General features: G+C 64.4%; 69 protein-coding genes and 1 tRNA gene (2 of these 70 cut by a window edge). 32 read left to right on the plus strand and 38 right to left on the minus strand.

Going from position 1 to position 51,123, the window contains the following annotated elements; all coding sequences use genetic code 11:
- From ACFDR6_RS12195 to ACFDR6_RS12210, 4 genes are all read right to left on the minus strand, one after another.
- A protein-coding gene (locus ACFDR6_RS12195) for a hypothetical protein (protein ID WP_375858432.1) crosses the window boundary here: on the minus strand, positions 1-518 show its 5' portion. It extends 34 nt beyond the left edge of the window; only the first 518 of its 552 coding nucleotides appear in the window; it begins with the start codon at positions 516-518; its stop codon lies off the left edge, out of view.
- Positions 515-991 (minus strand): hypothetical protein, encoded by a 477-nt coding sequence (locus ACFDR6_RS12200; protein WP_375858434.1) that lies wholly within the window; start codon positions 989-991, stop codon positions 515-517. Before ACFDR6_RS12200 ends, ACFDR6_RS12195 begins: the two co-directional genes overlap by 4 nt.
- Positions 988-1,170, minus strand: a complete 183-nt coding sequence (locus ACFDR6_RS12205; RefSeq protein WP_375858435.1) for a hypothetical protein — start codon at positions 1,168-1,170, stop codon at positions 988-990. Before ACFDR6_RS12205 ends, ACFDR6_RS12200 begins: the two co-directional genes overlap by 4 nt.
- A gap of 219 nt (positions 1,171-1,389) precedes the next feature.
- Positions 1,390-1,620, minus strand: a complete 231-nt coding sequence (locus ACFDR6_RS12210; protein WP_375858436.1) for a hypothetical protein — start codon at positions 1,618-1,620, stop codon at positions 1,390-1,392.
- A 104-nt stretch (positions 1,621-1,724) separates the two neighbouring features.
- Between ACFDR6_RS12210 and ACFDR6_RS12215 the strand changes: the two genes are divergently transcribed.
- Entirely contained in the window at positions 1,725-2,012 is a 288-nt protein-coding gene (locus tag ACFDR6_RS12215) for a helix-turn-helix domain-containing protein (RefSeq protein ID WP_375858437.1), read from the plus strand.
- On the opposite strand, the gene ACFDR6_RS12220 is transcribed toward ACFDR6_RS12215, so the two are convergent.
- Positions 2,009-2,191 carry a hypothetical protein gene (locus tag ACFDR6_RS12220; RefSeq protein ID WP_375858438.1) on the minus strand — a complete coding sequence of 61 codons (183 nt, stop codon included), beginning with the start codon at positions 2,189-2,191 and terminating at the stop codon, positions 2,009-2,011. The genes ACFDR6_RS12215 and ACFDR6_RS12220 overlap by 4 nt on opposite strands.
- Positions 2,192-2,608: 417 nt before the next feature.
- On the opposite strand from ACFDR6_RS12220, the gene ACFDR6_RS12225 reads away from it, so the two are divergent.
- The 10 genes from ACFDR6_RS12225 to ACFDR6_RS12275 all read left to right on the plus strand — a co-directional run bounded on the left by ACFDR6_RS12225 (position 2,609) and on the right by ACFDR6_RS12275 (position 7,143).
- The gene (locus ACFDR6_RS12225) at positions 2,609-2,914 is read left to right on the plus strand and encodes a hypothetical protein (protein ID WP_375858439.1); all 306 of its coding nucleotides are present in this window, start codon (positions 2,609-2,611) and stop codon (positions 2,912-2,914) included.
- Positions 2,911-3,174: a hypothetical protein gene (locus ACFDR6_RS12230; RefSeq protein WP_375858440.1), complete on the plus strand. Its 264-nt coding sequence runs from the start codon at positions 2,911-2,913 to the stop codon at positions 3,172-3,174. The genes ACFDR6_RS12225 and ACFDR6_RS12230 overlap by 4 nt, the downstream gene beginning before the upstream one ends.
- Entirely contained in the window at positions 3,171-3,593 is a 423-nt protein-coding gene (locus ACFDR6_RS12235; RefSeq protein ID WP_375858441.1) for a hypothetical protein, read from the plus strand. The genes ACFDR6_RS12230 and ACFDR6_RS12235 overlap by 4 nt, the downstream gene beginning before the upstream one ends.
- A gap of 235 nt (positions 3,594-3,828) precedes the next feature.
- Complete coding sequence (locus ACFDR6_RS12245; protein WP_375858442.1) at positions 3,829-4,986, plus strand: tyrosine-type recombinase/integrase; 1,158 nt, start codon at positions 3,829-3,831, stop codon at positions 4,984-4,986.
- Positions 4,983-5,291 carry a hypothetical protein gene (locus ACFDR6_RS12250; protein WP_375858443.1) on the plus strand — a complete coding sequence of 103 codons (309 nt, stop codon included), beginning with the start codon at positions 4,983-4,985 and terminating at the stop codon, positions 5,289-5,291. The genes ACFDR6_RS12245 and ACFDR6_RS12250 overlap by 4 nt, the downstream gene beginning before the upstream one ends.
- On the plus strand, positions 5,288-5,629 hold the full coding sequence (locus ACFDR6_RS12255) for a hypothetical protein (RefSeq protein ID WP_375858444.1): 342 nt from the start codon (positions 5,288-5,290) through the stop codon (positions 5,627-5,629). The genes ACFDR6_RS12250 and ACFDR6_RS12255 overlap by 4 nt, the downstream gene beginning before the upstream one ends.
- Entirely contained in the window at positions 5,626-6,114 is a 489-nt protein-coding gene (locus ACFDR6_RS12260) for a hypothetical protein (protein WP_375858445.1), read from the plus strand. The genes ACFDR6_RS12255 and ACFDR6_RS12260 overlap by 4 nt, the downstream gene beginning before the upstream one ends.
- A gap of 21 nt (positions 6,115-6,135) precedes the next feature.
- Positions 6,136-6,375, plus strand: coding sequence for a hypothetical protein (locus ACFDR6_RS12265; RefSeq protein ID WP_375858446.1), 240 nt, complete (start codon positions 6,136-6,138; stop codon positions 6,373-6,375).
- A 21-nt stretch (positions 6,376-6,396) separates the two neighbouring features.
- Positions 6,397-6,726, plus strand: a complete 330-nt coding sequence (locus tag ACFDR6_RS12270; protein WP_375858447.1) for a hypothetical protein — start codon at positions 6,397-6,399, stop codon at positions 6,724-6,726.
- Between the two features lie 189 nt (positions 6,727-6,915).
- The gene (locus tag ACFDR6_RS12275) at positions 6,916-7,143 is read left to right on the plus strand and encodes a hypothetical protein (RefSeq protein WP_375858448.1); all 228 of its coding nucleotides are present in this window, start codon (positions 6,916-6,918) and stop codon (positions 7,141-7,143) included.
- A gap of 33 nt (positions 7,144-7,176) precedes the next feature.
- Here the strand turns inward: ACFDR6_RS12275 and ACFDR6_RS12280 are convergent, their stop codons facing one another.
- Entirely contained in the window at positions 7,177-8,463 is a 1,287-nt protein-coding gene (locus ACFDR6_RS12280) for a hypothetical protein (RefSeq protein WP_375858450.1), read from the minus strand.
- A gap of 118 nt (positions 8,464-8,581) precedes the next feature.
- On the opposite strand from ACFDR6_RS12280, the gene ACFDR6_RS12285 reads away from it, so the two are divergent.
- Positions 8,582-8,809: a DUF2171 domain-containing protein gene (locus tag ACFDR6_RS12285; RefSeq protein ID WP_212085133.1), complete on the plus strand. Its 228-nt coding sequence runs from the start codon at positions 8,582-8,584 to the stop codon at positions 8,807-8,809.
- A 127-nt stretch (positions 8,810-8,936) separates the two neighbouring features.
- On the opposite strand, the gene ACFDR6_RS12290 is transcribed toward ACFDR6_RS12285, so the two are convergent.
- Positions 8,937-9,239 (minus strand): hypothetical protein, encoded by a 303-nt coding sequence (locus tag ACFDR6_RS12290; RefSeq protein WP_375847773.1) that lies wholly within the window; start codon positions 9,237-9,239, stop codon positions 8,937-8,939.
- 199 nt (positions 9,240-9,438) lie between these two features.
- Here ACFDR6_RS12290 and ACFDR6_RS12295 point away from each other — a divergent pair, with 199 nt between their 5' ends.
- Positions 9,439-10,152: a hypothetical protein gene (locus tag ACFDR6_RS12295; protein ID WP_317239484.1), complete on the plus strand. Its 714-nt coding sequence runs from the start codon at positions 9,439-9,441 to the stop codon at positions 10,150-10,152.
- Positions 10,153-10,160: 8 nt separating this feature from the next.
- Here the strand turns inward: ACFDR6_RS12295 and ACFDR6_RS12300 are convergent, their stop codons facing one another.
- The 3 genes from ACFDR6_RS12300 to ACFDR6_RS12310 form a co-directional block, all read right to left on the minus strand.
- The gene (locus tag ACFDR6_RS12300) at positions 10,161-11,006 is read right to left on the minus strand and encodes a tetratricopeptide repeat protein (protein WP_212085131.1); all 846 of its coding nucleotides are present in this window, start codon (positions 11,004-11,006) and stop codon (positions 10,161-10,163) included.
- A gap of 117 nt (positions 11,007-11,123) precedes the next feature.
- Positions 11,124-12,803: an autotransporter family protein gene (locus tag ACFDR6_RS12305; RefSeq protein WP_317239483.1), complete on the minus strand. Its 1,680-nt coding sequence runs from the start codon at positions 12,801-12,803 to the stop codon at positions 11,124-11,126.
- Between the two features lie 378 nt (positions 12,804-13,181).
- Positions 13,182-13,331, minus strand: coding sequence for a hypothetical protein (locus ACFDR6_RS12310; protein WP_198172539.1), 150 nt, complete (start codon positions 13,329-13,331; stop codon positions 13,182-13,184).
- Positions 13,332-13,590: 259 nt separating this feature from the next.
- On the opposite strand from ACFDR6_RS12310, the gene ACFDR6_RS12315 reads away from it, so the two are divergent.
- A complete protein-coding gene (locus tag ACFDR6_RS12315) occupies positions 13,591-13,749 on the plus strand; it encodes a hypothetical protein (RefSeq protein WP_317239482.1) in 159 nt (52 codons plus the stop codon).
- 292 nt (positions 13,750-14,041) lie between these two features.
- Here the strand turns inward: ACFDR6_RS12315 and ACFDR6_RS12320 are convergent, their stop codons facing one another.
- The 3 genes from ACFDR6_RS12320 to ACFDR6_RS12330 all read right to left on the minus strand — a co-directional run bounded on the left by ACFDR6_RS12320 (position 14,042) and on the right by ACFDR6_RS12330 (position 15,556).
- Complete coding sequence (locus tag ACFDR6_RS12320; RefSeq protein ID WP_317239481.1) at positions 14,042-14,836, minus strand: hypothetical protein; 795 nt, start codon at positions 14,834-14,836, stop codon at positions 14,042-14,044.
- 174 nt (positions 14,837-15,010) lie between these two features.
- Positions 15,011-15,229, minus strand: a complete 219-nt coding sequence (locus ACFDR6_RS12325) for a hypothetical protein (RefSeq protein WP_212085122.1) — start codon at positions 15,227-15,229, stop codon at positions 15,011-15,013.
- A 90-nt stretch (positions 15,230-15,319) separates the two neighbouring features.
- Positions 15,320-15,556 (minus strand): hypothetical protein, encoded by a 237-nt coding sequence (locus ACFDR6_RS12330; RefSeq protein ID WP_212085120.1) that lies wholly within the window; start codon positions 15,554-15,556, stop codon positions 15,320-15,322.
- 267 nt (positions 15,557-15,823) lie between these two features.
- Here ACFDR6_RS12330 and ACFDR6_RS12335 point away from each other — a divergent pair, with 267 nt between their 5' ends.
- Positions 15,824-16,171 (plus strand): DUF6481 family protein, encoded by a 348-nt coding sequence (locus ACFDR6_RS12335; RefSeq protein ID WP_317239480.1) that lies wholly within the window; start codon positions 15,824-15,826, stop codon positions 16,169-16,171.
- Positions 16,172-16,287: 116 nt separating this feature from the next.
- Here ACFDR6_RS12335 and ACFDR6_RS12340 read toward each other — a convergent pair whose 3' ends face one another.
- Positions 16,288-16,533 (minus strand): pentapeptide MXKDX repeat protein, encoded by a 246-nt coding sequence (locus tag ACFDR6_RS12340; RefSeq protein ID WP_028176436.1) that lies wholly within the window; start codon positions 16,531-16,533, stop codon positions 16,288-16,290.
- A 344-nt stretch (positions 16,534-16,877) separates the two neighbouring features.
- Between ACFDR6_RS12340 and ACFDR6_RS12345 the strand changes: the two genes are divergently transcribed.
- Genes ACFDR6_RS12345 through ACFDR6_RS12355 form a run of 3 tightly spaced genes read left to right on the plus strand, consistent with a single transcriptional unit; the run spans position 16,878 to position 19,806 of the window.
- Positions 16,878-17,900 (plus strand): TRAP transporter substrate-binding protein, encoded by a 1,023-nt coding sequence (locus tag ACFDR6_RS12345; RefSeq protein ID WP_212085114.1) that lies wholly within the window; start codon positions 16,878-16,880, stop codon positions 17,898-17,900.
- Positions 17,897-18,451, plus strand: a complete 555-nt coding sequence (locus tag ACFDR6_RS12350; RefSeq protein WP_212085106.1) for a TRAP transporter small permease — start codon at positions 17,897-17,899, stop codon at positions 18,449-18,451. The genes ACFDR6_RS12345 and ACFDR6_RS12350 overlap by 4 nt, the downstream gene beginning before the upstream one ends.
- Positions 18,448-19,806 (plus strand): TRAP transporter large permease, encoded by a 1,359-nt coding sequence (locus tag ACFDR6_RS12355; protein WP_317239479.1) that lies wholly within the window; start codon positions 18,448-18,450, stop codon positions 19,804-19,806. The genes ACFDR6_RS12350 and ACFDR6_RS12355 overlap by 4 nt, the downstream gene beginning before the upstream one ends.
- 121 nt (positions 19,807-19,927) lie before the next feature.
- On the opposite strand, the gene ACFDR6_RS12360 is transcribed toward ACFDR6_RS12355, so the two are convergent.
- Positions 19,928-20,611, minus strand: a complete 684-nt coding sequence (locus ACFDR6_RS12360) for a GntR family transcriptional regulator (RefSeq protein WP_317239478.1) — start codon at positions 20,609-20,611, stop codon at positions 19,928-19,930.
- A gap of 228 nt (positions 20,612-20,839) precedes the next feature.
- On the opposite strand from ACFDR6_RS12360, the gene ACFDR6_RS12365 reads away from it, so the two are divergent.
- From ACFDR6_RS12365 to ACFDR6_RS12380, 4 genes are all read left to right on the plus strand, one after another.
- Positions 20,840-21,448, plus strand: coding sequence for a TRAP transporter small permease (locus ACFDR6_RS12365; protein ID WP_317243935.1), 609 nt, complete (start codon positions 20,840-20,842; stop codon positions 21,446-21,448).
- Positions 21,448-22,713 (plus strand): TRAP transporter large permease, encoded by a 1,266-nt coding sequence (locus ACFDR6_RS12370; RefSeq protein WP_375858451.1) that lies wholly within the window; start codon positions 21,448-21,450, stop codon positions 22,711-22,713. Before ACFDR6_RS12365 ends, ACFDR6_RS12370 begins: the two co-directional genes overlap by 1 nt.
- 24 nt (positions 22,714-22,737) lie before the next feature.
- Positions 22,738-23,721 carry a TRAP transporter substrate-binding protein gene (locus ACFDR6_RS12375; protein ID WP_212085089.1) on the plus strand — a complete coding sequence of 328 codons (984 nt, stop codon included), beginning with the start codon at positions 22,738-22,740 and terminating at the stop codon, positions 23,719-23,721.
- A 72-nt stretch (positions 23,722-23,793) separates the two neighbouring features.
- Entirely contained in the window at positions 23,794-24,720 is a 927-nt protein-coding gene (locus ACFDR6_RS12380; RefSeq protein ID WP_212085087.1) for a dihydrodipicolinate synthase family protein, read from the plus strand.
- Between the two features lie 122 nt (positions 24,721-24,842).
- Here ACFDR6_RS12380 and ACFDR6_RS12385 read toward each other — a convergent pair whose 3' ends face one another.
- From ACFDR6_RS12385 to ACFDR6_RS12400, 4 genes are read right to left on the minus strand one after another with little or no spacing between them, the layout of a single operon-like run.
- Entirely contained in the window at positions 24,843-25,754 is a 912-nt protein-coding gene (locus ACFDR6_RS12385) for a hydroxymethylglutaryl-CoA lyase (RefSeq protein ID WP_375858453.1), read from the minus strand.
- 1 nt (position 25,755) lies between these two features.
- Positions 25,756-27,759: an acetyl/propionyl/methylcrotonyl-CoA carboxylase subunit alpha gene (locus tag ACFDR6_RS12390; protein WP_375858455.1), complete on the minus strand. Its 2,004-nt coding sequence runs from the start codon at positions 27,757-27,759 to the stop codon at positions 25,756-25,758.
- A gap of 4 nt (positions 27,760-27,763) precedes the next feature.
- On the minus strand, positions 27,764-29,368 hold the full coding sequence (locus ACFDR6_RS12395; RefSeq protein WP_375858456.1) for a carboxyl transferase domain-containing protein: 1,605 nt from the start codon (positions 29,366-29,368) through the stop codon (positions 27,764-27,766).
- A 24-nt stretch (positions 29,369-29,392) separates the two neighbouring features.
- Entirely contained in the window at positions 29,393-30,565 is a 1,173-nt protein-coding gene (locus tag ACFDR6_RS12400) for an isovaleryl-CoA dehydrogenase (RefSeq protein WP_212085078.1), read from the minus strand.
- 112 nt (positions 30,566-30,677) lie between these two features.
- On the opposite strand from ACFDR6_RS12400, the gene ACFDR6_RS12405 reads away from it, so the two are divergent.
- Complete coding sequence (locus ACFDR6_RS12405) at positions 30,678-31,700, plus strand: AraC family transcriptional regulator (protein ID WP_375858457.1); 1,023 nt, start codon at positions 30,678-30,680, stop codon at positions 31,698-31,700.
- A 42-nt stretch (positions 31,701-31,742) separates the two neighbouring features.
- Here ACFDR6_RS12405 and ACFDR6_RS12410 read toward each other — a convergent pair whose 3' ends face one another.
- Together ACFDR6_RS12410 and ACFDR6_RS12415 are read right to left on the minus strand one after the other, a co-directional pair.
- On the minus strand, positions 31,743-32,237 hold the full coding sequence (locus ACFDR6_RS12410; RefSeq protein ID WP_317239471.1) for an Lrp/AsnC family transcriptional regulator: 495 nt from the start codon (positions 32,235-32,237) through the stop codon (positions 31,743-31,745).
- Positions 32,238-32,567: 330 nt separating this feature from the next.
- Positions 32,568-32,873 (minus strand): ETC complex I subunit, encoded by a 306-nt coding sequence (locus ACFDR6_RS12415; RefSeq protein WP_212085072.1) that lies wholly within the window; start codon positions 32,871-32,873, stop codon positions 32,568-32,570.
- Positions 32,874-33,126: 253 nt separating this feature from the next.
- Here ACFDR6_RS12415 and ACFDR6_RS12420 point away from each other — a divergent pair, with 253 nt between their 5' ends.
- On the plus strand, positions 33,127-34,293 hold the full coding sequence (locus ACFDR6_RS12420) for an OpgC domain-containing protein (protein ID WP_212085069.1): 1,167 nt from the start codon (positions 33,127-33,129) through the stop codon (positions 34,291-34,293).
- A gap of 273 nt (positions 34,294-34,566) precedes the next feature.
- Positions 34,567-34,875: a translational machinery protein gene (locus tag ACFDR6_RS12425; RefSeq protein ID WP_249153258.1), complete on the plus strand. Its 309-nt coding sequence runs from the start codon at positions 34,567-34,569 to the stop codon at positions 34,873-34,875.
- A gap of 68 nt (positions 34,876-34,943) precedes the next feature.
- Here ACFDR6_RS12425 and ACFDR6_RS12430 read toward each other — a convergent pair whose 3' ends face one another.
- From ACFDR6_RS12430 to ACFDR6_RS12450, 5 genes are all read right to left on the minus strand, one after another.
- On the minus strand, positions 34,944-35,138 hold the full coding sequence (locus tag ACFDR6_RS12430) for a hypothetical protein (RefSeq protein WP_212085066.1): 195 nt from the start codon (positions 35,136-35,138) through the stop codon (positions 34,944-34,946).
- A gap of 732 nt (positions 35,139-35,870) precedes the next feature.
- Positions 35,871-35,947 (minus strand) — tRNA-Pro (locus ACFDR6_RS12435).
- A 96-nt stretch (positions 35,948-36,043) separates the two neighbouring features.
- The gene (locus ACFDR6_RS12440) at positions 36,044-36,529 is read right to left on the minus strand and encodes a DUF192 domain-containing protein (protein ID WP_212085059.1); all 486 of its coding nucleotides are present in this window, start codon (positions 36,527-36,529) and stop codon (positions 36,044-36,046) included.
- Between the two features lie 133 nt (positions 36,530-36,662).
- The gene (locus ACFDR6_RS12445) at positions 36,663-37,325 is read right to left on the minus strand and encodes a cold-shock protein (protein WP_212085057.1); all 663 of its coding nucleotides are present in this window, start codon (positions 37,323-37,325) and stop codon (positions 36,663-36,665) included.
- 198 nt (positions 37,326-37,523) lie between these two features.
- A complete protein-coding gene (locus ACFDR6_RS12450) occupies positions 37,524-38,285 on the minus strand; it encodes an SIR2 family NAD-dependent protein deacylase (RefSeq protein WP_212085055.1) in 762 nt (253 codons plus the stop codon).
- 241 nt (positions 38,286-38,526) lie between these two features.
- On the opposite strand from ACFDR6_RS12450, the gene ACFDR6_RS12455 reads away from it, so the two are divergent.
- Complete coding sequence (locus ACFDR6_RS12455; protein WP_162832225.1) at positions 38,527-38,691, plus strand: hypothetical protein; 165 nt, start codon at positions 38,527-38,529, stop codon at positions 38,689-38,691.
- 67 nt (positions 38,692-38,758) lie between these two features.
- Here the strand turns inward: ACFDR6_RS12455 and ACFDR6_RS12460 are convergent, their stop codons facing one another.
- Positions 38,759-39,052 carry a hypothetical protein gene (locus ACFDR6_RS12460; protein ID WP_317239468.1) on the minus strand — a complete coding sequence of 98 codons (294 nt, stop codon included), beginning with the start codon at positions 39,050-39,052 and terminating at the stop codon, positions 38,759-38,761.
- 264 nt (positions 39,053-39,316) lie between these two features.
- On the opposite strand from ACFDR6_RS12460, the gene ACFDR6_RS12465 reads away from it, so the two are divergent.
- Together ACFDR6_RS12465 and ACFDR6_RS12470 are read left to right on the plus strand one after the other, a co-directional pair.
- Positions 39,317-39,565, plus strand: coding sequence for a hypothetical protein (locus tag ACFDR6_RS12465; protein ID WP_249153257.1), 249 nt, complete (start codon positions 39,317-39,319; stop codon positions 39,563-39,565).
- 77 nt (positions 39,566-39,642) lie between these two features.
- Positions 39,643-39,768 carry a hypothetical protein gene (locus ACFDR6_RS12470; RefSeq protein WP_317239467.1) on the plus strand — a complete coding sequence of 42 codons (126 nt, stop codon included), beginning with the start codon at positions 39,643-39,645 and terminating at the stop codon, positions 39,766-39,768.
- Between the two features lie 12 nt (positions 39,769-39,780).
- On the opposite strand, the gene ACFDR6_RS12475 is transcribed toward ACFDR6_RS12470, so the two are convergent.
- The 3 genes from ACFDR6_RS12475 to ACFDR6_RS12485 form a co-directional block, all read right to left on the minus strand.
- Positions 39,781-39,978 carry a hypothetical protein gene (locus ACFDR6_RS12475; RefSeq protein WP_317239466.1) on the minus strand — a complete coding sequence of 66 codons (198 nt, stop codon included), beginning with the start codon at positions 39,976-39,978 and terminating at the stop codon, positions 39,781-39,783.
- A gap of 605 nt (positions 39,979-40,583) precedes the next feature.
- The gene (locus ACFDR6_RS12480) at positions 40,584-40,721 is read right to left on the minus strand and encodes a hypothetical protein (protein ID WP_212085046.1); all 138 of its coding nucleotides are present in this window, start codon (positions 40,719-40,721) and stop codon (positions 40,584-40,586) included.
- A 328-nt stretch (positions 40,722-41,049) separates the two neighbouring features.
- Positions 41,050-41,346, minus strand: coding sequence for an HU family DNA-binding protein (locus tag ACFDR6_RS12485; RefSeq protein ID WP_018323108.1), 297 nt, complete (start codon positions 41,344-41,346; stop codon positions 41,050-41,052).
- A 351-nt stretch (positions 41,347-41,697) separates the two neighbouring features.
- Between ACFDR6_RS12485 and ACFDR6_RS12490 the strand changes: the two genes are divergently transcribed.
- Positions 41,698-42,186 carry a hypothetical protein gene (locus tag ACFDR6_RS12490; protein WP_317239465.1) on the plus strand — a complete coding sequence of 163 codons (489 nt, stop codon included), beginning with the start codon at positions 41,698-41,700 and terminating at the stop codon, positions 42,184-42,186.
- Positions 42,187-42,298: 112 nt separating this feature from the next.
- Positions 42,299-42,601, plus strand: a complete 303-nt coding sequence (locus tag ACFDR6_RS12495; protein WP_212085042.1) for a hypothetical protein — start codon at positions 42,299-42,301, stop codon at positions 42,599-42,601.
- A 65-nt stretch (positions 42,602-42,666) separates the two neighbouring features.
- On the opposite strand, the gene ACFDR6_RS12500 is transcribed toward ACFDR6_RS12495, so the two are convergent.
- The 7 genes from ACFDR6_RS12500 to pncA form a co-directional block, all read right to left on the minus strand.
- Positions 42,667-43,047, minus strand: coding sequence for a hypothetical protein (locus ACFDR6_RS12500; RefSeq protein WP_375858459.1), 381 nt, complete (start codon positions 43,045-43,047; stop codon positions 42,667-42,669).
- 12 nt (positions 43,048-43,059) lie between these two features.
- Positions 43,060-43,212 carry a hypothetical protein gene (locus tag ACFDR6_RS12505; protein WP_212085038.1) on the minus strand — a complete coding sequence of 51 codons (153 nt, stop codon included), beginning with the start codon at positions 43,210-43,212 and terminating at the stop codon, positions 43,060-43,062.
- A gap of 313 nt (positions 43,213-43,525) precedes the next feature.
- Positions 43,526-44,788: a DUF1236 domain-containing protein gene (locus tag ACFDR6_RS12510; protein ID WP_375858461.1), complete on the minus strand. Its 1,263-nt coding sequence runs from the start codon at positions 44,786-44,788 to the stop codon at positions 43,526-43,528.
- A 92-nt stretch (positions 44,789-44,880) separates the two neighbouring features.
- Positions 44,881-45,264, minus strand: coding sequence for a GrlR family regulatory protein (locus ACFDR6_RS12515; protein WP_317239462.1), 384 nt, complete (start codon positions 45,262-45,264; stop codon positions 44,881-44,883).
- A gap of 33 nt (positions 45,265-45,297) precedes the next feature.
- Positions 45,298-47,331 (minus strand): NAD(+) synthase, encoded by a 2,034-nt coding sequence (locus tag ACFDR6_RS12520; protein WP_375858463.1) that lies wholly within the window; start codon positions 47,329-47,331, stop codon positions 45,298-45,300.
- A gap of 137 nt (positions 47,332-47,468) precedes the next feature.
- On the minus strand, positions 47,469-48,584 hold the full coding sequence (locus ACFDR6_RS12525) for an alpha/beta fold hydrolase (RefSeq protein ID WP_375858464.1): 1,116 nt from the start codon (positions 48,582-48,584) through the stop codon (positions 47,469-47,471).
- Between the two features lie 17 nt (positions 48,585-48,601).
- On the minus strand, positions 48,602-49,228 hold the full coding sequence (pncA, locus tag ACFDR6_RS12530; protein ID WP_375858465.1) for a bifunctional nicotinamidase/pyrazinamidase: 627 nt from the start codon (positions 49,226-49,228) through the stop codon (positions 48,602-48,604).
- 268 nt (positions 49,229-49,496) lie between these two features.
- On the opposite strand from pncA, the gene glk reads away from it, so the two are divergent.
- Together glk and ACFDR6_RS12540 are read left to right on the plus strand one after the other, a co-directional pair.
- On the plus strand, positions 49,497-50,489 hold the full coding sequence (gene glk, locus ACFDR6_RS12535) for a glucokinase (protein ID WP_375858567.1): 993 nt from the start codon (positions 49,497-49,499) through the stop codon (positions 50,487-50,489).
- 135 nt (positions 50,490-50,624) lie between these two features.
- Positions 50,625-50,828, plus strand: coding sequence for a hypothetical protein (locus tag ACFDR6_RS12540; RefSeq protein WP_212085025.1), 204 nt, complete (start codon positions 50,625-50,627; stop codon positions 50,826-50,828).
- A gap of 79 nt (positions 50,829-50,907) precedes the next feature.
- Here the strand turns inward: ACFDR6_RS12540 and ACFDR6_RS12545 are convergent, their stop codons facing one another.
- A protein-coding gene (locus ACFDR6_RS12545; protein WP_212085023.1) for a response regulator crosses the window boundary here: on the minus strand, positions 50,908-51,123 show its 3' portion. 162 nt of this gene lie beyond the right edge of the window; 216 of the gene's 378 nt are visible here — the last part of the coding sequence; the start codon falls outside the window, past its right edge; the stop codon is at positions 50,908-50,910.

The following is a 51,123-nucleotide window of genomic DNA, read 5'->3' on the forward strand; positions in this document are numbered from 1 at the left end:
GAGACGGCGCCGGTGTAGTCGAGCCCGCGGCACTCGACGTCCCAAACGACCAGGTACTGAGCGACGTAGTGCGGCGTCCGGCGCTTGAGGTCCTCGCCCTGCGACGCGGCGCGCGCGGCCGCGGCGGCGACCATGTCGACGGTGATGACGGGATGATCGATCATGGCGTGACCTCGCGCAGCAGCGCCAGGCGCGCGGCCAGCGCCGCCCGTTCGCGCGCCGGCAGATACCAGCCCTTGGCCGTATTCGACCTGCAGCGTGAAGCCGTGGCCGCGCAGCCATTTGCGGGCGCTGGAAACGTAGACGTCGACCTGCCGGTCGCCCATATCCTCGTTATCGAGCGCGACGCGCACGGTGGACCTCGACACCATCTCGCGGCGCGCAAACAGACCGAGAATCACCCCGACCCGCCGCGGCCGCACGGTCGGCGGAGCATCGTTGACGCCGAGCAGATCCTCGAGCTGCTCGACGCGGTCGCGCAGGCGCTGGGCTTCACGGCAGGCCGGGCAACCCATCACCTCGCCCTCACCAGCTCGCGGAAATTTGCCACCCAGCCCGCGACCAGGCTTTCCGGCAGGTTCAGCTCCTGGGAAATTTCCCAGGTATCGCGCTTGTGCAGCCAGAGCGTGATCGCCTCGCGATAGCGCTTCAGCTGCTGGCGCGAGACGTCCGCCGCATTGGGCGAGCGATGACGGATCAGCCCCACCATCACGCGCCCTCCAGCAGGCCCGCATCGACGCGGTAGGGCCTCACCTTGGAAATATTGCGGCTGCTCGCCGGGCCGGTCACGACGTCGGCGGATGTCGCTGCGGACGAAGGGATCGCCGTCGACCATCAGGACGGTCGGCGCATTGCCATCGATCGTCAGCGTCGCGACCCCGCGCGTCCCGTCGAGCCAAACCAGATCGGCCCGCACGGCGCGCACGCGACCCTTTTTCCGATCATCATGCCGGACCACGCCCGGCGAAGCCCCTTGGCGAAGCCGGGTCATCGCCGCCTCACCCAACGGAAGCCGAACCCGCGGTCCGCGCGATGCATGAACGGCTGGCTGGCGGCCGCGACCGCGGCCAGCGCGCTGACGATCAGCACCGCGGCGAACATGACGAGGACGCGCAGATCATCCGGGTCGGCGATGCGCGCGGCAAAATCGGCGACGGCAAGCATGGTCATGGCGACAGCCTCCAAAAACCCCGTGAAATGCAGGCCGCGCGCGCGTTATCCACAGCGACCCACAGGCCGCCGCGATGCGATCGAAACGCGAACACACAGGCCAAAATTTCGGAGAAGCCGGATATCCACAGGGCGCAAATTCGTGCCGTTAGCGCGCTTGCGCGGGGTCGACGGCCGGAAAGCCGTACCGCTAGCGTGTTCCCCATGATGGAACTTCCCCTAGCCCCGCCGCTTCACCGGCTTGATGCCCCACAGCCGTGGGTCGGCACTCTTGCCGAGCGCAGACAGCGCCTCGGTCAGAACAAGGAAGGTCGGGTAAGGGAGCCGGTTGCGCGCACGCGCATTCGTCATCGACTGCGGCGTCGCCTCGGCGACGCGCGCCGCCGCGCAGGTCCCACCGAGAGCGTCGATGACGCCCGCGGCGGTCTTGATTAGCGGCGACTTCCCCAAGCCCGAATCATTCATGAGGCAGAATGTATACACAATCCGCTTATTCGCAAAACGAAAGCGAGGCGCTAATAGGCTACACGCACCGTTTAAGGCACGGTCTCGCCATGTCGCGGGACCTCAAAGCCATCGCCGAACGGCTGAAAATGATCAGGGCGGCCGTCCACGGCGGCATGACCCAGGCCGCTTTCGGCAGGCTTGTCGGCATCGAGCCCCAGGCCATCAACAACTATGAGACGGCGCTGCGACGAATCTCGATCGACCAGGCCGTCAAGGTCTGCGCCGCGACCGGCGTGTCGCTGGATTACATCTATCGCGGCGTAACCAGCCAGCTGCCGGCCGAGATCGCGACGGCCATCCAAAAGAAGCAGCGCGAAGCCAGCCGGCGAGCCTAGTCGCCCGGCCGCCGATCGATCGCCCGCGGCCCCCGGACCAGATAATTCTCAAGCAGGTACGAAGCCTGAGCGAGGACGCCCCGTGCCTCCTCGATGCTCTCCGGCAGCTGCATCGCGATCGCCAGCGCAGCCCGCCGCGTCGCATCCGTCTCCCCGACAACCCTTACCGCAATTCCCATTTCCAGTTCCCCGACGCAAGTCAGCCATCCATAAGCGTTGCGTGAATGACACTGATCGTGTATTCACGTTCCGCTTATCCGGGCGGGTTTCGTTTCGCGTCCCGCGCCGGTTGCAATTCCAGAGAATACGGCCGCAGTGCGAGCGCGCCGAGTTACAATTTAGTCGGGTCTTCTACGGGGTGGGGATATGGCGGTTGGTGCATCACCTGATATCGACAGACCACGGGAAAATGTGGCAGACACAACCCGCGCGGGCGCAACCACGATGCCGTCCGCAGGCGCCGAACTGGCTACCGCCCTATTCCACGTATCGTGCGCAAGACGGCTCGCGATCCGGCTGGACTGCGGCCTTGAGGCGCCGCTGATCAAGCGTCCGGCGATGGTCATTGTCCGCCGCCAGCCGGCGAGCATGGCGCGATGAGCCGCACGCGGATCTGCGGCTGCGGCGCCGAATTCCGGCCGCGGGAATCAACCCATCGGTTCTGCTCCCGCCGCTGCGCCGGCATCGGCCAGAAGCGCCGGCCGAAACGCCCCCCGCATGACCGACATCACCGATTGACCTTGCGCCTGCTCGACATCCAGCCCCTCGAGCGGCGCGCGCGCGGCGGCTGGCGGTTCGGCACCAAGACGATCGGCGAGAGCACGGTCGCGGGTCTGATCGCCAGCGGCCGCGCGGAGATCCGGGGCGGCAAGGTTCACCCCAAGCGCACGGAGGCACCATGACCGGCGTCAGCATCATCATGGCCGGAGCACTGCGCCGCGACCTGCTCGCCCGCGGCGTGCGGCATCTCGACCTCGGCGATTGCGAGGCGATCGTCGCCCGCATGTTCGATTGCGTCCACACCATCGAGCGCGGCACGCGACCGGAGCCGGCAAGGCGCTGCGAGACCGAGCTCGTCGCCCATGACGGCAGCTGCGAGGCCTGCGGCGCGATCCAGGGCGAGACGTGCCAGGCGCCGCGGCTCAAGCTAGTGCGGCCATGAGCGGCTTCACCGAGGCGGATTTCAACGGCTGGCGGCTCAGCCGGAACGCCGCGCACTTCAACGGCGGCAGTGCTTTCTTCGGCTACGGCCATCGCTGCATCGACCAGCCGCGCCTGCTGGTCATTGACAAGTTTTTCCGGGCCACGCGCACGTCGCAGCGCTCCTACATGGTCGACGGCACCACGCCCTGCGCCACGTTGACCGAGGCGCTCGCCGCCCTCGCGGTCCCACCGCAGCCGAACGACGAACAGCTTACCCTCCTCCGCTCGCTCTCGACGGAATGGTCGAGCCCGGACCGGCGCGGGCCGCTGCTGCCGCTAGCGGACATGGGCCTGCTCGAATGGAGCCGCGACATCGACAATAAGATCATCTGCCGGCTCACGGCCGCCGGCGCCAGGCTCGCTACGGAGGCGCGATGACAGCCCCTCTTTCCCCCGCCCTCGAGTCGCATTTTGCGGCTTTTATCACCATCGACGTTCCACAGCTGGCGCGGCTCTTCCCGATGGACCGGAAAACCATCAAGCGCCATATTGACGCCGGCCGGCTGCCCTTCCGGATCAAGGGCACCGGCCGGGCCAAGCCGCACCGTTGCTTCACCCGCGCGGACGTCGAGGCGCTTCTGACAGGGGATATTCCCGGAAGGGATCTGGAGGCATGTCTGTCTACCGCGACAAACGTTCGCAGTTTTACCAATACTCATTCGACATCCACGGTCGTCGCTTTTCCGGGTCAACGGAACGGGACGATGAGCATGCGGCCCGTGAAATCGAGACCGAGAAAAAGCGCGAGGCCCGCGCCATCATCGCCCGAGAGGTCGCCGAGCGGCGCAGCCCCTTGACGCTCGGCCGCGCCTGCGAGCGCTGGTGGAACGAGCACGGCCAGTACCTCGCCGACGCGAAGATCAAATCCAGCCTCGACCGCATCGTCGAGATCCTCGGCGCCCGCACCCAGCTTCACGACATCATCGACGACAGCGTCGCGCGCCTCGTCGCCGAGCGACGCAAGGACAAGCGGCGGGACTCGACCGTGGCCGAGAAAGGCCGCACGCGCATCCTTTACCGCCCCATCACCGCAACCACGGTCAACCGCACGCTTGATCTGCTGCGCCGGGTGATGCGCCGCGCGAAAGAGAACTGGAACGCCAGCCTGCCCAATGAGCCGACATGGAAGAACCATCGCCTTAAGGAGATCAGGCGCGCCGTGCGCGAGATCTCGCCGGCCGAGGAACATGCGCTCGATGCAGCCGAGGATATCGACTATGCCGAGCTGCGTCGCTTCGCGATCATCACCGGCCTGCGCCGGCGCGAGATGCTGATCACATGGCCGCAAGTCGATTTCGAGCTCGCGATCGTCAAGGTCCAGGTCAAGGGCGGGACATGGCGCACCGTGCCGCTGACGCGCGAAGCCTATGGCATTCTCTGGCGCCGGCGCGGCCACCATCCGACTGCCGTCTTCACCACCAGGGCGCAGCGCAACTGGAAGAATTGGCGCGACCCGAACGATCGCCGCATGAAAGGCGAGCGTCACCCGATCACCTATGAGGGCCTCGGCTCGCACAAGGACCGGGCGTGGGCCAAAGCCGGCGTCAAGGCGCGCATCCACGATCTGCGTCACACCACCGGCATGCGGACACTGCGCAAGACGCGCAACCTTCGCGTGGTGCAGGAGCTGCTCGGCCACACCGATATCAAGACAACGGCCATGTTCTACACGGCCGCGACGGTCGACGACGTGCGCCAGGCCATGGAGGAAACGCACGGCGGCACCGAGATCGCGGCGCCAGCGCCAAAGCTGATCGAGGGCGGCGAATGACCCGGCCTCGCCAGGAAGCGACGCCGGGCGCGGTCCTCAAGCTGCGCCCGATAGGCCGGCGCGATTATGCCGTCCTCGAGGACGGCCAGGCGATCGGCCGCATCCGCTACGCCAGCGAACGGACGCCGGGCATCTGGATCTGGAATTGCACCGTACACATCCCATGTCCGCCGGCCGGCAGCTCGCAAACCCTCGACGCCGCCAAGGCCGATTTCAAGGCGGCGTGGAGCAAGTTCAAGGCCCGGCACGGCGAGGCCGCGCTGGCGAAGGCGTACAAGGCGATGAACCTGAGGAAACAACCATGAGCGCGATGCTGATGCGATTGACGGCCAGGATTGGCATGACCGCCGGAGCGACCGCCGCACTCTTCTGGACGGCCGTCATCGCCATGATTGCAATCCAGTCACATCGCGAGGTGACGCCGGAACGAGTTTACCCGTTCCGGGTCCCGCATATGTTTTTCAGCTGCATGGACTACACGATCAAGCCGGGCGAGAGCTTCGGCAATTTCGACATCCGCCAACCGATGTCGATCACGCTGGGCAAAGGCAGCCTGTTTCACGATTCCTATGTCGAAGCTTTCGCGTTCTGCGGCGACAATGAGAACGTCATCCTTCTGCCACACCAGAGGAGCGAGCGATGAGCGAGCCACGCGACGAGGTATCCACGTCGACGCTTTGGCATTTCGTGTGGGACGACCAGGTCGTCTTGACCGTGCAGCCGCGGGCAGATGCCCAGATCCGGGTCAACGGCGGCCCATGGTCCGACCTGCCGTTGACCGTGAAATCAGGCGACCACGTCGAGAGCCGCCCGCGGCCGGCGGCAACACCGTTCCTGACGCCGGCCCAATTCGTTCAGCTGCAGCGCCTGCATGACGCGGCCGGCGGCTTTCTGATCTGGCTGGAGCCCCCGACGCGGCAAACTCCGATCGCCGGCGTGACGGGCCTGCCCACCAACGCAGAGCAAGCCCGCGCCCTGCGCAGCTGCCTGACGACGCTCGGCATCGCCCTGGAGCCATGGCAAACCGAGATGCTCGACCGGCTGACCCGCGCACCCAGCGACAGCGCGAGGCCGACGCGCGATGCACCCCCCCCTCCGCCCCCGCCGACGACCGACCGCATCAGCTGACCCCCCACGGAGACCCAGCCCATGACCTACCCGCCCGATTGGCCCAAGTGCTTCTTTTGCGACCAGCCCGCCCTTGACGGCCACCTGACATGTGGCGCCATCGGCTGCCCCGAGGCGCAGGCCCGCGCCATCCGCGACGCCAGCGAGCGACTCACGCCGATCGCCGCACCGCCCCGCGCCGTCTTCATATCGACGCCGGGCGCGGCTGAGCCGAGCCCCGCATGGATGCGGTGCAGATCGCTCTCTGAGCTTGACGACTGAAACCCGCTAGGAAGCCCGCCCATGCGCCCAACCGACCCCTCCCCGCACACCGGCAGCCCCGAGGCCGAAATAACGCACCACGGCGCCGCTGTGCGGCTCCATAGCCAGGCTGAGTTGGAGGCGGCGGTGGCCGCAGCCGAGCTGAAGCGCGACCGGCGCTGGTACGGGGTGTTGCGCGCCGAGTTGGCGCCGCTACCCGAGGACGAGGTCGACATCCCCGCGGCGATGCGCGAGCGGGTGTTGTATCTCGACATGATCGAGGCCGAGCGCGAACACCGGAGAAATCCCCGGAGCGGGCGGCTCAAGCGCGCTAAGCGTTTGTGGCACAAGGCTATTCGCCGCAGCACCTAGATTGTTTCTACTCCGCGGGTTGCAGGTTCGAGTCCTGCCGGGATCGCCATCTCATCGCCAATCGTTCGCTCTTCACGAACGCGTGGGTAACCATACCCAGGCCTTTGAACGACGCCGATCAGCCCTATCTATGCGCCGGGTGAGATGCGCCCGGCAGGTTTTTTGATGCAGCAATCCGAATTGACGAGAATGGCGATCGCATCTGTGGTGGCGATCGGTGCGATGACGTATCTGGCAATCGACGCAGGTGTGGTGAATACCAGTGTGGTCACCAAGCCCATCAAGGTGGCCCAGGCCTCGATCGTCGGCGTTGCGATGGGCCAGCATCACCTCGCCTTCGCCGTTCAGGAATGGGCACGTCCCAGCCGTGCCAACACCGAAAAGCCGCCCCTGGAGCATTGCCTGGCGGTCGACTGATTGAGGCGCCCTCCTCGCCCTATCGCCAAACATTCAAGCTTCTCCACCCGCCCAGTGATGGGCCAGCCACCACCGCGCAACCGACGCGGTGAGATCGTCCCACAGCTCCGTCGGCAAATCCGGGACCGTCACCCGGACGCTGTACTGATCCGTGGTCGCATCGTGAAACCATTCCGTCGCGGCGAAGTCGAATCCGAAGCTGCCGGCGTGGCGGATCGGGAAGCCTTTGGCGCGAAGCTCGTTGCTCATCTCCTCGGCAGCCTGCCGCGCGCCGGCCTCGTCGAGCGGGCGCTTGCCCCGAAGGGTGACGTAGAGACCGTGGGTGAAATGGAGCTCGGTCGATTGCGCCGGGAGCTTCGGGGCAAGATAGCGAGCCATCCTTCGGCTGTTGCGGAGGATCGCAGCGACGCGCCGCTTGGTGAGGGCCAAATAGGCGGCGCTGCCCACGAAGGGCGGGAAATGCGCCGGCAACGCCGCACCGCCGAGCAGTCGCACCGCGTTGCGGGTTTCGGACGCAAGACCACTCCAGTCAGGGCGTCCTGCCCGCTGCCGGGCCCCATTCCCGTGCACGAAAACGGCCGAGCCGAGCCGGCCGTATTCCGCTCCGAGCGAATCGAGCTTGTTGTGGCTGCGCACCAGCACCAGTGGAATTCCGTATCGCTGGGCCCATTTCAGGACCCGCCGGATCCGGCCCGAACGGCCGGCGAAGCACGTCGTATCGAAAACCAGGAGATCGAGACCGGAGCCGTCGCTTCGGAGCACGGCCTCGAAAGCGCCGGCGAAGGAACAGGAATCCAGCAAGAGAATTCGCGGCGAATTCCCCGAAGCGAGCGCGTCGACCAGCGGCAGCTTCAAGGCCACGAGCCGCAAATGAGGAACGAAGCCCCGGATCAGCTCCAGCGTCTCGCCGTAGGAGCCGGGAAGCACCAGGATGTCGGCCTTCTCGACGATGTGCGCGGAGGCCAGCAGCACGGCGGAGATCGCGGCCATGCCCGAGGCCGTATAGATCGCCGTGATCGTGCAGCCGCAGTCAAATTCGTAGAATGAAGGACCGCGCACCGTCAGATCAGCCCGCTGGTAGTCGTAACTGAACGCGAAGGGCCCGCTGACGCGATCGGCCGTATGCGACCAGGCCGTCTCCGTCGCCTTCCAGTCGTGCAGCTCCTGCTCCGCCCTCAGCGCCGCGGTGATCTGGAATTTGGACCTGACGATATCGTCGACGGAACTCGGACACGCCAAATCGAGCCGGTTTCTCAGGCACTCGTTCAACAGCCTGAGTTCCTCCTGCTTTCGCTCCAGATAGGCTCCAATCGTCTCCATGTGCGTCTTGGCAGATCCGATCGAACGTTCAACGTGCGGAAAGGACCTTGGGTCCAACGCCAATCTGCTGCAACGAACTTCGGTCTTGGCCGTTGAGACCCACGCAAGGAGGACAAACATGGCTGACATCAGAGAGCACATGAAAATCATCGGCAAGGACGGCGCACATGTCGGCACCGTCGACCGCATCGAGGGCAACCGGATCAAGCTGACGCGCAAGGACAGCCCGGAAGGTCACAAGGACCATCATCACTACATCGACACGAAATATGTCGGTGCCGTCGAAGGCGATGTCGTCAAGCTTTCAGTGAATGCCGACGCCGTACCGAAGACGGAAGCCGCCTGAGACTTAAAGCCCCTTCGGGGGCTTTTCGTTTGTTCACGATCCGACTCCGCTTCGTTCGCGAGGCACGAATCGCGATCGTCAAATGAGGCGCTGAGCGTTCGTTAACGACTGGTTGCGTCCAGCTCGATCATGCGCTCACAAGCACGGGCCGCAGCCGATAAGCATCGATCGCAGCGTTCGACAGCAGCAGTCTGCGCCGCTCTCCGCGCAGCATCATGCGATCGATTCTGTTCAGGATGAATCGCGCCGCCTCGCTGTGCTCACCTGTGAGCAGGCCGGATCGATCGAGATATCTCCAGGCGATCTCGAAGGACTGTGCGCGCAATTCGGTGTCGGTCATCACCGACCAACGTCGACGGGGAACGGATGTTCCTGCTCTGACGCCGTGGCAACCGATACCACAAAATGTGTCGGCGGGCTGGAACGACATCACTGTCGACACGTTGGATGCAGCGAAACAGAGTGGTGCCGACTTTCCAGCCCCAGTCGGCTTTGAAGGGCCCCGTGCTTGTCCCCCGAGCACGGGGCTTTTCTCATGGGCGCGCCGTCCCATGGCCTCGTCAGACGCAATCGGACGCGTTAGGACATTTGGAGCAATAAGCTCCAGCGGCAAATCCCAGGTGGCCGTGATGTCCAATCCCGACGACGACACGACCCTGACGTTCCGCTGCCCCGCGGAGCTGGACGGCTTGATCCCGCCGCCGGTGCCGGCGGCCCAGGGATTGCCCGACTGGCTACGGACGATGCCGGCAGAGGCCTTCAACGCGATCGGGCAGCAGCCGACACCGACGGTGAAGCGCTGTCCGCCGTTCGTCGATGCCATGACGTCGGGCTTCTTGATCCCGCTGGTGTGCGACGTCTGGGTGCAGAACGGTGAATTCACCTGGGACTTCGATCTGCCACCGGGGGGCGAGGTCTCGTTCACGCGCTCGCCGATCGGATTCCACGATTCCAGCCAGGTCACGGGCACGCCCTTGTTCGAGCCCGGCCGTTTCTTGCTCAAGTTCAACAATCTCTGGACCATCGAGGCACCGGACGGCTACGCGCTCTATTTTACCCATCCGGTCAACCGCTTCGACCTTCCCTTCACCACGCTGACGGGCCTGGTGGATTGCGACCGCTACCACGACAACTGGATTCAGTTTCCGGCGCACTGGCACGACATGAGTTTCAACGGCGTGCTGCCACGCGGCACACCGGTGGCGCAGTGCATTCCGGTGAAGCGCGAGAAATGGACGTTGCGCACGACGACGCTCGACAAGGAAGAAACGCAGCGGGCGCACGATCTGACGACGGCGATCAGCCGCGAGCAGGGAGTTTATCGCAGGCAGTACCGCGCGTAGCGGCGCGCTCAGCTCTTCTCGCCACGAAGGAAGGCTTGGGCTCTGTCCATACTCAGGAAGAAGCGGCCGTGGGAGGCGGCCGCGAGCGAGAACATGGCAAGGCCTGCAAGCTGCGGGGCCGCACGAACTGCGGTACGGATTGTCATCTCGCCCCCGGCGCGTTCGTTCATTTCCAGCAGGCATGTGCCAAGGTTTTTTCGCGTCATCGCGTCGTCCGGCCGCAACGCGAGCGCACGGCGATAAAAATCCGCCGCCGCGGCGTAATCGCCATCGAGCTGCGCGATCTGCGCCACCGCAGCCCAGACCTCTGGCCTGTGAGGGGCAGCCTCCGTGGCCCGCGACAGCAAGGCACGCGCAATTGAGCGCTCGTTTCGCTTGACGTGCAGGAATGCGAGCTCCACCTGCATCTGGACGGCGCCGGGCAGCAGCGCCGCGCCCTCCTCCAGCAGCCCGATCGCGTCTCCGTACTGGCCGCGATGTCCCAGTTGACTCGCCAATTCGAGAAAGGCCGGCATGAAGGGCGGCCGCCGCGCGACGGTTCGGCGCAACTGCCCGAGCGCTTCCTCGTGTCGCCCCGCGGCCGCAAGCGATGCGGCGAGCAGGGTTTCGATCGCGGCATCGTCGCCGCGCCGCGCCACCCGCTCCAGGATCGGGATCGCGTCGGCCGCGCGTCCCTGCGTCATCAGGGCGCGAGCCAGAACCGTCGCTGCAGCCGAGTTGGCGCGGTTGGCCTTCAATACGCCCGCGGCAAGCCGCTCGGCCTCGTCGGGACGTCCGATCTGCAGGGCGTGGATGGCGCTTTGGAGCGACTGATCGACAGTGCCACTAGGGCCCGAGGCTGGTGGCTTGGGCATCAGACGCTGCGAAGACTACGCATCATGACGGTGTTCGCCTCGCGGCCGTCCGACCTCGCGCATTGCGGATCTTGAACGACGCCCGCCGGCCTATTCGAGCCGGGAGCTGATCGTGTCCTACCAGGTGTATCGAATGCGGCCCGTGCCCGAATAAGTCTGCGATCGGTCGCCGAATTCGCCATCGAACTTCATCAGGAACGAGATGCCGTTCGACGTGCGCCATTCGGCGCCGCCCGTGGTCAGCGCCAAATCGCGCGCCGGCGCCGTGCCGAACACCGTGAACGGCGCGCCGCCGAGGCCGCCGAGCCCGACGAAGCCCAACGTGCCCGCGGGATTGCTGATCTCGTCATGAGCGTAGGCGATCTTGCCGAACAGATTGAGCTGGCCGCCATTGTCGATCGGCAAGATCCTATCGGTGCGCAGACCGACTTCGCCGCGATACGCCGTTGCGGTGCGGCCCGCGACCGCGAGCGCCAGTGCGCCCGCGCCAGCGCCCAGGGTCTGGGTTTCGGCGATGTCGCCGGTTCGGTAGGCCTGTCCCTGGATCGCGCCATAGGGCGTCCAGTTCACGTTCCAGTACTGCCCCACCCTGTAACCGCCTTCGATACGGCCACCCCAGCCTTGAGCGTTGTAGTCGGCCTTGAACTGGTCGACGCCCACGAACGTGGAACGGGTCGTCCCCACCCAGTAATTAGTGTAGGTCGCAGCCGCCGAGATGTAGCCCGGTCCGATGCCGTACTTGCCGTAGACACCGGCCATGAACGTGTCACTGGTGCCACCGCCTGCGCCACCAGCGCCACCAACCGCCGGCGAAACCGACCAGTTGATGTTGCCGCCGGCAAGCGAGAAACCGATCAGCGAGTCCGCGGTGAAGCGGTAGTCCGCACCGGCAGCGACGCCGCCTACGCGCGTATAGATGTCGGACGTGCCGGCAGCCGCGATGCCACCCGTGGTGTTCGCGCCGCCAAACGCTGCGCCCCAGACATCCCAACGCGGGACATAAGCGACCTGCGGCGGCGGCGCCTTCATGTAGGCGCCGAAGGCCGAACGTACCGCGGGCGGCACCGGCTTCTCGCCGGCGTAGTTCATCGCGCCCGTCGTCGTGACCTTGTTGGTCGCGAACGGATCGGTCAGCAGCGAGAGATAGGAGTTGCCGAGCTGGAACGCGCCGGTCTGGGCCTGGGCGATGTTCTCACCGGTATTGCCGGCCGACAGGAAGGCCTGCATGGCAAGATCTTGGCCGATGTTGGACCAGCCGGCGCTGCTCAACTGCGCGAAGTTCGTGCCGTTGTTCTGAAACACGAACTGGCCATTGGGAATCGCCGTGTTGGCTACCGAACCCCACCGGTAGCTGCCGTTCGCCTGCCCCGTGACGGTCGAGGTGGTCAGGAACAGCACGTATTGCTGACCTGGAGAGAGCACCACGCTGCCCGTGTTGATCGACACCGTCTGGAACGACGCACCGCTCGGAGCGGTGAAGATGCCGGAACTGAACAGCGCCGAACCCGTGATGCGCTGGGTGCCTGGATCAAAGGCGTAGACGAAGGCCTGATATTGCGGTGCCGTGCCGCTGGTCTGGTATAGCTGGAAGGTGAAGCCTGACAACCGCGACTGGGCGCCCGTCGGCGTGAAGGTCTGGCCGTAGGTCGCGGTGTTCGGCACGCCCCAGCTCGAGATGAACTGGGTGCCGTCCCATTGCGACATCGTGTCGATGTTTTGCGCCTGAGCAGACGTTCCCAGAGCAAGAAGGGCTGCGCTACCGAGCCATAGGGCCTTGCGAGTCACAAAGGACTTCATGTCCACCCCCAATTATAATTTTCGAGAAAACAAATGAACGGCAGTCAATATCGAGTCGCCAAGCAATACGTCGAACGGAGGAGGACAAGCAATAACGGACGGGGCTCCCATTCACGATTGGAAACAAGCGTGGCCAAAAGACAACATTGGAATACCTTGGATGATGCTTTGTGACGCCCTGGAATCTATGCTTTTTTTCCTAGCAACCGGCTTTGATCACCATGGTTCGGCGTACTTGTCACGCGAAGCCGATCGCAAGTGACTCGCCTTGGGTCTCCCGTCCTGGTTGTACGTTGAAATGAAGGATATGGCGAAAGACGACGCGCCATCGGGGTCGAAGGCTAAAGGCTTCGGCTGGCAGTCGTCGGCTGAACGCGACTAGTCCGCCCGCTCGTCGCGCCGGTCGCGGGCGAGTTCATGCCAAGCCAGGGCAAGCTGGATCAAGCGTTGCCGGTCGGCACCTTCCGATGCCGCAGCCCGCTTCATCGCCGCCTCGGCTTCATGCTGAGGGTCGTACTTGGTACACATGAGGTCGACTCTAGCCGGCCATCTGGACAAGCGCGTGGCAATTTCGTCCGTATGATTGCGGGGTGGCGTTCCGGACTAGCGGGCTGGGCGAGCGCCGGACGCTCGCCTCGCCGCAATGCATGCGCTGATCGCGAAGCCATGAAGATGGGCGTCGTTCGGGCGATCTGTGAATGGCGTCACAGTCCTGGCGCCACATCTCGGTTAAATAAGCCCTCGACGCTTTCATAAGGCGCGCGAGGCATCGATGGTGTTTTCCGTCATGACACGAGAAGCAGCCTCAGCCAACGTCCCGAGGCGACGACACAGGAGCGACCTGGCGGGCGTCGGCTATCTCGGGATCATCGGGATCGTGATGCTGGCCTGGATCGCCGGCCTGGTCTGGGGCGCGATGGCGTTCTTCAACTGGCTCGTGTCTTGACGCGAGGGGCGATCCGTCCCTTGCAAGGCTCGCCGCCGGAATCGTGCGCTAGAATAGGCAGTGCAGCACCTGCCCAAGCTTGATCCCGCCGCAAACGATCATGGCCCAAAGCGCCAAGCTGATCTGGATCGCATCCAGCATGTCCCACGTCCCCGCGACTTATCCCGACGTTTTTGTTTTGAGACTTGCGTGAGGCGGCAATGAGCGCCAGCGCCAATTTAGAAGAACCGCTGCCGAGCAAGAAAGAGGCGGGCCGGGGCCCGCCTCTCCGCTTCAATCCGGTTTGGAAACCTCAGTAGCAGGCGCGGGGATCGGCCTGCACATATTGGCCGCTCGGGTAGCGGTAATAGCAGGTGCCCTGCGCCCAGTAGTAACCGGGCTGGGATGCAGCGGTTGCGCCGGCGATGGCGCCGGTTGCGCCGCCGAGAACCGCGCCGGCGGCAGCCCCTGTCGCGTTGCCCGAGATCAGTCCGCCGAGCACGCCGCCGACGATGGCGCCGCCAAGAGCGCTCGCGCCCGGATCAGCCGGCGGAGGCGGAGGTGGCGGCGCATAGGCGACCGGAGGTGGCGGCGGAGCGTAGGCCACCGGCACGTCGTCATAGTACTCCTCCGAGATGTAGGCGGGCGGGCCCGCCATTCGCTGCGGATAATAATACCAGACACCGCCAACGTCCCACCACCAGCCGGAGCGGCCGTTGTGGACCGCGTGGCGCCAACGCCCACCATCCCAGGCGCGGCTGCCACGATAGGTGTGTCCGCCCCAGTCGCGCGTCGGCGCGGGACCGCGGGCGACATAACGGCCGGGCGGCGGGCCGCCGGCGCCGTGCGGACCCGGGGCGCCGCGCGGACCGTGACCCGCATGGGGCTGGCCACCGGGCTGCGGCGCGGGTCGCGCCGCCGGCTGCTGCTGCGTGGGGCCCATGCGCAAATTCTGATCGTTCGGGGGCGGTGCCCCTGCGGCCGGGCCGGCCGGAGGCTGGCCGGGGCCCCTTGGCGGCCTCGCGTCCTGGGCTTGCGCCGACGTCGCGAGCAGCGACATGGCCGAAACCAAGGGAATGATGATCTTCATGCGGCTGGACGCACTCATGCGTGCTTGACCCCCTGCTCTCTCGAATGCCGTGGTGCCTGGCGCGATAGCCGATTCGCCTCGCGCCGGGCTTGATGCCGGCTGACATAGCTGACCTGCTTTGGTCGGCGAAGTCCCGTTACAAATGATTAAGATCAGGGCATTTTTTCGCCCGAGATCCAAACTGGACAGCGTCTAGCGGGCCGGCTCGATCACGTTGCAGTTGCTGCGACCCGACATCAGGCAGTCCTGCATCTTGCTGGCCGCCGTGAGGTCCCGAGCGAGCCACCAGCCGACAGCGAGGATCAAGATCGCGATAATCAAGCCGGCGATCGCGCCGCGGCGGTTATCGCCGGAGGGAGGCTTCAGCTGGGATTTCGGCTTCTCGCCCGGTTCGGGCTGGGATGTGGACATGGCTACCAGATCGCGCGCGCAAGTCGGCTTATCACCTCTGCGGCGTCCCGTCACATCTCCGGTCAGCCAGCCCGGTCCAGTGTCCCCGGTTCAGCCTCGGGTCGCCCGGTCGGCATGCTTACGTGAGGTTTCGACCGCCGGAATCGCCTGCTGGACACGCGGAGCGCAGGTCGTGAGCACGAACGCGGTCTGGGTGCATTCCCAGTCGGCTCCCAGGACGGCGCTCTCGACCGGCTGCGGACGACCGAGCAACAGCATGGCACCGGCCACGGCTACCAGGACGAAGGCAATTGCGAGCGCCTTCAGGCTTAGTCTAGAGATCGGCATGCCCGTACTCCGTATCGGGGGGCGGACGCTAGGCGTCAGCCTCGTGGTCCCTTATGAGGGACATCACAATTCGGCAGTTTTTCCGGGCTACGAGAGATCGTCGGGAGGTGGGCGATTTTTCGTTGACCTGTTCGGCTGCGATTATGGGGTGGCTTCGCGACGCGCGCCGATGTACACGCTTCTGCGTCGCGTGGCGCCCGCTATGCCCAGCCGACGTACCAACACGCAGTGATTTAGGATCGAAAGCGAGGAAGACAAGGCTCGTCGATGAGTGGATTCAGGGAACCAGGTTTCGCAGACCGGCAAAAAGCGGCGCAAGACGCACGCAAGAACCTTTTGAACAAGTTCAAGTCCCAACCGGGGCCCGATGATCCCACGGTTGCGGCGAAGCGTGCCGAACGCGAGGCCCTCGCGGCGAAGCGCGCCGAGGCAAAGGCCTCGCGCGAGGCTGAAAGGGCCGAACAGAAGCGTATCGCGGAAGAAGCCGCAGCCGCGGAAGCCCTACGGCTTGCGCGTGAAGCCGAGGAAGCGGCCGCTAAGGCGGCTGAGCTCGAGGCCGAGCAGAAGGCCAAGCGCGACGCCCGCTACGCCGCCCGCAAGGCCAAGCGCAAGTAACGATCATAATTCACGTTCAATTGAATTGAACTGATAATTGCCTCCGGGGCGGTCCACGACCGCCCCAGGACGTTTGAGTGCGCGTCTGCGTATCGCAAACGCTGCAGCGCCGGGGATCAGTTCTTCTTCATCATCCCGTCGTCTTTCTTCATCCCGTCCTTCGACATGTGGTCCTTCTTCATGCCGTCGTCCTTGGACATGGTGTCCTTCTTCATCATGCCGTCCTTGGACATCGTATCTTTCTTCATCATCCCGTCATCCTTGCCCATCTTGTCCTGAGCAAAAGCGGCCGGCGCAAACGCGAGGCCAAGCGAGAGAGCGGCAGCCGAGAGGCCGAGCACGATACGGGTGCGAATGGTCATGGATCATCTTCCCTTTGAGGTGGTGTTGGTCAGCGACGGAGGCCGCTACTCAACTTCGACGGATGGACGGCCCGCCTTGTTACGCCGCCGCCGACAAATTTTGGCGATCCCGCTGCGGTCCGTCATTCGGATGAGCGAGGGCCTGTCATGGGATCGGAATTATGGGGATCGGAAGTGTGCAGCGCAGCACAACCGGCACTTGCCGCGGCATTCGATCTCGAACTATCAGATGAGGGATCATCAGGTGAGAGACCGGCTAGGATGGGCCCACGCGCCGGTCTCGAAAACCCGGACCAATCTCGCCAAACAAGAACCGTTCAAAAACCGCCCAAGGGGATCATGCCATGCTCACGCGCCGCCATTTGCTCGCGACCGCAGTCGCCGCACCCGCCATTCTCCGCTTCGGCACCGGTACGGCGCAGGCCGCGACCACACTGAAGATCTCGCACCAGTTTCCGGGCGGCACCATCGACAAGGGCGATTTCCGCGACCGGCTCTGCCGCATGTTCGCCGCCGAAGTCAGCAAGCGCAGCAATGGCGACATCGCCGCCGAGATCTACCCGAACTCCTCGCTCATCAAGACCAACGCGCAGTTCTCCGCGATGCGCAAGGGCGCGCTCGACATCAGCCTCTATCCGATGCCCTATGCCGGCGGCGAAGTGCCGGAAACCAATATCGGACTGATGCCGGGCCTCGTCACCACTTACGACCAGGGCCTGCGCTGGAAGAAGGAGCCCGTCGGCAAGGCGCTGACCGACTTCCTCGCCGACAAGGGCATCATTCTGCTCACCTGGGTCTGGCAGGCCGGCGGCGTTGCCAGCCGCTCCAAGCCGATCGTCGCGCCGGAAGATGCCAAGGGCCTCAAGGTGCGCGGCGGCTCGCGCGAGATGGACATGGTGCTGCAGACGGCGGGCGCCTCGGTGCTGTCGGTGCCCTCGAACGAAATCTACGCGGCGATGCAGACCGGTGCGTGCGATGCCGGCATCACCTCCTCGACCAGCCTGATCTCGTTCCGCCTTGAAGAAGTCGCGAAATCGCTGACGTCAGGGGCCGGCGCTTCCTACTGGTTCATGCTCGAGCCGCTGATGATGTCCAAGGCGATCTTCGACAAGCTGCCGAAGAACCAGCAGGACATCCTGCTCACGGTGGGTACCGAGCTCGAAGCCTTCGGCCGCAAGGGCGCGCAGGACGACGATATCGAGGTCGCCAAGGTCTATGAGAAGGCCGGCGCCAAGGTCTCGGCGCTGGATGCGGCGACGGTCGGCAAGTGGCGCGACATCGCTCGCGACACCGCGTGGAAGGACTACAGCGGCAAGACCGCGACCTCGGCGAACCTGCTCAAGCTCGCAATCGACGTTGCCGCATGAGCCACGGTCCGCTTCCGGATCGTGACGATCAGGCGAACGCTGCCGCAAGGACCGGCCTTGCGGCGGCGATCGATCGCGGTCTCGCCGTCCTCCACAGCATCATCGTCGTGTTCGCCGCGATCGCGCTGGTCGCGGCCTGTGCCATCCTGAGCTACAGCGTGCTCAGCCGCGCTCTCTACAAGGCGGCCAATTACTGGCAGGACGAAGCCGCCGTGTTCCTGCTGGTCGGCGCAACCTTCATGACGGCGGCCTATGTGCAGCAGAACCGCGGCCATATCGGCATCGAGGCGTTTGTCGGGCTGCTCTCGCCGTTCGCGAACAGCGTCCGGCTCTGGCTGGTCGACGCCGCCACGTTCCTGTTCTGCACCTTCTTCGCCTGGAAATCCTGGACACTGGCCCATGAAGCCTATGTCGACGGCCAGGTCTCCAACTCGATGTGGTCGCCGCCGCTCGCCATTCCCTATTCGCTGATGGCATTCGGCATGAGCCTGCTCTGCATCCAGATCCTCGTGCAGCTTGCGCTGCCCTTCACCGGAGCCAAGCGTCCATGAGCGTGTTCGGTATCGGCGTTGCCTATGCGATCGTGACGCTGCTCGTGATGTTTTCGGGCATGCCGATTGCATTTGCGCTAGGCGCGGTCGCAGTCGTGTTCATGGCCATCTACATGCCTGCCGCGTCGCTCGATACGGTGACGCAGAACGTCTATGAGGAAATGGCCTCGATCACGCTGCTGTCGATCCCGCTGTTCATCCTGAAGGGCGCCGCGATCGGCAAGTCCCGCGCCGGCCAGGATCTCTATTTGGCGCTCCATGCCTGGCTACACCGCGTGCCCGGCGGTCTCGGCGTTGCCAACGTGTTCGCCTGCGCACTGTTCGCGGCGATGGCGGGGTCTTCGCCCGCCACCTGCTCGGCGATCGGCTCGGCCGGCATCCCCGAGATGCGCAAGCGCGGCTATTCCGGGGGCTTCGCCGCCGGAATCATCGCAGCGGGTGGCACGCTCGGCATTCTGCTGCCGCCCTCGATCACCATGATCCTTTTCGCCGTCGCCGCCGAGAAGTCGCTGGGGCGGCTGTTCCTTGCCGGCATCGGTCCCGGCCTGCTGCTGGTCTTTCTGTTCGGCGCCTATGCCGTGGTCCGCTTCCGCCAGGAATATGCAGCGGCCGAAGCGATCTACAAGAAAGGCGGACCGGAGGCCGCGATCCTCGCCCGCGACGAGTACACGTTGGCCGAACGCTTCAGCGTGCTGCCGCGCGTGATCCCCTTCGTGCTGCTGCTGACGGGCGTCATGATCGCCCTCTATGGCGGCTACGCCACGCCGTCGGAAACCGCCGGCCTCGGCGGGCTGCTGGCGCTGGCGCTGATCGCGGCGATCTACAGCGTGTGGCGGCCGAGCGACCTCGCCCCGATCATGAAATCGACGATCCGGGAATCGACCATGCTGATGATGATCATCGGCATGTCGCTGCTCTACTCCTACGTGATGAGCTATCTGCACATCTCGCAATCGGTCGCCGAATCCATCGTCGCGATGCACCTGCCGCGCTGGGAGCTGCTGTTCGCGATCCTCGTCATGGTCGTCGTGCTCGGCTTCTTCCTGCCGCCGGTTTCGATCATCCTGATGACGGCGCCGATCATCCTGCCGCCGCTCCGCGCAGCCAATTTCGACATCATCTGGTTCGGCGTGGTGATGACCATCGTGATGGAGATGGGCCTGATCCACCCGCCGGTCGGCCTCAACATCTTCGTCATCCGCAACGTCGCGCCGGACATTCCCTTGCGCGAGGTGATCTGGGGCACCCTGCCCTTCGTGCTGCTGATGATGCTCGCGGTGCTGCTGCTGTGCTTCTTTCCGGCGATTTCGACCGGGCTGCCGGACCTGGTGATGGGGCCTGACGGGAGCAGGTAGAGAGGCCCATCACCGCTGCCGTAGGGTGGGCAAAGGCGCGCAGCGCCGTGCCCACGATCTCTTTGTTGTCAGCGAAAGGTGGTGGGCGCGCTCCGCTTTGCCCAACCTGAGAGTGCGGTGATTATGGCGCGTTCTTCCGCCGCGATGTCGGCGCGTTCGCCACCACCTGCAACAGATCCTTGCGCACCGCCTCGATGTGCCGCTCCAGGAAGCGGGAAGCCTCCTCCACCTTCTGTGCGCGGCAGAGCGCGATCAGATGGGCGTGCTCCTTTTCCGCTGTCCCCATCGCTTTGGTGTTGGAGAGCTGCAGACGCGTGTAGCGGTCGCTGGTCTGGAGCAGCGACAGCACGATTGCGCGGGTGCGCGGCTGCGGGGCGTGCACGTAGAGCGCCATGTGAAAGTCGGCGTTGAGCTGCCCCCATTCACTGACATTGCGCGCCTTGATCGCCTTCTCGAAGCTCTTGTGAATGTCGTCGAGCCCTTCGAAATCCGCTGTCGTGAACCGCGGCGCCGACTGCGCCAGCAATCGCGGCTCCAGAATACGGCGCAGGTCGAAGACATCGTTGATTTCGTCCAGCGACAGCTCCGAGACGATGGCGCCCTTCTGCGGAACGATGCGCACCAGGCCTTCGGCCTCGAGCTGAAACAGCGCTTCGCGAACGGGAATCCGGCTGACGCCGTAGGCCTCACCAAGCGCATCCTGGCGCAGTTGCGATCCGGCCGGATAGGTACCGTCGAGGATCGCCTGGCGAAGCTGATCGACAATCGCGGCCGACAGCGTGCGATGCTTTAGAGGCTGCTTCATCTGACCTTCTGTTGTCCTTCCCGACTCGTTCGGCCGACGCGGTCCCTGTCTTGCATGTCGAGATGCTCCGCAAAAGCCGGGCGCCAGAAACGAGGTGCCCAGCAAAAGCGCGCGCTGCCGCCGAATTGATCGTAATCTCCGTTTGACTCCCAAAATGTATAAATTATACATTTGGCAATCGCACGACAAATCTTTCGTGGGTTGGGGCCTTTCATGATCGAGCAGACGATGCCGGCCACGCGCGCGCTTAGCGTCCGACGTACGATCGTCCGGATCTCGAGCGCCCTGCTCGCCGTCGAGCGCGTGGCGCTGATAGGCCTGATGTATCTGCTCACCGGCCTGATCCTGGTGAACGTCGTCACCCGCTACTCGCGTTTCCCGATTTATTGGATCGACGAATCCGCAGTCTATTGCGTGGTCTGGTTGACCTTCATCGGGGCGTCCGCGATGACGCGCCTGCGGCTCGATTTCGCAGTGACCATGCTGACGGAGCGTCTTTCGCCGCAGCGCCAGAAGTTCGCCAAGGTGATCTCGACCGGCCTCGTCGTCGTGTTCGGCGTCGCGTTGATCGTCACCTGCGTGCTGTGGATGGACCCAATCGGACTGGCCCGCGCCGGCTTCGACGGACGCAGGCTCGCGGCCGAAACCTTCAATTTTCTCTACACCGAACGCACTCAGACGCTGAACTGGCCGACCTGGGTGCTCTATCTGACGCTGCCGATCTTCGCGGTGTCGATGACCATTCACGGTCTCGCCAATCTCCTGGAAGATCTCGGGCTGGTCCCGCGCACGCCACTGACGGGCTTTCAGCTCTCCGAGCTGGACGGGGTCAACTGATGGTCACGTCCGCGGCCTTCATGGCATTCATGCTGGTCGGCGTGCCGATCGGGCTTTGCCTGTGCCTCGCCGGCCTCGTCTATATCGCGGCCTCCGGCAACCCGGTGCTGTTCCAATCCTATCCGCTCCAGCTGTTCGGCGGCGTCGACAGCTACGGCCTGATCGCCATCCCGCTCTTCATCCTGATCGGCGAGATCATGAACGCCGGCGGCATCACGCGCCGTATCGTCGACATGGCGATGGCCTTCGTCGGCTCGCTCAAGGGCGGGCTCGCCTACGTCAACATCCTCGCCAACATGTTCATCTCCTCCATCCTGGGATCGGCGACCGCGCAGGTCGCGATCATGGCCCAGATCATGGTGCCGGAGATGGAGAAGAAGGGTTATGACAAGACCTTCGCAGCCGGGCTGACCGCCTATGGCGGCATGCTCGGCCCGATCATCCCGCCCTCGGTGATGTTTGTGGTCTACAGCGTGCTGGCGCAGGTCTCGGTCAGCGACATGCTGATCGCCGGCATCGTGCCCGGCGTCATCCTCACCGTGATGTTCTGCCTCGTCATCGCGCTGATGGGCTACGTCTACAACTATCCCCGCGCGGATTATCAGACACCGCGCCAGCGTGTCATGACGATCCTGCGGACGTCACCGACGCTGCTGATCCCGATCGTCATCGTCGGTACCATTCTCGGCGGTCTCGCCAATGCGACCGAATCCGCGGCCGTCGGCGCCGTCGCCGCCGCGCTGGTCGGAAAGTTCTGGACCAGGGAATTCGAGTTCTCCCAGTTGCCGCAGATGATGCTGCGCAGCGCCATCTATTCGGCGATCGTGCTGTTTCTGGTGGCGGCCGCGGCGGTGTTCTCCTGGGTCCTGATCTTCGGCAAGGTGCCGCAGGAGACCGCCGCCTGGATCCAGACGGTCGCCAAGGATCCGGTCAGCTTCATGCTGATCTGCAACGTGATCCTGCTGGTCATCGGCACCGTGATCGACGGCATTCCCGGCCTGATCATGACCGTGCCGATCCTGCTGCCGGTCGCGACTGAGGTCTATCACATCGATCCCAGGCATTTCGGCGTGGTGGTGGTGATCAATCTGGTGCTCGGTCTGCTGTCGCCGCCGGTCGGGCTCTGCTTCTTCGTCGCGGCCGCCGTCACCGGCGCCAAGCCCGGCAAGATGTTCATGGTGACGCTGCCGTTCTTCGTCATCTCCTGCGTCCTCCTCGTGCTGCTCTCACTCTATCCGTCGCTCTCTCTGATCCTTGTCAAATAGACCCATCTAGAAGGAAGCCCGACCATGCCGCTCTCACGCCGCCGCTTTCTCGCCGCCAGCGCCGCCGCATCGGTGTTCGCACCGTCGCTGGCGCTCGCCCAGGCCAAGGAATTCCGCCTCGGCCTGATCACGCCGAACGGTCATTCCTGGAACAAGGCCGCGCTCAAATTCGGCGACGATCTCAAGGCGGCCTCCAATGGTCGCCTGACATTGACCGTGTTTCACTCGGGCCAGCTCGGCAACGAAACCGCGATGATGCAGCAATTGCAGTCGGGCGCGCTCGACATGGGTTTCATCCAGGCCGCCGAGCTCGGCTCGCGTGTGCCGCACATCGCCGCGATCAACGCGCCCTACATCGTCCGCTCGACGCCGTCCGTGGCGAAGTTCGTGCGGCATCCGGCGGCGGTGAAGCTGTTCGAAGTACTGCCGCAGGAGACCGGCACAATCGGGCTCGGCTGGGGTATCACCGGCATGCGCGCGGTGTTCTCTTCAAAGGATCTGAATACGCTGGCCGACATCAAGGGCATGAAGCTCCGGATCAACCCGACGCCGGTCTATCGCGATTTCTATTCCTCGCTGGGCGCAGCGCCCACCCCGATCCCGACGCCGCAGGTGTTCGACGCGATGGCCAACGGCCAGGTCGATGGCCTCGAGGCCGATCTCGAATTTTCCTGGAACCAGCGCTTCGACAAGGTGTCGAAGGTGATCCTGCAGATGAACGCCGTCTTCATGCCGATGGCAGCCGTCGTATCGGGCCGGGTCTGGCAGTCGCTGCCGCCCGCCGACCGCGAGCTGATCACCAAGCTAGTGAAGTCGACATTGGACGCGCAGATCGACGAGCTTGCCGGCAATGAGCCGGCACTTATCGAGAACTTCAAGAAGGCGCCGATCCCGATCCGCCAGGTCGACGCCAAGGATACCGAGGCCGTCATTGCCGAGTTCGACAAGATCTGGCTGCCCAAGGCCCCCGTCCTCGCCGAGCTGCGCAAGGTCGGCGCGACGCTCTGATCCCGTCCATTCCTCACGTCCAATGCCGGCGGGTTGAACGATCCGCCGGCACAATTCCAATCGGAGCAAACAATGAGCCCACGCATTTCCTGGGAAGGCGTCTTCCCGGCTGTCACCACCCAGTTCAACAACGACCTGTCCCTCAATATCGACGCAACCGCCAAGGTGATGGACGGGTTGATCCGCGACGGCGTCTCCGGCCTGATCGTCTGCGGCTCGGTCGGCGAGAACACCTCGCTGGAGCGCAAGGAGAAGATCGCGATCATGGAGACCGCGAAGTCGGTCGCAGCCGGCCGCGTGCCAGTGCTGTGCGGCATCGCCGAATTCACCACGGCCTTTGCGGTCGAGACGGCCAAGGAAGCCGCGCGTGTCGGCATTGACGGCGTGATGGTGATGCCGGCTTTGGTCTATTCGTCGAAGCCGCACGAGACCGCTGCGCATTTCCGTGCCGTCGCCAGCGCAACAGACCTGCCGGTGATGCTCTACAACAATCCGCCCATCTACAAGAACGATGTCACCCCGGACATCCTGGTCTCGCTCGCCGACGTCGACACCGTCGTCTGCTTCAAGGATTCCTCCGGCGATACCCGCCGTTTCATCGACACTCGCAACATGGTCGGCGACCGCTTCGTGCTGTTCGCGGGGCTCGACGACGTCATCGTCGAGAGCGTCGCGATGGGTGCCGTGGGCTGGGTCTCGGGCATGTCGAACGCTTTTCCGCGCGAGGGCGAAACGCTGTTCCGTCTGGCCAAGGCCGGGCGCTTTGCCGAGGCCATGCCGCTCTACGAATGGTTCATGCCGCTGTTGCATCTCGATGCGCGGCCGGACCTCGTCCAGTGCATCAAGCTGTGCGAGCACATCATGGGCCGCGGCACCGCGCTGACCCGCCCGCCGCGCCTCGCGTTGCTGCCGCAGGAGAAGGCCGAGGTCGAGGCGATGATGGCCAAGGCGCTCAAGAACCGGCCGCGCCTGCCGGATGTGGGGCTGAAGGCGGCCTAAGCGCAGGTCTCGGTGGGCAAAGCGAAGCGCGCCCACCACCTGTCTCGATCATGGAAAGATGGTGGGCACGGCGCTTTGCGCCTTTGCCCACCCTACGGCACCTGAAGGCGGCGCTAGCGACCCTACGAAGCAGCCCGCTTCTTCTTCGCATTCAGCGCAGACGCCACACGGCTGACTGGCGGCTTGCCCAGCACGCCGCTCATCTCGTTCGTGGCCGCCAGCAGCTTCTCCATGTCGATGCCCGTCCTGACGCCCATGCCTTCGAGCATGTAGACGACATCCTCCGTGGCGACGTTGCCCGTTGCTCCCGGCGCATAGGGACAGCCGCCGAGGCCGCCGGCGGCAGCGTCGACGACGCGCACGCCCTCCTCCATCCCCGCATAGAGGTTGGCGAGCGCCTGGCCGTAGGTGTCGTGGAAATGCATCGCGAGCTTGGCTGAGGGAACGTTGGCGGCTACCGCGCGCAGCATCTCCTTGGCCTTGGCTGGCGTGCCGACGCCGATGGTGTCGCCGAGCGAGATCTCGTAGCAGCCCAGTTCAAACAGCGTGCTCGCCAGGTCGGCCACCGCCTTCGGCTTGATCTCGCCGTCGAACGGGCAGCCCAGCACGCAGGAAATATAGCCGCGCACCTTGACGCCCTCGGCCTTGGCGCGCGCGAGCACCGGCTTGAACCGCTCGATGGACTCCGCGACGGTGCAGTTGATGTTGGCCCGCGAAAATCCCTCCGAAGCGGCGGCAAACACCGAGACGACTTGCGCGCCGGCAGCACGCGCGGCGTCATAACCCTTCTCGTTCGGCACCAGCACGTGGAATTCGGCGCCGGACAGGTGGCTCACGCCTCGCAGCACGGCGTCGGAGCTTGCCATTTGCGGGATCGCCTTGGGCGAGACGAAGGCGCCGACCTCGACAGTGTTCAGGCCGGCCGCGACCAGCGCCTCGATGAAGGCAATGCGGGCCTCGACGCTGACGGGCGTTTTCTCGTTCTGAAGCCCGTCACGCGGCCCCATTTCAATGATGCGAACCTGGTCGCTCATGTCACTCTCCCGCCGGCTCGACCACGGCGAGTTCGACACCCTCCTGCACGATGTCGCCGACCTTGCACTTGATGGATTTCAGCACGCCGGCATAGGGCGCGCGCAGCGTCTGTTCCATCTTCATCACTTCGAGCGTCAGGATCGGCGCGCCCTTCTCGAGCGTTGCGCCCTCCTCGGCCAATACGGCGACCACCGTTCCCGGCAGCGGCGCTGCGATCTTGTCCTCGCCGGTCTGCTCCTCGCTCTCGCCGCCGAACGGATCGACCCAGTGCAGGTCGAAGCGGCCGTTGCGCGTGCGCAAGTAGAGCTCGTGGCCGTTGATCACGGCCGCGACGGAGGACTTGACGCCATCCAGCGTCATGTCGAAACCGCCGTCCTTCGGCGCGATTGCAAACGCCAGCTCGCGCTCGCCGATCACCAGCGTAGACGGCCCGCTGCCGTAGTTCAGGATGATCTTCTGCTCGGGCCCGTGGCCGACGCGGAAGGCAAAGCTGCGCTGGCGCCGGCCGACCGGCTGCCAGCCGAACGTCTGCCAGGGCGAATTCGCCTGGGCCCGTGCGGCCTGCTGCTCGTCGTTGACGACGGCGGCCACGGCGGCGCAGAGCTCGAGCTCCCCGGGCGCCGGCGAGGCGGACGTCAGCACCGCCAGCTCGCGCTCGATGAACCCGGTGTCGATCGCATTCGTCCGCACCTTCGGATGCGTCATCAGCGCCGACAGGAACGGGATGTTGGTGACGATGCCGCGGACGTCGGACTCCTCCAGCCCGCGGTTCAGCCGCTCGATCGCGACATCCCGCGTCGGCGCCCAGGCGATCATCTTTGCCAGCATGGCGTCGTAATAGGGTGAGACGCTGTCGCCCTCGCGGTAGCCGGCGTCGATGCGGAGGCCCCCGGTTTCCTCCGGCAGCCGCCAGGTGGAAATCCGGCCGACCGACGGCATGAAGTTCTTGGTCGGGTTTTCCGCGTAGATGCGCGCCTCGACGGCATGGCCGTTGAGCCTGATCTCGTCCTGCTTCAGCGGCAGTGCCTCGCCGAAGGCGACGCGCAACTGCCATTCGACCAGATCGATGCCTGATATCAGCTCGGTCACGGGATGCTCGACCTGCAGACGGGTGTTCATCTCGATGAAGAACACGTCTTTGCCGTCGGACACGAACTCGATCGTGCCGGCGCCGACATAGTTCACCGCGCCCGCCGCCTTTCGCGCCGCCGCACAGACGGTCTCGCGCTGTGCAGGATTGAGCGTCGGCGACGGCGCCTCCTCGATCACCTTCTGGTGCCGCCGCTGCAACGTGCATTCGCGCTCGAACAGGGACAAGAGATTGCCGTGGCTGTCGCCGATCACCTGCACCTCGATATGCCGGGGATTGTCGACATACTTCTCGATCAGCATGCGGTCGTCGCCGAACGCGGCCTTTGCCTCCCGCTTGGCACTGACGATTGCGGGACCGAGTTCGCCCGCCGAGCGCACGATCCGCATGCCGCGGCCGCCGCCGCCCGCGGACGCCTTCACCAGGATCGGGAAGCCGACCTTCTCGGCCGCCTTCGCCAGCGTTGCATCGTCCTGCGCCTCGCCGTGATAGCCGGGCACCAGCGGCACGCCGGCCTTCTCCATCAGCGCCTTGGAGCCGGACTTCGAACCCATCGCATTCATCATCCCGGAGGTCGGGCCGACAAAGACGAGGCCCGCATCGAAGCAAGCCCCCGCGAACTCGGCATTTTCCGACAGGAAGCCGTAGCCCGGATGCACGGCCTCCGCGCCGGTCTTGCGCGCGGCCTCGATCAGCCGCTCGACATTGAGATAGCTGTCGCGGGCGCGCGCTGGCCCGAGCAGCACGGCCTCGTCGGCGAGCGCGACATGCATCGCGTCGCGGTCAGCCTCGGAATAGACTGCGACCGTGCGCAGGCCCATCGCGCGGGCGGTGCGGATGACGCGGCAGGCGATCTCGCCGCGGTTCGCGATCAGGAGCGTGCGAAAACGCCGGTAGAGCTTTGAGCGGTCCATCGCATCACATCCTGAACAGGCCGAATTTCGTCGCTTCGATCGGCGCATTCGACGCCGCCGAGAGGCCGAGGCCGAGCACCAGCCGCGTGTCGGCCGGGTCGATCACGCCGTCGTCCCAGAGGCGCGCGGTCGCGTAATATGGGTGCCCCTGGCTCTCATATTGCGCGCGGATGGGCTCGCGGAAATTATCTTCCTCGTCCTTCGACCAGCTGTCGCCCTTGGCCTCGATATTGTCACGCCGGACCTGGCTCAGCACCATCGAGGCCTGCTCGCCGCCCATCACCGAGATGCGCGCATTCGGCCACATCCAGAGGAAGCGCGGTGAATAGGCACGGCCGCACATGCCGTAATTGCCGGCGCCATAGGAGCCGCCGATCACGACGGTGAATTTCGGCACCGAGGCGGTCGCGACCGCCGTCACCAGCTTGGCGCCGTCGCGCGCGATGCCGCCGGCCTCGTACTTCTTGCCGACCATGAAGCCGGTGATGTTCTGCAGGAACACCAGGGGAATGCCGCGCTGGCAGCACAGCTCGATGAAATGCGCACCTTTCAGCGAACTCTCACTGAAGAGAATGCCGTTGTTGGCGATGATGCCGACTGGATAGCCCCAGATATGGGCGAAGCCGCACACCAGCGTCGTGCCGTAGAGTTTCTTGAACTCGTCGAACTCGGAACCATCAACCACGCGCGCGATGATGTCGCGCACGTCGAACGGCTTTCTGCCGTCGACCGGCACCACGCCATAGATCTCCTCCGCCCCAAACAGCGGCTCGCGCGGTGGATGCATGTTGAGGTTCGGCCGCGCCGGCGGCTTCAGCGTGCCGACGATGCGCCGCGCGATTCCGATCGCATGGGCATCGTTCTGGGCGTAATGGTCGGTCACGCCGGACTGCCGCGAATGCACGTCGGCGCCGCCGAGTTCCTCGGCGCTGACCACCTCGCCGGTCGCCGCCTTCACCAGCGGAGGACCACCGAGGAAGATGGTGCCCTGGTTGCGCACGATGATGCTCTCGTCGGACATCGCGGGCACATAGGCGCCGCCTGCCGTACAGGAGCCCATCACGATGGCGATCTGCGGAATGCCCTGCGACGACATCTGCGCCTGGTTATAAAAGATGCGGCCGAAATGCCGCTCGTCCGGGAAAATCTCGTCCTGCAGCGGCAGGAAGGCACCGCCGGAATCCACCATGTACACGCAAGGAAGATTGTTCTGCCGCGCGACGTCCTGCGCCCGTAGGTGCTTCTTCACGGTCATCGGGTAATAAGTGCCGCCCTTGATGGTGGCGTCATTGGCCACGATCACGCATTCGCGTCCCGCGATGCGCCCGACCCCCGTGACGACGCTCGCCGAATGCACGTCGCCGCCATAGAGGCCATACGCCGCGAGTGGCGACAGCTCCAGGAACGAGGTTCCGGGATCGACCAGCAGATCGACGCGCTGGCGGGCCAGCATCTTGCCGCGCGCGGTGTGGCGGTTGCGCGAGACCTCGCCGCCCCCGCCGGCGACCTGACTGAGCTTCTCGCGCAGGTCCGCGACGAGGCTGCGCATAGCCTCGGAATTGCGCGCAAAGTCTGATGATGACGGATCGATGCTGGAATGGAGCGGCATGATGATTCCAATGAAGTGAAGGTTCTAGGCCGTCTCGGCCATCAGTTCGCGGCCGATCAGCATGCGGCGGACCTCCGAGGTGCCCGCACCGATCTCGTAGAGTTTTGCGTCACGCCAGAGACGCCCCACGGGGAATTCGCTGGTGTAGCCAACCCCGCCGAGCGCCTGGATCGCCTCGCCCGCCATCCAGGTTGCCTTCTCCGCGGAATAGAGGATCGCAGCAGCCGCATCCTTGCGCAAGCTGCGCGCGTGATCGGCACGGTCGCAGGCGCGGCCCACCGCATAGACATAGGCGCGCGTCGCCTGCCAGGTTGCGTACATGTCGGCAAGCTTGCCCTGCATCAGCTGGAAGTCGCCGATCGGCTGACCGAACTGCTTGCGCTCGTGCATGTAGGGTACGACCGCGTCCATGCAGGCCGCCATGATGCCGAGCGGGCCACCCGAGAGCACTGCGCGCTCATAGTCGAGGCCGGACATCAGCACCTTGACGCCCTCGCCCACTTTGCCCATCACGTTCTCCTCCGGCACCTCGCACTCGTCGAAGAACAAGGGATAGGTGTTGGATCCGCGCATGCCGAGCTTGTCGAGATGCTGGCCGTGGGTGAAGCCCTTAAATCCCTTCTCGACGAGGAACGCCGTCATGCCGCGCGGGCCTGCCTCCGGATCGGTCTTGGCGTAGACCACCAGCACGTCGGCGTCGCCGCCATTGGTGATCCACATCTTCGAGCCGTTCAGCACATAGCGGTCGCCGCGCTTGTCGGCGCGCAGCTTCATCGAGACGACGTCCGAGCCGGCGCCCGGCTCGGACATCGCGAGCGCGCCGACATATTCGCCGGAGATCAGCTTCGGCAAATAGCGCTGGCGCTGCGCGTCGTTGCCGTTGCGGCGGATCTGGTTGACGCAGAGGTTGGAATGCGCGCCGTAGGACAGCCCGACCGCGGCCGAGCCGCGCGAAATCTCCTCCATGGCGACGATATGGGCGAGATAGCCCATGCTGGAGCCGCCATACTGCTCCGGCGCGGTCATGCCGAGCAGGCCGAGGTCGCCGAAGCGCTTCCAGAGGTCCGCGGGAAACAGATTGGCCTTCTCGATCTCAGCCGCGCGCGGAGTGATCTCCGCCTCCACGAAGGCGCGAAGCGTGTCGCGCAGCATGCCGATGTCTTCGCCAAGATCGAAGTCGATGCTCGGGATGTTCAAGGCGATTCCTCCGTATTTTGGGCTCTGAACCTAGCGGTATCGCGGCCCTCTTGCGGTCGAAAAGGTTGCATTTTCCGCCAAACTTGGCGAGGATTTTTCGGAGGGAGTTCCGATGACTTTTCAAGCCGCGACCTCGCGCCGCGCCGTGACTCCCGCCGCCTTCGTCCGCGGCGTTGTTGCGGCTTATGCGCGCTACGGCCGCGACCCGGCCGAGGCGTTAAGCCGGGGTCAGGTAGCGCCAGACCTTGTCAATTCTCCGGACGGGCGGGTCACCGCCGCCCAGTTTGAGGCCCTGGCGGGCCACGCCATGCGCGAGCTGGATGACGAGGCGCTCGGCTGGTTCTCGCGGCGGCTGCCTTGGGGCTCCTATGGCATGCTGTGCCGCGCCTCGATCACGGCGCCGACGCTGGAGGTCGCGCTCAAGCGCTGGTGCCGCCATCACCTCCTGCTCACCGAGGACGTGCAGCTCGATCTCGAGGTTGGCGACGAGACCGCCGTGGTGTCCATCCGGGAGCTGCGCGATCTCGGGGCCTTACGCGAATTCTGCCTCGTCACCCTGCTTCGCTACGTGCTCGGCTTCTCCTGTTGGGCGGTGGATTCCGCGATCGCGCTCCGCGCGGCGGAATTCCCTTACCCAGAGCCCGGTCATGTCTCGGTCTATCCGACCATCTTTTGCCGGAACATCCGCTTCGGCGCCGACCACGCCCGCATCGTCTTCGACAAGCACTATCTCTCGCTGCCGCTCACGCGCAGCGCCGCCGATCTCGACAACATGCTCAAGGGCGCGCTCAGGCTGACCGTGCTGCCCTATCGCCGCGACCGCCTGCTGGTCGAGCGCGTCCGCCGCGTGCTCCGCAATGCGCGGGGACGCAGCCTCGGCGCCGAGGACGTCGCGAGCGAGCTTGCGCTCTCCACCCGCACCATGCATCGGCGCCTGCGCGAGGAAGCAACCTCGTTGCGCGATCTCAAGGAAGAAGCAAAGTTCGAGCTCGCCAAGCAGGAGCTGATGCGTGGCCGCGCCCCGATCAAACGTATCGCGGAGATCGCAGGCTTTCGCAACGAGAAGAGCTTTTCGCGCGCCTTCCGCAGCTGGACCGGAGCAAGCCCGCGCGAATTCCGCGGCCGGTACCGGTGAGGCGCGCAACGGCGCGCCGGGCCATCGTCTACAGCGTTGTGCCTATCCTGCCGAAGCGCCCCGCGGACTCTCCTGCAACGGCAGCGGCACATCCTTGGCGACCCCCAACACCGGGAAGCTGCGAACGTTCTTCACATCGGGCATTGCTGCGAAATGCAGCAGTTGCTGGCGCATGCTCTCGACGTTCGGCGCCACGCATTTGAGGAGATAGTCGGTGTCGCCTGAAATCCGCCAGCACTGCTGGATGCGCGGGATCGCAGCGATCGAGTTCTCGAACGCCTCGAGCACCGGCTGGGCTTGGCTGCCGAGTTGGATCGAGACGAACGACACCACCTCATAGCCAAGCAGCCGTTCGTCGATGACCGCGCGCACCGCGCGGATCACACCGCGACTGAACAGCGATTTGAGGCGCCGCAGGCAGTTGGGCGCGGACACACCGACGCGCAGCGCCAGCTCGTTGTTGCGCACCCGTCCGTCCTGCTGCAGCTCGGATAAGATCTTCAGATCGACGCCGTCGAGCTGATCCCGCCCCACCATACCCCACCTCGTTATGGTCGTGTCATGCGGGGCAGCGAAGCACGGGGCGGAATGGGTGCCAACCACCTTGGGCTTCCTCGGGGCTGCAAGAGTGTGGCGGGAAGTTTGCCTGGGGCCCGCCTGCGGCAGGCTCTCAGGATCAGGCCACGTTTCGGGGCGCAGACCGTCATGGTGAGGAGCCGGCCAAAGCGGGCGTCTCCGGACGATGCTTTGCGTCGCCGGGCGACCCATGCAGGCCGAGTTCGCGTCACCGAAAAAGTGTATACCCGGGACGATCCCGGGCACGACGGTTCACGATGACCTCAACGGGCGGCCTGGCCGCACGCGCCCTCAATGCGTCCAGGGCTCGCCGCGGCGGAATGAGAAATTATCGGCGTAGGCGACCGGCCGGCGGATCGAATCCTGCGGCTCGATCACCTGGTAGGCGATGCCCTTACGCTCGCAATAAGCGATCGCCTCCTCCTTGGAGTGAAAGCGCAGCGTGATCTGCTGCTTCATGTCGCCGGACGAGGTCCAGCCCATCAGGGGCTCGACCGAACGCGGCTGCTCCGGCTCGTAGTCGAGCTGCCATTCCCTGGTCTTGGAGCGTCCGGATTGCATCGCGTTCTTGGCGGGCTTGAAAATCCGTGCGGTCATTTGCGGTCCGGCCTCTTCGTCTTTATCGTTCGATTTCGATGCGTCACGGTAGCAGTTGGTGGAAACCTCAGGGATAGTATAGAGACACCAATTGGGAACTGATCGGTGATTCCGGCCCCCGGCACCCTCGCCAACGGTATAGTCATTATGCTGCACCGTGACAATTGCGTACCCGCCTTCCGCGCCGGGGCCCCGCCCGGCGGCACTCCTTCGCTGACGTCATTGTAAACCGCCCCTCCGAGAGCTCCCGTGCATGGCCTTCCTGAACATCAATGCCACGCTCCCTGACAAGGGCCGTGACCTCAGGCTCGACCTGTTTCGCGGCGTCGCGAATTGGGCGATCTTCCTCGACCACATTCCCGACAACGTCGTGAATTGGATCACGACGCGCAATTACGGCTTTTCCGACGCCGCCGACCTGTTCGTCTTCATCTCCGGCTACACCGCCTCCTTCGTCTATGCGCGGATGATGCTGGACCGTGGCTTCATCGTCGGCGCCACCCGGCTGACCAAGCGGGTCTGGCAGCTCTACGTCGCCCACATCATCCTGTTCGTGATCTATATCGCTTCGATCAGCTATCTGGCGCTGCGCTTCGGCGATTCCGAGATGATCAACGAGTTCAACGTCGCCGGCCTCGTCGACAACGCCACCGAGACGCTGCGCCAGGGGCTGTTCCTGCGCTTCAAGCCGCTCAATCTCGACGTGCTGCCGCTCTACATCGTGCTGATGGGACTGTTTCCGCCGGTGCTGTGGTTCATGCTGCGCAAGCCCGATCTCACGATGATGCTGTCGATCGTGCTGTGGCTGGCCGCGCGTCACTTCGGCTGGAATCTGAACGCCTATCCGGCCGGTCAGTGGTACTTCAACCCGTATTGCTGGCAGGTGCTGTTCGTGTTCGGAGCCTGGTGCGCGATGGGCGGCGCACGCCGCTCGATGACGCTGATCAACGCGCCGATCACGCTCTACCTCTGCGTTGGCTATCTCCTGTTCGCGCTGGTCATGACCATGGCCGGCCGCTTCCCGACCTTCGGCGGTATGTTCCCCGAGTGGCTGTTCTCGGCCTTCAATCCGAACGACAAGACCAACCTCGCACCCTATCGCTTCATCCACTTCGTCGTGATCGTGATTCTCGTGATCCGCTTCGTGCCGAAGGAATGGCCGGGCCTGGAGTGGAAGGTGTTCGATCCGTTGATCGTCTGCGGCCAGCAGTCGCTCGCCGTGTTCTGCGTCGGCGTGTTCCTGTCCTTCGTCGGCCATTTCGAGCTGTCGATGAGCTCGGGCTCGCTGCTCGCGCAAATCTTCGTCAGCGTCGCCGGCATCGCGATCATGACCACGGTAGCCTATTACATCTCGTGGTCGAAGAAGCAGGACAAGCCGCTGAAGCCGCCGCCTCCCAAGCCCGCGGCGAAGGCGGCCTGAGCCGGGAACGCTGCCGTTCGGAGCGCACCGTTCGCGGAACGCTGCGGCTCGGTCGCCCCGCCGGATTGGGCCGAGATCGATTGACCTGGGTCAACCAGGGATGACGCCGACCGGCATAATGTCGTCGCGACACGCATCGCCGCATCGACGTCGGCGGCCTCCCCTCGGACAAGGCCCAAGCACATGCCCTCTCATTTTCATGCCGTGATATGGATCGACCATTCGCAGGCCAGGATCTTCCATCTCGGCCTGAGCGGCTCCGACGAAATCACGTTGCACCCGCAACTGCCGACGCGTCATCTTCATCACAAGGCCAACGTCGTCGGCAGCGGCCACGCAGCTCCCGACAAGGCGTTCTACGCTGACGTGAGCAAAGCCCTCGCCGATGCCGGTGAGATCCTCATCATCGGCCCGGCGAGCGCAAAGACGGAGCTCGCCAGCCACATTCGCGCGAACGCTCCCGATATCGGCAAACGGATTGCTGCGGTGGAACCGGCCGATCACCCTTCGGACGCCGAAATCGTCGCCTATGCGAAGCGTCACTTCAAACTACCGCTGCCGCGCGTGCAGGCGCCGGGATAGGCCGGGCAACGGCCCTCGGCCCGAACGGGCTAAGGCGCGATGATGGCTCACTACGGGCCCATCGTGCTTCAGGCCGCTTCTTCGCCGTCGAACTCGGTGAATTTCCTGTAGATCCAATCGCGACCATCATGACGGCGCCAGACCTTGCCGATCACGAGTTGTCCGTTGATCGAGCGGCGGGGCACGATCACCGTCCAGAGGTGCCAGATCTCGCTCCAGCTCGATTGCGGACCGGCGGCTTTGAAGTTGCGATCGAAAGACATGGCGCAAGACTCACAGGATACGCGCGCTGCGACGAACTGTGACCTCGTGTGAGCACGAATTGCAGGCAGCCCATCGCGGGTCGAGTCCGATCTCATAACGATCGCCAAAGCGGCCGCAACACCCGCTCATCCTTAACCTAACCGGTCAACCTTACTCCTCGTGGGCTTCGGACCTGAACCGGTTGAAAGAGAGCGTCGAGTTTCTTAGAATGTTCGTGATTTGAGATGGCTGCGCCAACTTGGGCGCGTCGCAATTCGATTGAGCTAACGTCAGATTTCCTAATGAATTTCGAGACGATTCGTCGGGACGACCAAAATGAATCTGCAATGCGCACACCTGCGCCTGGCGCTGCGAATGGCACTGGTCGCAAGGACGCCGGCGCAAGAGCCGCCGCAGGCCGCCAACGATAACCAGATGGTCTGGCCGTTCGTGCCGTTTCCGCCGGACTGGCACGCTTCAGGTTGCTCGGTCGCATCTGACAAATGACGGCCGAAAAAGCGCAACGCCGCGCAAGCGGAATATTATCGCTTGGCGGCGTCCGTTAGACATTGGGCGCTGAAATCCCCAACACACATTTGTCTATGGCGACGGCCAAAGGTTCGATCGGACGCCGCCGATTCTATCCCGGCCGGCCGACCCAATTCGTTGAAACATCGCGCGGAAGTCGAGAAACGAGGTCAAGAACCGCGTGTCAATTCGCGAGGACAATCGTCCTGAGATGACGTCGGGACTGGTCGGGGCAGCTGGATTCGAACCAACGACCTGCAGTACCCAAAACTGCCGCGCTACCAGGCTGCGCTATACCCCGAATGTCCGGCGAGCCCCGTCGATACACGCTTCCAAAGGCGCCAGCAAGCTTACAAACTGGCGCCGGCAAGGCTGACGACACCCTTCGCAGCCCGCCCTATTTGCTGCCGAACAGCGGGTGGCCGACGCGGTCGCCGACACGGATGCCGTATTTCTGCGCCGTTCCCGCCACCACCTCCAGCACGGCCCGGGCGGGCCCCCGGGACGAGACGATCTTGGTCGACATCGGCTCGGTGTTTTCCGCGATGCGCAGGATGCGGCCGTCGGCGCGGATGAAGATCATGTCGAGCGAGACATAGGTGTTCTTCATCCACATCGAGATTTCCTGCTCGGGATTGAAGTCGAACAGCATACCTTTGCCGTCCGCCAATTCCTTGCGGTACATCAGGCCGGTCTCCTTCTCCTCAGCGGTCGTCGCCATTTCCACCGAGAACACCTGCACGCCGTTCTTGGTGACGATCTCCAGCGGCTGGAAGCTGGCGGCGTCGGCGGGCGCGCTGGCGACGGCAAAGCCGGCGATGACGAGGATGGCGGCAAGCCAGCCCTTCAGAGCGGACCAGACGGCCTTGCGATCAGAATTCATGGGAGCACTCGAGGCGTGGGACTGGATCAGTCCTTACGCGGCGATCGCCAGAAAAGCCAGAGGCGCGCCGGCCAGCCGGCGCGCCTCTATTGCTCACGATTGCGGGACCTTGCGCCGCAAGATGTGGCGCCCCCTAGTGCGACTGCAAGCCCGGCGATCCGGTCTCGGGATGGATCTCGGCCGCCATCATGCCCTTGGAGCCGGGCCCGAAGCGGACCAGGACATACTGGCCGGGCCTGAGCTCGGTCATGCCGAAGCGGCGCAGCGTCTCCATGTGCACGAAGATATCGGGCGTGCCCTCGCCGCAGGTCAGGAAGCCGAAGCCGCGCAGCCGGTTGAACCATTTGACCTGGGCCCGCTCCAGCCCGCTGGTCGCGGTGACCGTGACATGGGTGCGCGGCGGCAGCATCTGCGCCGGATGGATCGCCGTCGACTCGTCCATCGAGACCACGCGAAACGCCTGGTAACCCTTGGCGCGCTGGATGCACTCGACGACGATGCGGGCGCCTTCATAGGCGGTCTGGAAACCGTCGCGCCTAAGCACGGTAACGTGCAGGAGCACGTCCGGCCAGCCGTTGTCGGGAACGATGAAGCCGTAGCCTTTGGAAGCGTCGAACCACTTGATGACGCCATGGACTTCGACGAGATTGGCGCTGGCCTCGCCCAACCCGCTGAAGGGACTGAGCGCGCTGTCGCGACCGGCGCTGCCGTGTTCGCCGGGCGCGATCCGCCCCGACGATACCACTTGCCCGGGAACCCCGAGCTTCTTGGACTCAAATCCGTCCGACGACCCCATAACCCCGGACCCCACACTGCCATGCAACCCGCCATATCGGCGGCGCCCGAATCACGCGTCTTAAGAGAATGTTCTCAATTCGACGCGACGCGAATCTTTCGACTCAAAAGATAACACTCCCGGTTGCGAGGCATAGACAAAAAAGAGATTCGCCGGAACCTATGAACAGCTTGCACAGCCGCGAATCAAACTCCTGCCTCAATTTCCGACAAAGGGCCCGAGTGTGTCGCCGATGTCGTGGTGGATGACGAGGTCGGCGATATCGTCCTGTTCGGTCGGCTCGCGATTGATGATCACCAGACGCGCACCGGCGTTCTTCGCCATCATCGGAAAGCCCGCCGCCGGCCACACCACGAGCGAGGAACCGATCGCGATGAAGAGGTCGCAGGCGCGCGACAGCACGCTCGCGCGCTGCATTTCTTCATCCGGCATCATCTGGCCGAAGGAGATCGTGGCGGTCTTCACCGGCTCCGCGCAGGCCGTGCAGTTGGGCGCGGCGCCATCGTCGTCGAAGCGATGCTTCACCCAGTCGAGCGGATAGGCCTGTCCGCATCCGATGCAGCGCGCATAGGTGGTGTTGCCGTGAAGCTCGATCACGTGCTCGCCGGCGAAGCCCGAGGCCTGATGCAGATTGTCGATGTTCTGGGTGATGACGGCGGGAACCTTGCCGGCGCGGTAGAGCGATGCCAGCGCGCGATGGCCGCGGCCGGGCTTCGCCGCCGCGAACACCTCCTCCATCGCAAATCGCCGGCGCCAGGATTCGTCCCGCGCTGACTGGCTCGCGACGAATTCGTCGAACGGGATCGGGCGGTTGCGCGTCCAAATTCCGCCCGGCGAGCGGAAGTCGGGAATGCCGCACTCCGTCGAAATGCCGGCGCCGGTGAACGGCACGATGGTCCTGGCCTCCGCGATCATCCCGCCGAGGCGCTCAACGCCACTTTGAAGATCCGATGCGATCAATCGCAGCCTCCCGATCCGGTTTGTCCTGCAGCAACCATGCGCAAGCGGCAAGATTGCTGACGCTCTTATCAAGCGCCAACACGACGCACTCGGCAATTTTTTCCGGCCTTCGCATATCACAATCCTGCAATGCCTCCTCCCCATTGACGCCCCATTCGGAAGCATCAATGGATGTGTGAATGCGACTCAAGATGATGCGGCGGCAGTGCTTGAGCTCAGTAGTAAACCCGAGGGGATGGTCATGACCGAAGACGAAGAACGCAAAGCCCGTGAGCGCGATGAGATCGCCGCCCGTGTTGCCGCCTTCCGTGCCACGCAGGAAAAATTCAAGCGTGAGCGCGAAGAGTATTTCGTGTCGACGCTGGAGAATGCCCGAAAGGTCGAACGGCCCTCGCTGTGGCCGTAATTCACGTCTGATCAATGCGCACGAAAAAAGCCCGGAGCATTGCTCCGGGCTTTTCGCTTGTTAGTCGTTACCAATGGCGCCAGTGGTGATGGTGCCGGTAGTAGGGTCCGCCGCCATAGTAGGCGACGGGGCCGGCCCCGTAATAGTAGCCCGGCCCGTCATAATAGCCGTAGCGGGGACCGTAATAGCCGTACGGGTGCGATGCTGCGACCGCGCCCGCGGTGATCGCGCCGGCGGCGAGGCCGAATGCGAGGCCCGGGCCGATACCACCGCGCCCGCGCGCCTCGGCAGGCGCCGGGGCTGCGACCGCGGCAACGCCGACGGCTGCGACGGTGGCCAGGACTGCCAGTGTCTTCTTCATGCTCTCCTCCTTCGCGTCTTGCAAAGATAACGAGATGCGCCTGCGATGGTTGCGCGCAGGAGTGCGGAACCGCCGCAGCAAAAAAGGGCGCTGAGAGCCGGAACCAAATCGCCGGGAGCGCATTGCCTTTTCAAGTGCGGGAGCCTCCGCCATCCGGGTTGAGGCAACAGCACGAAGCCCCGTCAGCATCTCGGCGATGCTGGCGGGGTTTTAAGTTTCACGGGAGCAGATGGCAGCACACGACGATTGCTGCCAGCGGGGCGAATGACCGAGGAGGAAAGTTTGCCCTTATCTGCATTGCTGGCCCGTATACGCAAGCTGGTTCCCAGATCCGACGATCAGCATTACGACGAGATCGTTCGCAGCTTCGGGGTGGGCGCACTGCGCCCGCCGGCGACGCCGATGAGCGACCGCGAGCTGGCACGGGCGATCGCCGAGTTCCTCAAAGAGCAGCCCTCGAGCAAATCCGTTGCGACCCTCGGACGCCGGCTCGATCCCTCCTCCCCGATCTAGGTTCCTTCGCGGGAGCAGGGAACCAGGATTGCGCGCGGACGTTGAGTTGTTCCTCAGGCAGACCGGAAGAGGCCGATATGCCCGCGTGGCTCGAAGTCTTGCTCAACCTGTCCGGCTATGCCGGCTTCGTGGCGCTTGCCTCGCGCGGCACCACTTTCTCGCAGGTGCCGACCGACGATCGCATTTGCGGCGACAAGCGCTGATCGGCGCGCCGTCTAGTTGGCTTGCGCCGGCTGGCCCGCCGTGCGCACCAGCCGGTCGGCCTTGACCGCAACGCGCGTGTCCTCGACCTGCGGCCGCAGCGAGAAGCTGACCACCACGAAAGCGAGGCAGAACAGCGTGCCGACGATGGCGACACGCCGGTAGGTGTGCCGGTCGCCTTGGTAAAAGGACGGCTCTGAAAAAGGTGTCATGACAAAAATGGCTTCTTGGCAAAGTCGTATCTTGTTCGTCTTTGCCAGACACCTATCCCAAGCAGCGGCAAGCGCAACGCGATTGGGGTTTTAACCTAACCGAATAGGGTTATCTGCTTCCGCGCAAACGTTCGTTAGGAGTTTGCCGAACGCGCGTCCGATCGCGGCGGGCCAGGCCCGTGACGACCCGGTCACGTCAGGAGATGAAGCGCCGCATCGCGCCGGCAGGCGCAACATGTTCTGCATCCGACTCCATTTCGTTCTCGAAGAACGAATCGGAGTCGGAGAAAACGGCGCGGAGCGATTCCTAACGATCGATGAAGGCGCGCGGCGCAACGTCGTCAGCGGTCGTCGGCGCGATCTCCGGTGAGAGGAATCTCGAGACGACCGCGAAAACGATGACGATCTCGCGGCAAGGTTCGCATCGAAAGCTCTTGGCGGAGATCGCAATCATGGGCTGGGCGCAGCGCGGGCATGTCATGCAGGCCGAACGCTGCTGGCACATGTTCGTTCCTGAGCCATCACAGGCGAACGTTCGCGGGCGACCCGCGAAACCTGCCAAGGCGAGCTGGGCGTGGTCGCGCCCCGCTGCAAAAGCTGCCCGATCAAGCCGCCCGCTTCGCGTTAGTCTTCTGCGAGAAGCATTCCAGGATTTGAATGCGGAGCTCTTCTGCAGCCGGACCCTCGAGCTTCCTCAGCTCGTTCCAGAGTCTGATCACTTCGCGCTGCTTTTCGACGGTCATGAGTCACCTCCAAGGTCTAACCTAAGGCGGCCCACTAGAACAAAATAGGAACAAAAAGTCCAGCCCCTTACTGGCGATTTCCCCCAGGCATGCAGCATTTGGGCATGGCGCATTGAACCTTTTCGGCGCCGCGCGGACCCATGGGAGCTGGGGATTTCAGCGCCCAGTCTTATGGCAGCGCCGCGGTAGACGAATATATTCCGTCATCGCGGCGCTGTTGCCTTTTGTATTTTCAACTTTAAGTTAGGCCTACGGCTGGCGGCCAGGCGCTGAAATCCCAACGCCGTCAGCCAGAAGAGCCCCGTGCGAAAGCGCGGGGTTTTTCTTTTCAGACGGCGTCCTTGGCCACCTTCAGCGGCGAGGCCTTGACCGACTTGCTCGCGGGCTTGGCCGCAAACTGCATCGGCTCCTTGGTGAAGGGATTTACGCCCATGCGGGCTTCGGTCGCCGGCTTGTTCACGACGGACATTTTCACGAAGCCCGGAATGACGAACTCGCCGGACTCGTTGAGCTCCTTGTAGCCGACGGTGGCCATGTACTCGATCACAGACTTCACGTCGTTCTTCGAAAGCTGCGTGCCCTCGGCAATTGCATCAATCAATTGAGTCTTCGTCATCTTCGCCATGTCTGAATTCCTTTTGTGCGCGCGAGCAACTCTGCTGTGGACGCGGCTCGAAGCGCGGGAGGCGCGCTGCTGATTTCATGCCAGAGGTCATGAAGTGACGGGGCTTAGACCCCATCGAGGCCGAAAACGCAAGCAGGGGTTCTGCGGAGTTCCCTGCTTCCTGTGCAAGATACCGCAGGGCATACTGCCTGCCTTTTTGAACCATTCGGCGGCTGGCGCGTCTTATCATTGAAGTCCCCAAGCTTCACCCCACCAGAAGGCCCCGCTTCCCCCAGGCGGGGTTTTCGCTTTTGGGGCATGGCCAAACGCCCCGGCTGATATAATGGTCTGAAGTTCTCTCGCGGGGTGCTCATGAAGGTCGCTATCGTCGTTGCAGGTTTGATCGTTGTCGTTGTCGCAGCCCTCGTCGCGATCCAGCCGGCCTTCCTGAAGCCTGCGTCCCTCGCCCTCGTGAAAAAGTCCGATATCTTCGGCTTCTCGCCCGGGATGACGTTCGAGGAGACCAGCAAGCTCGTCAGTCAACGCCACTATCTCTGCCGCCAGAGCCGCGGCTCCCACACCCTCGAATGCGACATCAACGGCGCCAAGGTCACGGTCGACAGCGACGAGGCCGACGCCAGGCACCCGATCCGGCGCGTCAATGCGACGGTGAACAATCCGGGGTCGCAGGAAGCTGCCGTCAAATCGATCTCCGACCAGTTCAACGCGCAAGCCATCAAGGACCGTGAGGGATGGACATGGATCGTCGGCCGCGGGCTCAAGCTGAGCTATGACGGCCTTGCCTTGACTCTCGTGGACGAGGCCGCAGAGGCCCGGCGCAACGAGGCCCCAAAGCGCTAGCGCGTGACGTCACCTCGGCGTGAAACTTGTGGCTCGGCTTGCATTGTTGACACTTCAGTAACCCAACGCCGCCAAGCTCGGCTCAGTATCGTTGCGTTGGAGTATCCTGACAGTGCTGGATTTTAACGAACTGCGTGAACTCGCGGCGGATGTGCGTGTTTTTGTCGACGTCGCCGAGGACAAGGCCGAAGCGCTCAGAGCCGTGATCGCGGCCTATGACGTGGTGCTGGCGATCTTCCCCGCCGATGAGGGCATGGGCCTTCACGTCATCAAGGGCAGCCAGATCCTGGACACGATCGCAAAGTCGCGCAGCCACGCGATCTACAGCCACACCGCCATCGCGGTCCCCGACCTCCAGCACGCCCAGGCGCTCAAGCTGCTGACGGCCCCGGTCGAACAACGGATTGCGGCGTAACCTCAGCGCGCTCCAAGAGAAAGTGCGCCGCGGTTCTCCTCGCGACGACGCGGCATGCGTCCGCTCTAGTCCCGGAGCCGGTTGACGATCTGGAGCGGGATCCAGGAACCCAGCACGATGAGAAGCGCAACGGCTGCGACCACGGCATACTTCAGGGGATTCTGCGACGAGGCGAGCGATCCTTCGAGGTGAAGGTACGGGAGCCCGCTGTCCATCGCCATTCCGATCAGTGCAATCGCAACCAGAGCGCCAAAAGCGCAGACAAGAACATTGACGATCCATCCGATCGTCCCGCGCCTGTTCAACCACGCCTCGTAGATCGCGACCGCCAGTGTCACGACGACGAAGACCAGCATGAAGGTCATGGAGCCGCCGACGCTCGACGTCGAGCCGAAGATCTCCAGCAGCAGCATCACAGCCACGGCAAGCAATGTGATCGTCTTCATGACGCTCCCTCCTCAGTGCTCCAGCAATAGGACGGCAGCGCCGATCACGATACAGCCGAGGCCAAAGACTGCCGTCGCGATTTCGACGGCGTCTTCCAGGCGCAAGAACCTGACGACGGCGCTCCATGCGGCAGACAGAACAATATCCACGATCTCGCTGAGCAAGGCTTGACGCATAAGGATTGGTCGCGCCGTCGTCGACGGGGTTCAACCGCCGCGACTGTGGCTGGTCCCGCGCTGGAGCCGCCGTTGTTGTTGGCACCGGCGCGTTAAGTAGCTCCCGCTCCCTGCTTACGGACTGTCCCCGGCTTTCCCGCTCTCACCAATCGAGACCTGTTCAGGAAGTACTTGCGGTTGCCGGTCGCGGCTTCGGCGTACGGGTCGATGGCCACGATGTTGGCCTGGACGTGAACATAGCACCGCCCTTCCGCGTGTGGGCATCCGGGCGGTGCGCTGTCGTTTCGGCGTGGTCCGTCGGCTAGCGCGCCTGCGGCTCGAGCGTCACCGTGCAGTCGCCCTGCCCTTGCGTTGCGACCACGATATTGCCCGCGGGAGCGCCGAGTGCGATCGGGGCGGACGAGCCGCCGCCGGGCATCTGGACGATCACGCTGAGGGAATCCGTGCGTGCGGTCGAGCCCACGGTTGAGGGTTCCGCCTGTGCGACATTGCCGGAGGCATCTCGCCGCATGATCTGGCAGTTAACGGGGCTTGCCCCGGTCGCCGCCATGCTCTGGCTCTGGCCGGCGCCACCGCCCATCTGCGCGCGGGCCCGCGACGGATCGCGGGGCACCTGGCTGACGATGCGATGCGAGCGCGGCTCGACGATGATGACCTCGTCCTCCGTCGCGAAATATTCATAGTCCCGATAGGCAGGCTCGATCGAGACGATCTCGGGCGGAAGCCGATGGAGACGCACGCGCGGGGGAATCGTCTCGCCGACCCGGATCGAAATGTTCAGATTTCGCTCCGGCTGAGCGAGGCGTGCACGGCTCACCGTTTCGGAGATCCGCACCTGCTTCTCGGACGTCACCTGGGTCTGCTGATTGACCTGCGTGTTGGTCTGCGTCGTCTGATTGGCTTGATTGGTCTGCGTGGTAGAGGTGCCAGGAGCGGTCTGCGCATTGTTGGTCGGAGCCGCCCGGTTAGTGTCCGTCGCGGTAGCCGGCCGGTCGTTTTGCTGCGCGGGCGACTGCTGCTCGGCGGCATTGCGCGGCGGCTGGGCCTGGTTACGCTCGTTCTGGTTGGCCGTAGCTCCGGTCCGCTCGTTCTGCTGGCCAGCCGGGCCCGCCTTGGACTTCTCGGACTCGGCCGTCGATTTTTGCGGGGCTGACTTGTCCTGCTTCGTGTCAGCGCTGCTCTTGCTGTCGCGTCCCGGTTTCGCGCTCTCCGCCTCACGGTTGCGATCGCGCGCAGGCTCACGGGATTCTTGTGCCTGATCCCCGGCCTTCGGCTGGTTACGCTCGGCAGAACTGGCAGGCTGACGCTTGTCGTCATTCGCCTGCTGCTTGGCCGCGCCGCCGCCCTTGTCCTCGCGGCCCGCGCCCTGCAGTCGCTCCTGGGCACCTTGTGTACGCTCTTGAACCCGTTCTTGGGCGCCGCCACGCTGCGGCGCAGCGCCTTTCGCCGGCTCTTCGGTCCGTCTCGGCTCGTCTCTGCGCTCACCGGGCCCTTGGGCATAGGCAATGCCGGACGCAAGCATGAGCCCGATGGCCGCGGTCGATAACATCAAGTGTTGACGCATGGTCCCTCTCCTCGACAATTCGCAACAACAGACGCGAACGTTCTGTGGGTGCGAAGGTTCCTGAGCAGGAACGAGGGCCGATCACGCGGGACTTACATCGCGTCCTTGAGTGTGAGGCGGGCCGTGAATGTCACGGTGGTTTTGCCGACCAGCGCCATGCCTTCGACTTCGGCGCCACCGGCGGAATAGTCACCCGAGAAACCGCAGGTGACCTCCCGGCCGCCGAATGCGAGCGTCCTGCCGACGGCTTCGGTGTGCTGATTGACGATCATGTCGCCCCGCCACTTGCCGTTCCGGAACGTGTAGCTCCCCGTGTAGTAGAAGAAGCTGTCGCCGCCCATGATGTGGCCATCGCTGAGCACGACCACGCCTCTGGCCTGCCCGCGCTTGCCGTCACGCATCTCGATGTCGAAGATGTAGAGGCCGTTGACGACCCCGGCCTCTCCGCCCGCTTCTGCCCCATCCCCGGCCGACATCCGATCATCTCCCCATGTCGATCCGCGCCCCGATCAGCTGGGCACGTTCCGTTCGAGATCCTCGAGCCACGCCGCCGCGCTCGCATCCGACGGCGCACGCCAGTCACCGCGCGGTGACAGCGACCCGCCGGCCGAGACCTTCGGCCCGTTCGGCATCGCCGAGCGCTTGAATTGGCTAAAGGCAAAGAAGCGGCGCAGGAACACTTCGAGCCAGCGCCGGATCTCGGGAAGCTCGTAGGCCTTGCGCCGGTCGCTCGGGAACGCCGGCGGCCATTCGCCTTTGGCGACGTCCTTCCAGGCGTGCTGCGCCATGAAGGCGATCTTGGACGGACGCATGCCGAAGCGCAGCGTGTAGAACAGGTTGAAATCCTGCAGCTCGTAGGGCCCGACGGCCGCTTCCGTGCTCTGCGGCTTCTCGCCGGCCTCAACCGGCACGAGCTCGGGCGAGATTTCGGCCACCAGGATCGAGCCAAGCGTTCGGTTGACGTCGTCGCTGAACTGCTTGGAGGAAATCACCCAGCGGATCAGATGCTGAATCAGCGTTTTCGGCACGCCGGAATTGACGTTGTAATGCGCCATCTGGTCGCCGACGCCATAGGTACACCAGCCGAGCGCGAGCTCGGAGAGATCGCCGGTTCCGATGACGATGCCGCCATGATGGTTGGCGAGCCGGAACAAATAGTCCGTGCGCAGGCCCGCCTGCACGTTCTCGAAGGTGACGTCGTAGACCTTTTGGCCCTGGCCGAAAGGATGGCCGATGTCCTTCAGCATCTGCGTCGCCGTGGTGCGGATGTCGAGCTCCTGCCAGCTCGTGTGCAACGCCTGCATCAGCGCCAGCGCATGCGTCTTGCTCTCGCTGCCCGTGGCAAAGCCCGGCATGGTGTAGGCCAGAATGTTCTCGCGAGGCAGACCGAGCAGATCGACCGCTTTAGCGGCGACGATCAATGCGTGGGTAGAATCGAGCCCGCCCGAGACGCCGATCACGACGCGCTTGGTGCCGGTCGCGCGCATGCGCTGCACGAGGCCTGCGACCTGGATGTTGTAGGCCTCGTAGCAATCCTGCTCGAGCAGGCTTTCGTCGCTCGGCACGAATGGGAAGCGCTCGACCCTGCGCAGGAAGCCGATGTCGGCGGCCGGCGGCTTCAGGGCAAATGTCACCTTGCGGAAAAACGCCTCGCGCTGGCGGCGGTTGTCGTCGAAGGTGCCCATCAGCGCGCGTTCCTGCCTGAGCAGGTCGAGATCGATGTCGGTAGTGGTGATCTGGCCGCCCTGGCGGAACCGCTCGCCCTCGGCCAACAGCACGCCGTTCTCGTAGATCGAGGTCTGGCCATCCCAGGAGAGATCGGTAGTCGATTCCCCTGCCCCTGCGGCGGAGTAAACGTAGGCCGCAAGGCAGCGCGCCGACGTCGATTGACACAGCAGCGCGCGTGAGCGGGCCCGGCCGATCGTGATCGGACTGCCCGAGAGATTGATCAGCACGCTGGCGCCGGCGAGCGCGAGCTCCGAGGCTGGCGTCACCGGAATCCACATGTCCTCGCAGATTTCGACGCCGATGGTGAGGCCTGGGACGTCCTCGGCCGAAAACAGGAGGTCGACGCCGAACGGCGCATGCGCCCCACCAAAGGAGATCGTCTCTCCGGCAATGCCGGCGCCGGAAGCGAAATGCCGCCCTTCGTAGAATTCGCGGTAGGTCGGCAGGTAGCTTTTGGGCACCACGCCGAGAATGTTGCCGCGATGAATGACCACGGCGCAGTTGTAGATGCGATGACCGAAGCGCAGCGGCGCGCCGACGACCAGGACGGTCATCAATCCCGCCGAGGCCTCGACGATGCCCAGAAGGCCGCGCTCGACCGCATCGAGCAGCGGATCCTGCTTGACCAGATCCTCGATCGCATAGCCGGACAGGCACAGCTCGGGAAACACGGCGACCGCCACCGACTGCTCGTGGCAGGCATCGGCCGCCGCCAGCACCGCCTTCGCGTTGGCCGAGGGATCGGCGACATGGGACGTGGTGACACAGGCCGCCACGCGCGCAAATCCGTGGGCGTAGATCGAGTGGAAAGTCATCGAGCGCAGTACCCTTGATCTCTTCGCTGCCGAAGCCGTCAGCTCCGGACCATATGTAGCCCATCGACCGGGGCACGTGCAGGCCATCCGCCGTCATGCATAACGGATTTGCAGAATAGCCCGCTGCGCCCGGCGAGTTAGGCGCTGCGGGCCAACACGCCGGACAGGTCGTCGCGCAGCCAGTCGGCGATCCGTGGCCAGGCATGCGCGTGAGTGCGCGCGCCCATGAACAGACCAAGGTGGTTGCTCGGCTCGGAAGCCGCCGCAATGAAGGCGGGCGGCGTGCCGAGGAGAGCGGCGGTCGCGAGAGCCTGCGCGGCCGGCACGACGTCGTCGTCGAGCCCGGCAAGCAGGAAGACCGGCGCCTTGACGTCCTTCAGATCGACTTTGCGGCCGAGAGCGGTGAAACTGCCGCCGGCGATCTGGTTTTCCCGGAAGATCCGGTTGACGGTCTCCAGGTAATATCTGCCCGGCAGATCGAGCGTCTCCGCGTTCCAGCGGTCGAAGCGCGCGAGCAGCGCCGCGCCCTCCTCGTCCGACAGGTCTCTCTGCAACGCCGCTGCGATATCGTCGCGGCTTGGCGACTTGGACCACAGGCGGAGCATCTCCCCGCCACTGACATTGCCGCCGCCGCGGGCGACGAGCTGGTCGTAGACCATCTCGGGTGCGTTGCGGGTGACCCGGCACAACGAGGAATCGATCGACAGGTCCACGGGAGCACCGACCAGCACCAGCCGCCGGACCTTGGCGGGAAAGCGTGCCGCATAGAGCAGCGACAGCCAACCGCCCTGGCACAAGCCGACCAGATCGACCGGCGCGCCGATCTCGTCGATGGCGACGTTGAGATCGCCGAGATAGCTGTCGATCGAGAGATAGCGCATGTCCGGCGTCGCTGACCGCCAATCGGTGAGATAGATCCGGTCAATCCCGCCGTCTCGCAGGGACCCCACCACGCTGTGGCCGGGCGCGAAATCGGCGATCAGGGCCCGATGCAGCGCATAGGGCGCACAGACCAGCACGGGCTGGCCGGACCGCGTCCGCGTGCAATCACGCAGACGCATCGTCGCGAGTTCCAGCGCGACGCTGTTGGGCGTCGTCCACGGCAGGTTGCTCTCTTCCTGCTCTGCCCGGCCGCGCTCGACCCACCAGAAGCAAGCGTCCATCGCGAGCCGGGCCGCCGCAAACGGCCACAGCAGCGGCTCATCAGTGGTATGATCCGATCCGCCCGGCTGTTTGCCGATCTTTTCCACCATGACTCTACTCAAGGTCCTTACAGAAACGCCTCGAGGCTGACGACGGAGATGCCGAGGTCCCGAAAGCTTCGATGAGCCACGGCCACCGAGCCGTCGAGATCGATGCCGCGGCAGGCGTCCTCGATGACGGCCACTTCCAACCCGGCCTTGCGCGCATCCTCCGCCGAGAAGCGGACGCAGAAGTCCAGCGCGAGACCGGCGACAAAAACGGTCTTCAGCTCACGTTCGCGCAAATACCCGAGCAGCCCCGTCGCCGTCCGATGGTCGTTCTCGAACAAGGCCGAATAGGAATCGATGCCGCGGCGAAACCCCTTGCGCACGACGAGGCTCGCTTTGGCGACGTCGAGATCGCGATGAAATTCGGCGCCCGAGGTGCCCTGCACGCAATGCGCCGGCCAGAGCACCTGGGTGCCGTAATCGAGCTCGATGGTCTGGAACGGCTGCTTACCCGCGTGGTTCGTCGCGAACGAGACGTGGTCGCGCGGATGCCAGTCCTGGGTCAGGACCACGTTGGCGAATTTTTTGGCGATTCGGTTGATCGCAGGCACGACCTTCTCGCCGCCGGGAACGGCAAGCGCGCCGCCGGTGCAGAAATCGTTCTGCACGTCGATCGCCAGCAGCACGTCGCAGTCGGAGATCTTCATGACCGGTCTCGTTCGATGTGCCCGGCGCACCGGCGCCAGACCCGTCCCCCAGTGTCGGTCTTCCCGCGCGACTTCGCAACCGGCGGCACCGTGCAAGGCCTGCGCGAATTGGTCACCGACCAGTGGCAGGATGCAACGGTTTGGCTTCGAACGTGTTGACTAGCCGCACCCAAGGGCGGATTCTCGCGCTGTCCGCGTCAGGCGGATCGGGTCAAAGGCGTGGAGGACAGGGTTGGCGCGGCCGGAAGGCGGTGGCAGCCGCGAGGTCATGAATATCGGCAAGACAGGACAAATTCTTCTCGCCGATATCGGCGGCACCAATGCGCGCTTCGCGCTGAGCCAGGGCGAATTGGGCCGCGGGGATTTCGATCGGATCGGACCGATCGATTACGTGAAGGTCGCCGACTTCCCGACCGTCCGGGAAGCCATTTCGGACGTCCTGGCACGCCGGTCCGGCGGCGAGCCGCCCCAGAGAGCCGTGCTGGCCGTCGCGGGTCCCGTCACCAACAACCGCTGCGTCATGACCAACAGTCCCTGGGTCATCGACGGCAACGAGCTACAGCCGGCGCTCGGCTTCGACAGCGTCCATGTGCTGAACGATTTCGAGGTGGTCGCCTGGTCCCTGCCCGCCTTGCAGCCTGCCGATCTGATCCCTCTCGGCGGACAAAATGGCCTGCCCGGTGAGCCGCTGCTGGTGGTCGGACCCGGAACCGGCTTTGGCGTCTCCTGTCTGATCGACCGCCATGGTGCGCGGCTGGCCGTCGTCACCGAGGCCGGACACGCGACCCTACCGGCGGAGAACGAACGCGAGGAGCGTGTGATCACGTGCTTGCGCCGACGCCTTGGCCACGTCTCCATCGAGCGTGGCGCGCTTTCGGGTTCCGGGCTGCAAAATCTCTACGGAGCCTTGGCGGAGGTCGACGGCGCGCAGGTGCCCCAGCGCGACGCTGCCGGCATCACCAAGGCCGCCCTGGAGGGAAGTTGTCCCGTCAGCCGCGCGACGCTGGAGATGTTCTGCGCCATCCTTGGTTCCGTCGCCGGCAATCTCGCGGTGACATTCGGCGCCCGCGGCGGTGTCTATATCGCCGGCGGAATCGTGCCGCGTTTTCCTGAATTCCTGATGGCCTCCGCCTTCCGGGCGCGCTTCGAAGCCAAGGGCCGGTTCCAGGATTATCTGCGCAACATTCCGACCAGCCTCGTGATCAAGCCCGACGCAAGCTTCGTGGGCCTGAAGATGTTCGCGGACCACAACGTGGATTGAGGCACTCTCGCTATTTGCGGGTTCCAATATTCACAGATGATTCAGCGCACGTGCGGTTCCACGCACGAACATGCTTGCCTGCATGTTCCCAATGAGAAACAATCAAGGTGTGTGGCGTAGTTGCGGGGGCGTAACATGCGTAAGCAGGATCTGGGTTTCGACTATCACCGCTATCACCGCCTGCTGAGCGAGGCGGATGACGAGGACAAGCGGCAGGCGCTGATCGATCTCTTGATCGAGGAGAAGGCGCGAGACCGGCTCGCCGCGCAGCGCGCTTCGGATCGTGCGGCCATGACGGCCCACACCATTGCCACGGTGCTGAAGAACGGTCGTAGCTGAGGCGCTCGATCTCATCTCGTCGTGACGCGAACGCCGCATCGCCGTTGCACGCGGCATCTTCGCCGTCGCCAGTCGGCTCTCAGTGCTGCGCTTTGACGGGAGTTCCCGGAAACATCGAATCGATCATCGCCTTGAGCTGATCCATAGCGATCGGCTTGCGCAGGATCGGCCTGCGCCGGAGCAAGGACGGCAGCAGCTCGGGGCCGTACCCAGTGGCAAACAGAAACGGCTTTCCGCGACGTTCGATCAAGTCGGCGACGGGATCGACGTAGACGCCCATGAGATTGATGTCGAG

The sequence above is a fragment of the Bradyrhizobium tunisiense genome, assembly GCF_042263385.1.
GTDB classification, from domain to species: domain Bacteria; phylum Pseudomonadota; class Alphaproteobacteria; order Rhizobiales; family Xanthobacteraceae; genus Bradyrhizobium; species Bradyrhizobium tunisiense.

Bases quoted from the DNA above. Each gene is read 5' to 3' on its own strand.
- ACFDR6_RS12200 (WP_375858434.1), bottom strand. From the start codon at position 991: ATGACCCGGCTTCGCCAAGGGGCTTCGCCGGGCGTGGTCCGGCATGAT.
- ACFDR6_RS12205 (WP_375858435.1), bottom strand. From the start codon at position 1,170: ATGACCATGCTTGCCGTCGCCGATTTTGCCGCGCGCATCGCCGACCCG.
- ACFDR6_RS12215 (WP_375858437.1), top strand. From the start codon at position 1,725: ATGTCGCGGGACCTCAAAGCCATCGCCGAACGGCTGAAAATGATCAGG.
- ACFDR6_RS12220 (WP_375858438.1), bottom strand. From the start codon at position 2,191: ATGGGAATTGCGGTAAGGGTTGTCGGGGAGACGGATGCGACGCGGCGG.
- ACFDR6_RS12225 (WP_375858439.1), top strand. From the start codon at position 2,609: ATGAGCCGCACGCGGATCTGCGGCTGCGGCGCCGAATTCCGGCCGCGG.
- ACFDR6_RS12230 (WP_375858440.1), top strand. From the start codon at position 2,911: ATGACCGGCGTCAGCATCATCATGGCCGGAGCACTGCGCCGCGACCTG.
- ACFDR6_RS12235 (WP_375858441.1), top strand. From the start codon at position 3,171: ATGAGCGGCTTCACCGAGGCGGATTTCAACGGCTGGCGGCTCAGCCGG.
- ACFDR6_RS12245 (WP_375858442.1), top strand. From the start codon at position 3,829: ATGTCTGTCTACCGCGACAAACGTTCGCAGTTTTACCAATACTCATTC.
- ACFDR6_RS12250 (WP_375858443.1), top strand. From the start codon at position 4,983: ATGACCCGGCCTCGCCAGGAAGCGACGCCGGGCGCGGTCCTCAAGCTG.
- ACFDR6_RS12255 (WP_375858444.1), top strand. From the start codon at position 5,288: ATGAGCGCGATGCTGATGCGATTGACGGCCAGGATTGGCATGACCGCC.
- ACFDR6_RS12260 (WP_375858445.1), top strand. From the start codon at position 5,626: ATGAGCGAGCCACGCGACGAGGTATCCACGTCGACGCTTTGGCATTTC.
- ACFDR6_RS12265 (WP_375858446.1), top strand. From the start codon at position 6,136: ATGACCTACCCGCCCGATTGGCCCAAGTGCTTCTTTTGCGACCAGCCC.
- ACFDR6_RS12270 (WP_375858447.1), top strand. From the start codon at position 6,397: ATGCGCCCAACCGACCCCTCCCCGCACACCGGCAGCCCCGAGGCCGAA.
- ACFDR6_RS12275 (WP_375858448.1), top strand. From the start codon at position 6,916: ATGGCGATCGCATCTGTGGTGGCGATCGGTGCGATGACGTATCTGGCA.
- ACFDR6_RS12280 (WP_375858450.1), bottom strand. From the start codon at position 8,463: ATGGAGACGATTGGAGCCTATCTGGAGCGAAAGCAGGAGGAACTCAGG.
- ACFDR6_RS12285 (WP_212085133.1), top strand. From the start codon at position 8,582: ATGGCTGACATCAGAGAGCACATGAAAATCATCGGCAAGGACGGCGCA.
- ACFDR6_RS12290 (WP_375847773.1), bottom strand. From the start codon at position 9,239: ATGTCGTTCCAGCCCGCCGACACATTTTGTGGTATCGGTTGCCACGGC.
- ACFDR6_RS12295 (WP_317239484.1), top strand. From the start codon at position 9,439: ATGTCCAATCCCGACGACGACACGACCCTGACGTTCCGCTGCCCCGCG.
- ACFDR6_RS12300 (WP_212085131.1), bottom strand. From the start codon at position 11,006: ATGCCCAAGCCACCAGCCTCGGGCCCTAGTGGCACTGTCGATCAGTCG.
- ACFDR6_RS12305 (WP_317239483.1), bottom strand. From the start codon at position 12,803: ATGAAGTCCTTTGTGACTCGCAAGGCCCTATGGCTCGGTAGCGCAGCC.
- ACFDR6_RS12310 (WP_198172539.1), bottom strand. From the start codon at position 13,331: ATGTGTACCAAGTACGACCCTCAGCATGAAGCCGAGGCGGCGATGAAG.
- ACFDR6_RS12315 (WP_317239482.1), top strand. From the start codon at position 13,591: ATGACACGAGAAGCAGCCTCAGCCAACGTCCCGAGGCGACGACACAGG.
- ACFDR6_RS12320 (WP_317239481.1), bottom strand. From the start codon at position 14,836: ATGAGTGCGTCCAGCCGCATGAAGATCATCATTCCCTTGGTTTCGGCC.
- ACFDR6_RS12325 (WP_212085122.1), bottom strand. From the start codon at position 15,229: ATGTCCACATCCCAGCCCGAACCGGGCGAGAAGCCGAAATCCCAGCTG.
- ACFDR6_RS12330 (WP_212085120.1), bottom strand. From the start codon at position 15,556: ATGCCGATCTCTAGACTAAGCCTGAAGGCGCTCGCAATTGCCTTCGTC.
- ACFDR6_RS12335 (WP_317239480.1), top strand. From the start codon at position 15,824: ATGAGTGGATTCAGGGAACCAGGTTTCGCAGACCGGCAAAAAGCGGCG.
- ACFDR6_RS12340 (WP_028176436.1), bottom strand. From the start codon at position 16,533: ATGACCATTCGCACCCGTATCGTGCTCGGCCTCTCGGCTGCCGCTCTC.
- ACFDR6_RS12345 (WP_212085114.1), top strand. From the start codon at position 16,878: ATGCTCACGCGCCGCCATTTGCTCGCGACCGCAGTCGCCGCACCCGCC.
- ACFDR6_RS12350 (WP_212085106.1), top strand. From the start codon at position 17,897: ATGAGCCACGGTCCGCTTCCGGATCGTGACGATCAGGCGAACGCTGCC.
- ACFDR6_RS12355 (WP_317239479.1), top strand. From the start codon at position 18,448: ATGAGCGTGTTCGGTATCGGCGTTGCCTATGCGATCGTGACGCTGCTC.
- ACFDR6_RS12360 (WP_317239478.1), bottom strand. From the start codon at position 20,611: ATGAAGCAGCCTCTAAAGCATCGCACGCTGTCGGCCGCGATTGTCGAT.
- ACFDR6_RS12365 (WP_317243935.1), top strand. From the start codon at position 20,840: ATGCCGGCCACGCGCGCGCTTAGCGTCCGACGTACGATCGTCCGGATC.
- ACFDR6_RS12370 (WP_375858451.1), top strand. From the start codon at position 21,448: ATGGTCACGTCCGCGGCCTTCATGGCATTCATGCTGGTCGGCGTGCCG.
- ACFDR6_RS12375 (WP_212085089.1), top strand. From the start codon at position 22,738: ATGCCGCTCTCACGCCGCCGCTTTCTCGCCGCCAGCGCCGCCGCATCG.
- ACFDR6_RS12380 (WP_212085087.1), top strand. From the start codon at position 23,794: ATGAGCCCACGCATTTCCTGGGAAGGCGTCTTCCCGGCTGTCACCACC.
- ACFDR6_RS12385 (WP_375858453.1), bottom strand. From the start codon at position 25,754: ATGAGCGACCAGGTTCGCATCATTGAAATGGGGCCGCGTGACGGGCTT.
- ACFDR6_RS12390 (WP_375858455.1), bottom strand. From the start codon at position 27,759: ATGGACCGCTCAAAGCTCTACCGGCGTTTTCGCACGCTCCTGATCGCG.
- ACFDR6_RS12395 (WP_375858456.1), bottom strand. From the start codon at position 29,368: ATGCCGCTCCATTCCAGCATCGATCCGTCATCATCAGACTTTGCGCGC.
- ACFDR6_RS12405 (WP_375858457.1), top strand. From the start codon at position 30,678: ATGACTTTTCAAGCCGCGACCTCGCGCCGCGCCGTGACTCCCGCCGCC.
- ACFDR6_RS12410 (WP_317239471.1), bottom strand. From the start codon at position 32,237: ATGGTGGGGCGGGATCAGCTCGACGGCGTCGATCTGAAGATCTTATCC.
- ACFDR6_RS12415 (WP_212085072.1), bottom strand. From the start codon at position 32,873: ATGACCGCACGGATTTTCAAGCCCGCCAAGAACGCGATGCAATCCGGA.
- ACFDR6_RS12420 (WP_212085069.1), top strand. From the start codon at position 33,127: ATGGCCTTCCTGAACATCAATGCCACGCTCCCTGACAAGGGCCGTGAC.
- ACFDR6_RS12430 (WP_212085066.1), bottom strand. From the start codon at position 35,138: ATGTCTTTCGATCGCAACTTCAAAGCCGCCGGTCCGCAATCGAGCTGG.
- ACFDR6_RS12440 (WP_212085059.1), bottom strand. From the start codon at position 36,529: ATGAATTCTGATCGCAAGGCCGTCTGGTCCGCTCTGAAGGGCTGGCTT.
- ACFDR6_RS12445 (WP_212085057.1), bottom strand. From the start codon at position 37,325: ATGGGGTCGTCGGACGGATTTGAGTCCAAGAAGCTCGGGGTTCCCGGG.
- ACFDR6_RS12455 (WP_162832225.1), top strand. From the start codon at position 38,527: ATGACCGAAGACGAAGAACGCAAAGCCCGTGAGCGCGATGAGATCGCC.
- ACFDR6_RS12460 (WP_317239468.1), bottom strand. From the start codon at position 39,052: ATGAAGAAGACACTGGCAGTCCTGGCCACCGTCGCAGCCGTCGGCGTT.
- ACFDR6_RS12465 (WP_249153257.1), top strand. From the start codon at position 39,317: ATGACCGAGGAGGAAAGTTTGCCCTTATCTGCATTGCTGGCCCGTATA.
- ACFDR6_RS12470 (WP_317239467.1), top strand. From the start codon at position 39,643: ATGCCCGCGTGGCTCGAAGTCTTGCTCAACCTGTCCGGCTATGCCGGC.
- ACFDR6_RS12475 (WP_317239466.1), bottom strand. From the start codon at position 39,978: ATGACACCTTTTTCAGAGCCGTCCTTTTACCAAGGCGACCGGCACACC.
- ACFDR6_RS12480 (WP_212085046.1), bottom strand. From the start codon at position 40,721: ATGACCGTCGAAAAGCAGCGCGAAGTGATCAGACTCTGGAACGAGCTG.
- ACFDR6_RS12485 (WP_018323108.1), bottom strand. From the start codon at position 41,346: ATGGCGAAGATGACGAAGACTCAATTGATTGATGCAATTGCCGAGGGC.
- ACFDR6_RS12490 (WP_317239465.1), top strand. From the start codon at position 41,698: ATGAAGGTCGCTATCGTCGTTGCAGGTTTGATCGTTGTCGTTGTCGCA.
- ACFDR6_RS12500 (WP_375858459.1), bottom strand. From the start codon at position 43,047: ATGAAGACGATCACATTGCTTGCCGTGGCTGTGATGCTGCTGCTGGAG.
- ACFDR6_RS12510 (WP_375858461.1), bottom strand. From the start codon at position 44,788: ATGCGTCAACACTTGATGTTATCGACCGCGGCCATCGGGCTCATGCTT.
- ACFDR6_RS12515 (WP_317239462.1), bottom strand. From the start codon at position 45,264: ATGTCGGCCGGGGATGGGGCAGAAGCGGGCGGAGAGGCCGGGGTCGTC.
- ACFDR6_RS12520 (WP_375858463.1), bottom strand. From the start codon at position 47,331: ATGACTTTCCACTCGATCTACGCCCACGGATTTGCGCGCGTGGCGGCC.
- ACFDR6_RS12525 (WP_375858464.1), bottom strand. From the start codon at position 48,584: ATGGTGGAAAAGATCGGCAAACAGCCGGGCGGATCGGATCATACCACT.
- pncA (WP_375858465.1), bottom strand. From the start codon at position 49,228: ATGAAGATCTCCGACTGCGACGTGCTGCTGGCGATCGACGTGCAGAAC.
- glk (WP_375858567.1), top strand. From the start codon at position 49,497: ATGAATATCGGCAAGACAGGACAAATTCTTCTCGCCGATATCGGCGGC.
- ACFDR6_RS12540 (WP_212085025.1), top strand. From the start codon at position 50,625: ATGCGTAAGCAGGATCTGGGTTTCGACTATCACCGCTATCACCGCCTG.